Source organism: Bacteroidales bacterium, assembly GCA_013141385.1.
Taxonomy (GTDB): domain Bacteria; phylum Bacteroidota; class Bacteroidia; order Bacteroidales; family Tenuifilaceae; genus UBA8529.
In genome coordinates, this window is record JABFRB010000002.1 from 115343 (window position 1) to 173013 (window position 57671).

At 36.7% G+C, this 57671-nt stretch carries 46 protein-coding genes and 1 pseudogene (2 of these 47 running past the window's edge); 21 read left to right on the plus strand and 26 right to left on the minus strand.

Annotated elements, in window-relative coordinates; translation table 11 throughout:
* Positions 1 to 361: the final stretch of a hypothetical protein gene (locus HOO91_01680; protein NOU16256.1), read on the plus strand. It extends 2273 nt beyond the left edge of the window; only the last 361 of its 2634 coding nucleotides appear in the window; its start codon lies beyond the left edge, outside the window; its stop codon occupies positions 359 to 361.
* 191 nt (positions 362 to 552) lie between these two features.
* On the opposite strand, the gene HOO91_01685 is transcribed toward HOO91_01680, so the two are convergent.
* From HOO91_01685 to HOO91_01695, 3 genes are all read right to left on the minus strand, one after another.
* Positions 553 to 729, minus strand: a complete 177-nt coding sequence (locus HOO91_01685) for a hypothetical protein (protein NOU16257.1) — start codon at positions 727 to 729, stop codon at positions 553 to 555.
* A gap of 276 nt (positions 730 to 1005) precedes the next feature.
* Entirely contained in the window at positions 1006 to 1935 is a 930-nt protein-coding gene (locus HOO91_01690) for a M48 family metallopeptidase (protein ID NOU16258.1), read from the minus strand.
* A 6-nt stretch (positions 1936 to 1941) separates the two neighbouring features.
* Complete coding sequence (locus HOO91_01695) at positions 1942 to 2499, minus strand: LemA family protein (protein ID NOU16259.1); 558 nt, start codon at positions 2497 to 2499, stop codon at positions 1942 to 1944.
* Between the two features lie 622 nt (positions 2500 to 3121).
* Between HOO91_01695 and HOO91_01700 the strand changes: the two genes are divergently transcribed.
* Positions 3122 to 4849 (plus strand): PQQ-binding-like beta-propeller repeat protein, encoded by a 1728-nt coding sequence (locus tag HOO91_01700; GenBank protein NOU16260.1) that lies wholly within the window; start codon positions 3122 to 3124, stop codon positions 4847 to 4849.
* Between the two features lie 160 nt (positions 4850 to 5009).
* On the opposite strand, the gene HOO91_01705 is transcribed toward HOO91_01700, so the two are convergent.
* Positions 5010 to 9806: a T9SS type A sorting domain-containing protein gene (locus tag HOO91_01705; protein NOU16261.1), complete on the minus strand. Its 4797-nt coding sequence runs from the start codon at positions 9804 to 9806 to the stop codon at positions 5010 to 5012.
* A 450-nt stretch (positions 9807 to 10256) separates the two neighbouring features.
* Here HOO91_01705 and HOO91_01710 point away from each other — a divergent pair, with 450 nt between their 5' ends.
* Complete coding sequence (locus HOO91_01710; protein NOU16262.1) at positions 10257 to 10454, plus strand: hypothetical protein; 198 nt, start codon at positions 10257 to 10259, stop codon at positions 10452 to 10454.
* Between the two features lie 165 nt (positions 10455 to 10619).
* Here HOO91_01710 and HOO91_01715 read toward each other — a convergent pair whose 3' ends face one another.
* The gene (locus tag HOO91_01715) at positions 10620 to 10997 is read right to left on the minus strand and encodes a DoxX family protein (GenBank protein ID NOU16263.1); all 378 of its coding nucleotides are present in this window, start codon (positions 10995 to 10997) and stop codon (positions 10620 to 10622) included.
* 1231 nt (positions 10998 to 12228) lie between these two features.
* Here HOO91_01715 and HOO91_01720 point away from each other — a divergent pair.
* The gene (locus HOO91_01720; GenBank protein NOU16264.1) at positions 12229 to 12969 is read left to right on the plus strand and encodes a hypothetical protein; all 741 of its coding nucleotides are present in this window, start codon (positions 12229 to 12231) and stop codon (positions 12967 to 12969) included.
* A 388-nt stretch (positions 12970 to 13357) separates the two neighbouring features.
* On the opposite strand, the gene HOO91_01725 is transcribed toward HOO91_01720, so the two are convergent.
* Both HOO91_01725 and HOO91_01730 read right to left on the minus strand, forming a co-directional pair.
* Positions 13358 to 15820, minus strand: a complete 2463-nt coding sequence (locus tag HOO91_01725; protein NOU16265.1) for a S8 family peptidase — start codon at positions 15818 to 15820, stop codon at positions 13358 to 13360.
* A 3-nt stretch (positions 15821 to 15823) separates the two neighbouring features.
* Complete coding sequence (locus HOO91_01730) at positions 15824 to 16822, minus strand: ATP-binding protein (protein ID NOU16266.1); 999 nt, start codon at positions 16820 to 16822, stop codon at positions 15824 to 15826.
* A 639-nt stretch (positions 16823 to 17461) separates the two neighbouring features.
* Between HOO91_01730 and HOO91_01735 the strand changes: the two genes are divergently transcribed.
* From HOO91_01735 to HOO91_01790, 12 genes are all read left to right on the plus strand, one after another.
* Entirely contained in the window at positions 17462 to 18136 is a 675-nt protein-coding gene (locus HOO91_01735) for a hypothetical protein (protein ID NOU16267.1), read from the plus strand.
* An 18-nt stretch (positions 18137 to 18154) separates the two neighbouring features.
* The gene (locus tag HOO91_01740) at positions 18155 to 19276 is read left to right on the plus strand and encodes a hypothetical protein (protein NOU16268.1); all 1122 of its coding nucleotides are present in this window, start codon (positions 18155 to 18157) and stop codon (positions 19274 to 19276) included.
* A 41-nt stretch (positions 19277 to 19317) separates the two neighbouring features.
* A complete protein-coding gene (locus HOO91_01745; protein NOU16269.1) occupies positions 19318 to 20871 on the plus strand; it encodes an OmpA family protein in 1554 nt (517 codons plus the stop codon).
* Between the two features lie 82 nt (positions 20872 to 20953).
* A complete protein-coding gene (locus HOO91_01750) occupies positions 20954 to 21766 on the plus strand; it encodes a hypothetical protein (GenBank protein NOU16270.1) in 813 nt (270 codons plus the stop codon).
* Positions 21767 to 21862: 96 nt separating this feature from the next.
* Positions 21863 to 22786 carry an ABC transporter ATP-binding protein gene (locus tag HOO91_01755; GenBank protein ID NOU16271.1) on the plus strand — a complete coding sequence of 308 codons (924 nt, stop codon included), beginning with the start codon at positions 21863 to 21865 and terminating at the stop codon, positions 22784 to 22786.
* Between the two features lie 261 nt (positions 22787 to 23047).
* Positions 23048 to 23479 (plus strand): winged helix-turn-helix transcriptional regulator, encoded by a 432-nt coding sequence (locus tag HOO91_01760; protein ID NOU16272.1) that lies wholly within the window; start codon positions 23048 to 23050, stop codon positions 23477 to 23479.
* A gap of 58 nt (positions 23480 to 23537) precedes the next feature.
* Positions 23538 to 24434, plus strand: coding sequence for an SDR family NAD(P)-dependent oxidoreductase (locus tag HOO91_01765; GenBank protein ID NOU16273.1), 897 nt, complete (start codon positions 23538 to 23540; stop codon positions 24432 to 24434).
* A 46-nt stretch (positions 24435 to 24480) separates the two neighbouring features.
* Positions 24481 to 25047, plus strand: a complete 567-nt coding sequence (locus tag HOO91_01770) for a flavin reductase family protein (GenBank protein NOU16274.1) — start codon at positions 24481 to 24483, stop codon at positions 25045 to 25047.
* Positions 25048 to 25444: 397 nt separating this feature from the next.
* Positions 25445 to 26239 carry an ABC transporter permease gene (locus HOO91_01775; GenBank protein NOU16275.1) on the plus strand — a complete coding sequence of 265 codons (795 nt, stop codon included), beginning with the start codon at positions 25445 to 25447 and terminating at the stop codon, positions 26237 to 26239.
* A 3-nt stretch (positions 26240 to 26242) separates the two neighbouring features.
* The gene (locus HOO91_01780) at positions 26243 to 27019 is read left to right on the plus strand and encodes an ATP-binding cassette domain-containing protein (protein ID NOU16276.1); all 777 of its coding nucleotides are present in this window, start codon (positions 26243 to 26245) and stop codon (positions 27017 to 27019) included.
* A gap of 7 nt (positions 27020 to 27026) precedes the next feature.
* Positions 27027 to 28013: an MCE family protein gene (locus HOO91_01785; GenBank protein ID NOU16277.1), complete on the plus strand. Its 987-nt coding sequence runs from the start codon at positions 27027 to 27029 to the stop codon at positions 28011 to 28013.
* A 548-nt stretch (positions 28014 to 28561) separates the two neighbouring features.
* Positions 28562 to 29245, plus strand: coding sequence for a hypothetical protein (locus HOO91_01790; GenBank protein NOU16278.1), 684 nt, complete (start codon positions 28562 to 28564; stop codon positions 29243 to 29245).
* A 364-nt stretch (positions 29246 to 29609) separates the two neighbouring features.
* Here HOO91_01790 and HOO91_01795 read toward each other — a convergent pair whose 3' ends face one another.
* From HOO91_01795 to HOO91_01880, 18 genes and pseudogenes are all read right to left on the minus strand, one after another.
* Positions 29610 to 30896, minus strand: coding sequence for a hypothetical protein (locus tag HOO91_01795; GenBank protein NOU16279.1), 1287 nt, complete (start codon positions 30894 to 30896; stop codon positions 29610 to 29612).
* Positions 30897 to 30899: 3 nt separating this feature from the next.
* Positions 30900 to 33116, minus strand: coding sequence for a sensor histidine kinase (locus HOO91_01800; GenBank protein ID NOU16280.1), 2217 nt, complete (start codon positions 33114 to 33116; stop codon positions 30900 to 30902).
* A complete protein-coding gene (locus tag HOO91_01805; protein ID NOU16281.1) occupies positions 33110 to 34357 on the minus strand; it encodes a DNA cytosine methyltransferase in 1248 nt (415 codons plus the stop codon). Before HOO91_01805 ends, HOO91_01800 begins: the two co-directional genes overlap by 7 nt.
* A 240-nt stretch (positions 34358 to 34597) precedes the next feature.
* A pseudogene (gene dinD / locus HOO91_01810) lies at positions 34598 to 35444 on the minus strand (DNA damage-inducible protein D).
* A 276-nt stretch (positions 35445 to 35720) separates the two neighbouring features.
* A complete protein-coding gene (locus HOO91_01815; GenBank protein ID NOU16282.1) occupies positions 35721 to 36173 on the minus strand; it encodes a GatB/YqeY domain-containing protein in 453 nt (150 codons plus the stop codon).
* A 153-nt stretch (positions 36174 to 36326) separates the two neighbouring features.
* Complete coding sequence (ftsZ, locus tag HOO91_01820) at positions 36327 to 37802, minus strand: cell division protein FtsZ (protein NOU16283.1); 1476 nt, start codon at positions 37800 to 37802, stop codon at positions 36327 to 36329.
* A gap of 256 nt (positions 37803 to 38058) precedes the next feature.
* Complete coding sequence (ftsA, locus tag HOO91_01825) at positions 38059 to 39375, minus strand: cell division protein FtsA (GenBank protein ID NOU16284.1); 1317 nt, start codon at positions 39373 to 39375, stop codon at positions 38059 to 38061.
* Positions 39376 to 39379: 4 nt separating this feature from the next.
* The gene (locus HOO91_01830; protein NOU16285.1) at positions 39380 to 40183 is read right to left on the minus strand and encodes a hypothetical protein; all 804 of its coding nucleotides are present in this window, start codon (positions 40181 to 40183) and stop codon (positions 39380 to 39382) included.
* The gene (locus HOO91_01835; protein ID NOU16286.1) at positions 40180 to 41574 is read right to left on the minus strand and encodes a UDP-N-acetylmuramate--L-alanine ligase; all 1395 of its coding nucleotides are present in this window, start codon (positions 41572 to 41574) and stop codon (positions 40180 to 40182) included. The genes HOO91_01830 and HOO91_01835 overlap by 4 nt, the downstream gene beginning before the upstream one ends.
* Positions 41575 to 41696: 122 nt before the next feature.
* The gene (murG, locus tag HOO91_01840; protein NOU16287.1) at positions 41697 to 42812 is read right to left on the minus strand and encodes an undecaprenyldiphospho-muramoylpentapeptide beta-N-acetylglucosaminyltransferase; all 1116 of its coding nucleotides are present in this window, start codon (positions 42810 to 42812) and stop codon (positions 41697 to 41699) included.
* Positions 42781 to 43950 (minus strand): FtsW/RodA/SpoVE family cell cycle protein, encoded by a 1170-nt coding sequence (locus HOO91_01845; protein ID NOU16288.1) that lies wholly within the window; start codon positions 43948 to 43950, stop codon positions 42781 to 42783. Before HOO91_01845 ends, murG begins: the two co-directional genes overlap by 32 nt.
* Positions 43951 to 44034: 84 nt before the next feature.
* Entirely contained in the window at positions 44035 to 45369 is a 1335-nt protein-coding gene (gene murD / locus HOO91_01850; GenBank protein NOU16289.1) for a UDP-N-acetylmuramoyl-L-alanine--D-glutamate ligase, read from the minus strand.
* A 21-nt stretch (positions 45370 to 45390) separates the two neighbouring features.
* The gene (locus tag HOO91_01855; protein ID NOU16290.1) at positions 45391 to 46641 is read right to left on the minus strand and encodes a phospho-N-acetylmuramoyl-pentapeptide-transferase; all 1251 of its coding nucleotides are present in this window, start codon (positions 46639 to 46641) and stop codon (positions 45391 to 45393) included.
* A gap of 1 nt (position 46642) precedes the next feature.
* Complete coding sequence (locus HOO91_01860; GenBank protein NOU16291.1) at positions 46643 to 48100, minus strand: UDP-N-acetylmuramoyl-L-alanyl-D-glutamate--2,6-diaminopimelate ligase; 1458 nt, start codon at positions 48098 to 48100, stop codon at positions 46643 to 46645.
* A gap of 2 nt (positions 48101 to 48102) precedes the next feature.
* A complete protein-coding gene (locus HOO91_01865; protein ID NOU16292.1) occupies positions 48103 to 50223 on the minus strand; it encodes a transpeptidase family protein in 2121 nt (706 codons plus the stop codon).
* A gap of 142 nt (positions 50224 to 50365) precedes the next feature.
* Positions 50366 to 50740, minus strand: a complete 375-nt coding sequence (locus HOO91_01870) for a hypothetical protein (GenBank protein ID NOU16293.1) — start codon at positions 50738 to 50740, stop codon at positions 50366 to 50368.
* Entirely contained in the window at positions 50737 to 51633 is an 897-nt protein-coding gene (gene rsmH, locus HOO91_01875; GenBank protein ID NOU16294.1) for a 16S rRNA (cytosine(1402)-N(4))-methyltransferase RsmH, read from the minus strand. Before rsmH ends, HOO91_01870 begins: the two co-directional genes overlap by 4 nt.
* A complete protein-coding gene (locus HOO91_01880) occupies positions 51633 to 52097 on the minus strand; it encodes a division/cell wall cluster transcriptional repressor MraZ (protein ID NOU16295.1) in 465 nt (154 codons plus the stop codon). Before HOO91_01880 ends, rsmH begins: the two co-directional genes overlap by 1 nt.
* 328 nt (positions 52098 to 52425) lie before the next feature.
* Here HOO91_01880 and HOO91_01885 point away from each other — a divergent pair, with 328 nt between their 5' ends.
* From HOO91_01885 to HOO91_01905, 5 genes are all read left to right on the plus strand, one after another.
* Positions 52426 to 53772, plus strand: coding sequence for a Fic family protein (locus HOO91_01885; GenBank protein NOU16296.1), 1347 nt, complete (start codon positions 52426 to 52428; stop codon positions 53770 to 53772).
* Between the two features lie 148 nt (positions 53773 to 53920).
* Positions 53921 to 54292: an ATP-binding protein gene (locus HOO91_01890; GenBank protein ID NOU16297.1), complete on the plus strand. Its 372-nt coding sequence runs from the start codon at positions 53921 to 53923 to the stop codon at positions 54290 to 54292.
* A gap of 43 nt (positions 54293 to 54335) precedes the next feature.
* Complete coding sequence (locus tag HOO91_01895) at positions 54336 to 54671, plus strand: hypothetical protein (GenBank protein NOU16298.1); 336 nt, start codon at positions 54336 to 54338, stop codon at positions 54669 to 54671.
* A 153-nt stretch (positions 54672 to 54824) separates the two neighbouring features.
* Complete coding sequence (locus HOO91_01900; GenBank protein NOU16299.1) at positions 54825 to 55277, plus strand: GatB/YqeY domain-containing protein; 453 nt, start codon at positions 54825 to 54827, stop codon at positions 55275 to 55277.
* Between the two features lie 650 nt (positions 55278 to 55927).
* The gene (locus tag HOO91_01905; GenBank protein NOU16300.1) at positions 55928 to 57130 is read left to right on the plus strand and encodes a radical SAM protein; all 1203 of its coding nucleotides are present in this window, start codon (positions 55928 to 55930) and stop codon (positions 57128 to 57130) included.
* A 259-nt stretch (positions 57131 to 57389) separates the two neighbouring features.
* Here HOO91_01905 and HOO91_01910 read toward each other — a convergent pair whose 3' ends face one another.
* Positions 57390 to 57671 carry the 3' portion of a DUF2185 domain-containing protein gene (locus HOO91_01910; protein ID NOU16301.1) on the minus strand. 51 nt of this gene lie beyond the right edge of the window, so 282 of the gene's 333 nt are visible here — the last part of the coding sequence; the start codon falls outside the window, past its right edge — the gene reads right to left on this strand; it ends in the stop codon at positions 57390 to 57392.

Sequence of the window (57671 nt, forward strand, 5' to 3'; positions counted from 1 at the left end):
TAACTATAAGCGTATTACTCAACCCCATGCCACACTCTCTCATGACCGTTATAGCATTTTCGAGAACAATCAGCTTTCTCCTAATGATGTTGATGGAATCTTTGAAATTGACGAAGATCTAGATGGAACTAAAGACTATAGCATTTCACAACCCAATTTTAACGTCAGGGAGTTTCGTTCAAACCTAGTTGTTCGGTGGGAGTATAGGAGAGGTTCTACCATATTTTTTGTATGGTCGCAAGGCAGAAGTAATTCAGGTTCAAATGGAAATTTTTCTTATGGAAAAGATATGCAGGATCTGTTCGGAACTAAAGCGCACAACGTATTCTTAATCAAGTTTAACTACTGGTTTTCACGCTAAAGGAATATTGTCCAAACTAGGCAAGTAGTTGAACTAAATCAGTATGATTAAACATTTTTACACCCACTCTCAAATTGGGAGTGGGGTGTAATTGATATATCTGATAAGTTTGAAGATTATAACTAAATAAATCCTAGTTTGGATACCAATTTAAGGCGAGCACAAAACTCTATCTATCATTTAGTTTAAACTCAAAAGTGTTTAAAAGCCTCATAGACAAGAATTGCCGGCCAAACAATAGCTTTTAGAAATCCAAGAACTCCCATCCAAAAGCTTGTTGCATGAGATATGAAAAACACCGCTGCTCCAATTAGCCCTAATGCATATATTGCACCAGAAGGACCGTTATTTTGAATTTCTTTTTTCATGATAATTACTTTAAGCAATGATTTATATTAATTTCAATTATAAAATTCATCAAATCCTTCATTTTTGTATGGTTGCAAAACTGGAGTAGTTCAGTTTTTAGTGAGAATTCCTTCTATGGAGGAGATGCAGGATTTTTTTAGAATCAAAGTGTACAATGTTTTTTGAATCAGTTACTAGTTTGTTGTTTTACAGCATCTTGTTTTTCGTAGGTTTTACTCTTTTTCAATCAAATTGTCAGCAATCAGCAATTAATATCTAGCAATTAGAATAAAATATTAGAACCCCTTTAGCAATTCAATCCTCTTCTTGATGGGTGGATGGGTAGCAAAAATTGAAGCTATAGAGTTTGACACTTTACTTTTCTCTTTTTCTTGAGGGTTGTCAATAAAAAGTTGCGCAACATCTTTACGTTCAACTGCCTCAATACGAGAATCCTTGGCAATCTTCTCTAACGCTGAAGCCAGTGCCCATGGTTTTTTTGTCATCTCGGATGAACCGGCATCGGCCATGTATTCTCTACTCCTTGAGATTGCAAACCGGAAGATACTTGACAATAAATATCCCACTGCAACCAGCAGCAATGCAATTAAGATTGCTTTTCCATTCTTTTTTCCCCTTCCGCTAAACCTGATTGAACGCAAAAGCATCTCGGTAAGAAAAGCAAATATCCCAACAAAAATAATTGATACAATAAGTAATCTTACATCACGGTTTCTGATATGAGTAAGCTCGTGGGCAATCACCGCTTCAAGTTCTTCATCGTTAAGTTTATTGATAATACCTCTTGATAAGGAAACGGTGTAGGAGTTTGAATCTATTCCGCTGGCAAAAGCATTGAGGGAATCATCTTCAATTAGATTGATCTTGGGCATTTGCATTCCACATCCAATACATAGATTCTCAACAAGATTGTAAACTCTTTTATTCTCAGTTCGCGCCAGAGGTTTAGATCCTGTTGCTTTCTTTATCATTGATGAGTGAGAAAAATATGCAATTATAAACCATAGGATTACACCAATGGAGATCCAAGGAATAAACTGAATGAAACTCCCATTAACGATATCGATTTGTTGTTCTGGTTCCTCATTGATAAAAAATAAAAAGAGCCACACTAGTACAAAGATTAAAGAAGGAAATAAAATCAACAATATCAACGATTTGATATTGTTTTTCCAAATTTGTGTCTGAAGCCCAATATACTCCATTATGACTTAGAAGTTAAGTTTTGGCGCCTCTTCGGCTTTTTCACGCTGATTGGTTCCCAAATCGAACATTGGCTCACGTTTGAATCCAAACATATCTGCCAAAAAATTGGATGGAAAAGTTTCAACAGCATTGTTGAGCTCTTTGGTGGCTGAATTGAAGAATCTGCGAGCAGCTGCCAGCTTATTTTCAATATCTGATATCTCTCCCTGAAGATGAATGAAACTTTGGTTTGCCTTTAAGTCAGGATATGCTTCAACAGCAACCCTAAGTCCTTGTAAAGCACTAGATAGCTGAGATTCAGCAACGATTTTATCGTTAATAGTTGCGGCTTGCATCGCATTTGTGCGTGCTTTGGTAATATCGGTAAGTACCGAACTCTCATGCTTCATATACGCCTTAACAGCCTCAACCAGTTGCGGGATAAGATCTAGTCGTTGTTTTAGTTGCACATCAATATCAGCAAAGGCATTTTCACGGTTATTCCTTAATACCACTAACCTGTTATACAGGCTAATAGTAATTAAACCAAGAATAACTAGTATGACAATAATTATAATAGCCATAGTTTTTATTTTATTGAATTAGACTGCTAATTTATCATAAAATCATTACAATTTGGTTACAGTACAGTAAAAAATCAGCATTTTCCGAACGATTTATAATTCTTTTGTTAAAATGACATCGACCAAGTTTGGAAACAAAATTACATCACCACTGTTTATGTTAAGATGATTATTGTATAAAATTATAAAAAATGAGAAAAAGGAATCAATTTGGAGAAACTGTGGAAGGATATAGCATTCCTTTGTTAAATGAACGAGAAATCAGGGTTGGATTAGGAGTAATTCCATCTTTAGATTATAAAAAACAATTTCATTCGATATAGATTTTCGCCCACATCGGTATATACTAGCAAATTGTTTGGTGGTTTAGGTAAAAGACTTTATTTTCGCCTCTTAGGTGAAGTTTGAAAAGATATACCCGACTTAAACAGCCTATTGCGAACAGGGAAACTCAGAATTAAATGGATTAAAACACCATTTTTGAAATATCTTCTCTTTGCACTCTGCTTGAACAAACTTACTTTTAAGGTTATGAATATTATATAAAATTAAAAATCAGGTTTTTAACCTGAACTCACAGAATTAGATTTAAGTAGATTCTTACAAAATAATAAATGGAAAAATGTTTACAAATAAAAATATTATTGAACCAATCCAACAGAAGCCATTAAGATTATGGCTAGGTGTAGTCATCGTAATATTGCAGTGGTTGGTTAGATTTGGTATCCCCCTTTTTGTACCTGAAGCAAGTATAATTGGCCTATTTGTAGGAATTCTTTTAGGGTTGGCTGTAGTTATCTGGTGGGTATTCTTTAGCAGAGCACCCCTGTTCGAACGCTGGTTCGCAATCGCTTTAATGATAGTAGCACTGGTTGCAACAGCACAAATACTCCACAAGTCGATTGCAGAAGCGATGGGGGGAATTATGTTCGTCTTCTATTCAATCCCAATATTAAGCCTAGTTTTTGTTGCATGGGCTGTGGTTAGCCGTCGTTTTACTGTAAAACTCCAACGTGCAACAATGGTTGTAACTATCTTGCTTGCATCAGGATTTTGGGCATTTCTCCGTACCAATGGGATGAGTGGCGATATCCATCAGGATTTTGCATGGAGGTGGGTTAAGACAGCCGAAGAACGATTATTAGCCAAAAACAATGATAAACTAGTAACAATATCTTTGGATTCAGCAGCAATGCAAACGGAGGCCGAATGGCCCGGATTTCGTGGACTTAATCGGGATGGAATCATACATGGTGTACGAATTAAAACCGATTGGTCTAAAACTCCACCGGTTGAGATGTGGCGTCGATCTGTAGGACCAGGTTGTTCGTCCTTTGCAGTACATGGTTCTTTGCTTTATACGCAGGAACAGCGTGGTGAATACGAGATGGTTACCTGCTACAACCTGAATACTGGTGATCCGATTTGGAGGCATAGCGATTCAGCCCGTTTCTGGGATTCACATGCAGGTGCTGGTCCTCGTTCTACACCAACCCTCAGCAATGGTTGTGTTTACACATTAGGTGCAACAGGTATTCTGAATGTACTTGATGAACGTAATGGCTCTGTTGTGTGGTCTCATAATGTCGCAAAAGATACTGATGTAAAAATACCTGGGTGGGGATATGCCAGTTCTCCTTTGGTTGTTGACAGTACCGTTTTTGTAGCAATATCAGGACAACTCCTTACCTATAATATTGTGACTGGAAAACGGCAATGGTTTGGTTTGGATGGTGGTGAAAGTTACAGTTCTCCACACTTATTGACAATAGATAATGTTAAACAGGTTTTGTTTATGAACAATACAGGTATTTATAGCTACAATCCGTCCGATGGCAAAATACTTTGGGATCTTTCGATGTCAGGTGCTCCAATTGTTCAGCCCGCTTCAATCAATAAAAGCGATATCCTTATTAGCGATGGTAATATGAAAGGAATGAGACGTATTGCAATCAAAAATACATATGACAAATGGGTTATTGAAGAGCGCTGGGCATCTGATAAGTTAAAACCCAACTTTAACGATTATATTATTCATAAAGGTCATGTTTACGGTTTTGATGGTTCTAGTCTCGCTTGCATCGATATAGAGAAAGGCGAACGAAAATGGAAAGGAGGACGATATGGAGGTCAAATTCTACTTCTTGCCGATCAAGATTTGTTGCTGGTGCTATCGGAAAAAGGGGAGGTAGCATTGGTTAGAGCTACTCCAGATGAATTTAAAGAACTTGCTCAAATTACTGCAATTAAGGGAAAGACTTGGAATCACCCAGTATTAGTTGGTAATATTCTATTAGTTCGCAATACTCAGGAGTTGGTAGCATTCCGATTGCCTCTTGCAGATAGCTAATAGAAGTTACCTGCGTATCTGCTAGATAGCAAAGTCAATGAAGTATAATACAATGACAAACTTCCGCTTTACGGAAGTTTGTCATTGTAATAGAATCCAAGATTAGACTAACTGATAATAGCATCCTAAGAGTTATAACTCTTAGAAACCTTACAAATGCTTATTCCTTTATGAATTTCTTAAATATAAAAGTCTTTCCATTCTCAAGTTTTAAAATGTATAGACCCGAGGAGAAACTTTTTGTTTGAACAACTGTTTTTTCTAACAAACTGCCTTTAAAAACTATATTTCCGGTAGAGTTTAAAATCTCAAAACCAGTTCTGTTTACATTACCCTTAATTTCAATAACAAGTTCATTTGAAACAGGGTTTGGGTATACTTCAATTGATTTATTACTAATAGGATTGTCAATGCCACTGAGAACTACAACTATTGAGTTTGATGGGTCGGAACTACATCCATTAATTGTTACAATATCATAATACGTACCACTAGTAAGTACTGCATACATTTGTTCTGTGGCATTATTTAACAACCCGGTTAAATTATACCACTGGTTTCCCGTTGTGGCATTTGAACGTAAATAGTACCCACTTTTAGTTGTTTGATATAATTCAATTATTGGAGTTGCTGGCTTTTCTTTAACTGTTATTGCCAATGTTGATTCTACTCCATTACCACAACCATTATTTCCTTTTACTTTAATATCTCCTGATAATGCAGTTAACCCATAATTCACTGTAATTTCATTGGCTGTACTAGTGCCAATTACACCTGTAGGTAATGTCCATAAATACGAAGTAGCATTACCAATTTGTGTTACCGAGTAGGTTATTGAATTTTGCCCCTGACAAACAGTTGTTATTCCCGATATTATTCCAGCATCCGATGGTAGGGGATTAATAGTTAGTGAAACAGTATTTGAAGTTGCAGGACTATCAGAAGCACATATTTCACTTGAAGTCATAGTGCATGTAACCAAATCACCATTAACAAGTGTATTTGAAGTGTAAGTACTACCAGTTTGACTGACAATGTCCAAATTATTAAGTTTCCATTGGTATGTTGGCGTACTACCCCCATTTACAGGAGTTGCTGTAAAAGTTATTGAAGTTCCTATGCATGCAGGATTTGCTGAAGGAGCAATACTAATACTTGCAGCAAGAACTGGATTCACCGTCATTGTAACGGTATTGGATGTAGCAGGAGAACCAGAAGTACAAGTTTCACTAGAAGTCATAATACATTTAACCAGATCACTATTAGCAAGCGTGTTAGAGGAGTATGTACTACCTGTTTGACCGATAATGTCTGATCCGTTAAGTTTCCACTGATATGTTGGTGTGCTACCCCCATTTACAGGAGTGGCTGTAAATGTTACTGAGGTTCCTGCACAGATAGGATTCGCAGAAGTTGCAATACTAACATTGGCAGCAAAAGTAGGATTCACTGTCATTGTAATTGCATTGGATGTAGCAGGAGAGCCAGAAGCACAGGCATCGTTTGAGGTCATAATACATTTAACCTGATCAGCAGTTGCAAGCGAACAGGATGAATAGGTACTGCCTGTTTGACCAATAATGTCCGAACCATTTAGTTTCCACTGATATGACGGTGCATTCCCAACGTTGGTAGGAGTGGCTGTGAAGGTTACTGAAGTTCCTGTACAGGCTGGATTTGCAGAAACACCAATACTAACGCTAACAGCAAGATCAGAGCTAACTGTCATGGTAATTATATTGGATGTTGCGGGAGAACCAGTAACACAGGTTTCGCTTGAAGTCATAATACATTTTACCTGATCACCTGTTACAAGCGAACTTGACGAATAGGTATTACTTGTTTGACCAATAACATCAGATCCATTAAGTTGCCATTGGTAAGATGGCGTGAGCCCTCCGTTTGTTGGAGTGGCCGTGAATGTTACAGAAGTCCCCTGACACGCAGGATTTGAAGAAACTCCAATTAAAACGCTTGCAGTTCCTTTGGGTTTAACGTTTACAGTTACACTTGTACAAGCAGAGTTGCCGCAGGCGTGTTCCCAACGAGCATAGTAAGTAGTTGTTGATGAAGGCGAAGCAATATTTAAAGGACTTCCAGTACCAATTAATGTACCTCCGCAGCTGGATGTATACCACGATAAAGTTGTTCCAGAACCTCCTGTAACGCTGAGATCGATAGTTCCACCATCATCTTCGCAGAAATTATCTCTACTCGTTAAAGCACTTGCTGGGGCTGTTGGAGGAGTGTATAGGCTAATTTCAAATGAATTAGAATTTGTGCCAGTAATGGATGGACCAGTGCTTATAACTCTTATCAAATATCCAGTTCCACTTGGCGTATTTGCTGGAATTGTACAATTAATCGTTCCGCTATTCAGATTACTCGTTAATGTTCCAATATTAACAGGTGATGCAAAAGAGCCAGTAGAATTTGAAAGTTGAGCCGTATATGTATTTCCTGTAAATGGACCAGTTGAAGTAAAGCCAATAGTTGTAGCAGATCCTGTGGATGAAGTAACACAATACTTGCTATTTGGTGTTGTTCCAGTTGATAATGAGCAGGTAATTTGACTCGATGTTGTTGCTGGGGTCAGGTAAATCTCTGCTCCGGGCAAACAGCTGTATTCAAAAATCGATATGTAATAGGTTTGACCTGCAATAAGATTGCTAACTGTTGCGGATGAACCAGAATTATTATAGATCACAAACTCATCAGGACTTAACTCATCTCCTAAACCAAAAGTTGAGCTGGCGGCATAGGTGATTCCTGTGATTGGCACACCAGAAACTTGACTTCCTTGACGCATCACTACAAATCGATTCGAACCATTGCCATTTGTCCAATTAATGGTCATTGAGGTTTGATTCACAGATGCGAAAGTAATATTACTAGCCTTTACTGTGGGCGCAGAACAGGTTGCACAAGCCATAGTGTGAGCACCTAAGTTCGACACATCATCCTGGTTATATTGTGTCCATTCAGTTGCTAGGGTAGGGAAACCCGATGTTGGATTTGAAGTAACTCCGGAAGTTACATTGGCGTTTCTTACTAAAGTTTTATTTATAGTAGTAAAAGATCCACTAGTCCAAGCAGTTCCAGGATCTTCACCAATTCTACCAAAAATATCTACATAAGAACCAGTTGATATTTTATACAAAGCAATAGCATCATTTCCATTAAAATTGACAGCACCACTAACTGTAGCAGTACCTCCATATATTGCTGCTAAACTGTTTTTGTATACAATTGTAGATTGGTCATTTAGTGTACCAGTTAGCTGGAAACTTGCGATAGCAACGGATCCATTATTAAATGGTCGTAACTCATAATCAGCAAGATCTACTGATACCCCTGTATTATTTGATATTTCTAAATACTTATTGTTTGATGAACCTTCAACATATTCCGATATTATTAAATCGGTAGCACAACTACCGGTTCCACCTGCCAAAGTAATTCCGCTAATACTTGGGGGCGTTGCAGATGTTTTATAGTTGATATTTGCTAAGGAATTTGTGTAGGAATAAAACTTAAAATAGTAGGTTGTCGATGGGTTTAACCCAGAAAACTTAATCGTTTGTAATCCTTGTGCCACATTTTTAACCAACAGGCTATTCGCAACTACAATGCCATCAACAGGATCAGTAATAGCAGCAAAACTTACTGTACTTGCTTTAATTAAGTATCCATCAGGTGTTACTGAGGTTGATGCATCTGTCCAATTTAAAGTAATAGATGTGCTGGTTGATGTTCCTGTATTTATTGATGTTGGATAATTAGTTGGCTCATCCTTAACTACATTGTAGCTGTATGCTACTGAAGTTGTTGAGTTAGCATCATTATCAACAGCAACTATCCTGTAGGTTACTGTCGTCCCAGCTGGTTGGGCTGGAATTGATGAGGCGGTCACATAATTTGGTGCTCCACTTACATTCATTGTAATAGAATTCCCAAAACTAGTTCCATTGGTGCACCATTGTAAGGTTACAGATGTTACAGAAATATTATCGGTTACATTTGCAGATACTGAAACTGTACTAGCAGCATTTGGTGCAGCAGGAGTATTAATAATGCCTGTGATTGTTGGTGATGTTGAGCATCCCCATACCTGACATACATACTCTGGATGATCGACATAAGGATTCCTATTATGCTGAGGTGTGCTGTAATAGATACTATCGTTTCGATTAATTTCCTTCTGGCTTACAGGATCGCTATTATGCCATGATATTAACATATCGATATACCATTGCTTATAATTTCCACCAGTGGTATTAATAATATACTGAGAATCATAGTAACCGTAAGTAGTAACCCAATCACTTAGTTCGTTCATATACCGGGTTGCTAAATACAGATATGCTCTAGCAAAATCGCCTTTATACTCATTAATGGGTTCAAAAACAGTTCCTGTATATCCGGGGAAAGTGCATGGTCCCAATTTACTCCCATTGGTTGAAGTCCATGTGGGTGTTGAGGTTTGCCCTACTACATAATTGCTTTTTCTGCTATTAACGTATTGATCCGCAGGAAATAAATGGTGTAAGTCCGTATACTGTGGGTTGAAATCATCATCTTTTCCTCCCCACCATGAATTGGGCATGCAGTGCTCCCTTGAGTAACAATCGCCTTCACCCGATGCTGTTCCACACTGATTCGTATAAATTGTATAAGTGTATGCCGGTGTTCCACCAGGAATATCAGAATACATATCCCAAATTATGGTGTTATTTGGAGCTGGCCTTACATCGGTAACTGCATAGGCATTCCAAACATCAAATGATGCACTGGTGTATGGAAGCTTAACATGTCCCGTGGTTGTGATATCGCGAAGTGCGGCACGTAAAGTTTCTCCTGATTTCCCTCCTGCTAAATCATAGTAGCCTGCTGGGATTTGAGCAATGCTCGAAAAAAATAAAAAAATCCCCGCCAATAGTAATAATCCTTTTTTCATCTTTTTATTTTTTTCAAATGTAACGCAACTTTGAAGAAAATTGTCAAATTAGCATGCAATTGATCATACAACTGAATAAAACAAAAAAAACGAAGCCAAAACGGTAAAATGTTGTAACAAAGTTCTATTAAATTGAGATTGTTCTTCGTAAGTTGACTTTGAACGGGGAATAGTATGATTGATTTACAACCCCAACAAACGATGATTTTAATTTTGTAATACTGATTACAGAAAAAAATGATATATTTGTCTGATTTTAAACTTTTTCAGTAATTGCTTGTTATCATCTAACAACACTTTCCTTTTTTAATTACTGGTTTCTGGCAAAACCAGATCATCTCTTTTAAAATCACGTATCGATCTATACTGACCAAATAGGTAGATTATTGCTTTGGTTGCATTTATTTCAGTTAAATAATAACGGTTATACTAAACGAAAACAGCAATTCTATGTACGAAAAAAGACCTACCACTATTAATACTAAAACACCCGATCTTTCGAAGATGAAGGCAGTAGTTATCGATTTCAAAACAGTAATATATATTGAAGTAGGTGCCAGCGAAGAAGAGGCCAGAAAACGTTACTCAACACGAGGAGAATATTCCAAGGAGCTGATAAAGGGTAAAAAATCAGTTGGGGTAAAATAAAAAAACAAACAGATCATGTCCTGTGATGCCTAATGATCTCCCTGTTACATTGTAAATACTGATTGTACTACACCATAAAAGGCATACCGTAAAATAGCACATAGACCGCAAGTCCACGCTGGCAAGGCATAATATAGCAGTTGTTGGCGTGTTTTTATTTACCCTTTATTTAATCATCGGCAAGTACTTTTCCCTATTCTCAAAAATTACCCATAGGTTAATTGCCAAAAGTATAAGTGCCATTGGAAGTCCTGATGGTGCATTAAATATGTGCGTTAGAACTATCCCTACCATAACAGGGAAAATAACAACTGCCCCAAGGGCTCTAACTTTTGGAAAGATAAAAAGCAATCCACCAGCAAGCTCTGCAACACCAAGCAGCGGCAAAAGCCAACCTGCTTGCATAAATGCAGTCATCAAATTTACCATCCCTGCGGGCATATCCTTGGGCATGGGCATGTATTGAAAGAATATATTCAGCCCAGAGTTAATGAACATCAGCCCGAAAAGGATACTAATGACTAATAGAATTTTCTGTTTCATCAGTTTATATTTTTAAGAATTAATAGTGCCCCACTTTACAATTTGATACACCACTGTAAACGCCAACTCCCCTCCAATTTAACGTGATCTCGATTTAAGGAATAATATAACATGTTTATTTACAGAGATGTATTATTATTTATTGTGCTGATGGAAGATTGGAACGATGGAATAATGGAGAACAAGAGGTTAGATTCTTGCTTGTATCCTCCATTTTTCCAATTCTCCATTATTCCATTGATTCGAATAAAATAAACCAATTGATATACATATTAATGCATCGTTTCTTGAATCGAACTCACGCAATTTAGAAAACATTACCAATAAAATCGCAAACTGCGATTAATTGGGAAGGGTTTTCCGAGTTTAACTTTTTATTAGCAATAAAAACGGTTGAATTACACTTTTGTTCATTCTGTGAGTTAGTTACAGAATAGTATTGTACTGTTTGCGTGTTTCCAATGCTCGCAAACCAAGGCTACCTATAAAAATAAAACGACCGAGCTGTAAACTCGGTCGAATTGGGGACAAGCTTATTGTTTTGAAATGTTTTATCGGCTTTTTTCGCTACGTTTTGCTGCTTTTGCCGCACGCTTCTCTTTTAAGCTTTTCGTGGGTTCTTTTTTAGTCATTTTCTCTTTATTAACTTTTTCCTTTGACATAGCTGTAAGTTTTAAGGTTAATACTAACCCAAAAATAAAAAATATTTCTTTTTGTTCATTCCATTTTTTGATTGGGAAATGTTAAATTTTGTTAGCGGATTTTTTGGGGAGATGCAGTAAATCCTTCGAGGAATATACCTATTGCTCGAAAGTAAGTATTGCAAACAAAGAGATAAGTGAATACAAAAAGAAATTTTTTTGTCTCCACCTAGGGGTAGGTGAATAGAAAAAGAAATTTTTTTGTCTTCACCTAGGGGTAGGTGAATAGAAAAAGAAATTTTTTTGTCTTCACCTAGGGGTAGGTGAATAGAAAAAGAAAGTTTTTTGCTTTCACCTAGGGGTAGGTGAATACAAAAAGAAAATTTTTTGCCTCCACCTAGGGGTAGGTGAACATAATTTTTTTTTTTGCTTCCACTTAGGGATACGGAAATGTAAAATAACGTTAATTTTTAAACACAAAGGGTTATTGGGCACAGAAGTTGAAGATATAACACTAAAAGAGACATTTTTTCGTTTAAATAATGAAAAATAGCTCTTAGTGTATAAAAAATAACCTAAAATTTAAAAAAATGAATTTACTATTTAGCTTTTCACGTTTGGCTTTGCCCAACTTACTCAGTTACGGGAAGCAGACAATCTTTATCGTTGAATCGGAGAGCATTACTGGTTTGGATACCTGCCCTCCTTTTATCAAATTAAAAGAGGCTGATGCCTCTATTGAGTCGAGCTATAAGTTCGACCGCAAGAGTAAGTATACCGATGATGTGCAAGCTGCCGACGAGAAGCGCGACAAAATCCTAAAGCAGCTATTCCACATTGTTAAGGGGTTTACCAGCTCCACCATCGAGCCCGAAGTGAATGCTGCCGAGCTTATTAGCCGTGCTATAACCCTTTTCGGGAAAAATTTACCCAGCCAGCCGCTCAACACGGAGTCAACCAACCTCAATGGTCTCCTGCTGGAGCTATCCAAGAGAAATTATACACCTGCCATTGAGCTGCTGAACCTAAAGGCGGTACTAGGATTGCTAAAAACTGCCCAGCTGGAATTCGAAACGGTGTTTTACCATCGGGGGGTCGATAAGGCAAAGGCAAAGGACACCCCTGCCGCCAGCAAGCAACGGGTGGATTATGAGCAAGCTATACGTGATATGGTAAGCTATGCCGAGGCACAGGTTACCATTAATGCCGATGCGAACTGGAAGCACATTTGCAGCCTTATTGAAAACCAAAACGCTGCCTACGAAGCACTGCTCCGTACCCGCAAGGATGATTCAGATACCACAGATACTCCTACGGACACCACTAAGTAGAAGGGAAAGGGCTATTTGTAATTAGGACGGAGCTGCAGCTTCGTCCTTTTTTTGTTATAGGGTTGAAGGGTAAGGGATAAAAAAGGGAGATTTGAATATTAGGCATTGCTGAGGGGGTTACGCTTAATATGATATCGCAAATTGCGATACCAAGTTTTTAAGTTTACCTTATTATGCCCATCTCCTTATATTTTTGCAGGTGTGGGTTGTTGAAATATTATGATGGTGGGATAGTTTTGGAGGAATTGGGGTTTGCTAGGTGGGTAATGTGTTTGGTGTGGGTTAAGAGTAGTGTTTTAGAATGAAATTGCTTTCTATTTGCACCAAGAATTTGAGTCATACTAGATTGAAAAATATGGTTTTTTACAACTAAAAAATGTGTAATCAATTACACCTCTATCTCTATTGAATTTTCTACTCTAATAGACTCATATATAGGAATGTTAGAACCAAGAATTTCAATAGACACTGTAATTGCATAAGGAATTTCCGTCATATTTTTATCCCAACCTTTGTGACCTCTTACTGCAAGACTAATTTCACTTGGTAAATCATATGATTTTAAAATTGTCCAATCTTTTTGTAGACTACCATTATTACGACTTATATCTTGAACGCTACCATGATCGCTACGATTTTTGATTTTCCAATCGAAATTGTTAAGTCTGTCTCTTTGCTCTTTATCATAGTTAGTTTCACTATCATTAATTTCTTTTAGAGCATAGTCTTTAAAATCATTATAAGATTCACCAATTTTCGAGGTAGTCCAATCAAGCCAAGTAGAAAAATATGACTTTGTCTTTTGTCTTGTCCTTCTAATTTGAGCAGAAAAGGCCAATGTTACCTCCAATAGAATATCATATTCATCTCCTGGGCTTCTTAGTTCTTCAGGTATATTTAACGCATAAAGATGCCCCTCTTCAGCTTTAATTGTTCCCGCATTATAGAAAGTAATTCTATAATCAGTGTTTTTTGTTACTCTTTCAAGAGAAGGTATTCCGAAACCAAAATACTGAATACTCTTTTTATTCGGATTTTGAAAATAATTATTTGGGAGTCTAGCACCTTGAGCAATAAAAGCTCTGATTAAATTAATGTTTTCATCAGGATATAATTGCTTTAAAACGGCAGCAATATTTGTGACCTTGGGTGTAGAAAAGGATGTACCAACACTTTCCTTTCCAAAAGCACTACCACCATGAAAAGTTGAACGGAGTAATTCAATTGAGGTCTCTTCATTATTTTTAATAAGAAAAGCACCATTTTTCGAATAAACTAAACCCCCTCCATATTCAACAACATCTGGTTTTATTGTGTTCCAAATACCTGTTCCAATCCTTGAAAAAGCAGAAATATCATTTTCACCTCCTAATGAACTCCAATTTTCATCTTCAAATGAATTGTGATTAATTGAGCCAACTGACAAGGAAAAACAACTTTGTGATGGATTTGCTAGTTTGCAATTTCTTTCTTCAAGATATTCAGGGTAGTTTTTACCATTTGATATATACCCTTGGATTAAATCAAACTTGATATTGCCTGTTGCTATTATGAAAAGAATGTTTTTCTCATAAGATAATTTGTCAATAATTGCTGCCCAAGGTGACATGTGCTTTGACCTAAACGGAGAGTCTGAACTGACAGAAAGATTAAAAATTTTGCACTCTTCGTTTCCAACTATAATATCCTTCATCAAACTTGCCGGATATTTATTGGCTAATAAATTGTACTCATTAAGAATCCTTAGATTTCTTATAAAGCAAGGCAATTTATAAGGTGACTCAAGTGTTGATATACCTGATGGATAAAGAATTGCTCCAGCCACTTTTGTGCCATGCCCACCACCTTGAACATAATCTGCTGTTGATGAAGAATTATCCAGATAAGATTTTGAGTTCCCTTTTATTGCAGAAGAGATATATTTATGATCTTCCATTATTCCGCTATCAATTACCCCAACTTCCACGGCATTATGTTCAGGAGGTAAGATTTCAATGTCAGCCTCATGATAATTACCATTTACACCATCAATACCAGATACTGTTTCGATCTCAGATACTTCAAAAACGAATTGATAATTGACTACTAAATCTTTTAATCCTTTCCCACTTATTAGAACCTCACATGCAAAACTATCTTCCAGTTCAACAAAAGAACTTGTTTTTTCTCCGTAATGAGCAATAAAAGCCTCGAAGTGAGTTTGCCTCTCCATCGATAACTCTTCACGTTTCAAGAGTTTTTCTTCATACGCTTCTAATCGCTTTGGCCCTCCTCTTTTCGTTATATCAGGCTCTTTACCTATTGGTTTTGCAAAGGCTATTGAGACTTCAAGCGGATAATTTTTATTGTCATCTATTTTAGGCCATTGTGAAAGTAAATATTCTGATAAAACATGCTCAGGTTTCCACACCTCATTATTTCCCTCAATAATTTGCCAAAACTCAGCAATTTTCCCTGAACCATGTTCTTCAGTAACAAAGCCATTAATCTTTTCTTCGAGAGACCTTAAATTGTCAAATGAAGCCCCAATGATAAATCCGTTGTCCTCCTCTGAAATAATTTCTATTCCAAAGGATTCTAAATCAAATTCAGCAATTATTATGTCAGGATTTATTTGAAGAAAGACAGGGGTTGTAGATACATCTATTTCGGCTAATCCTTGGGTTCTTCTAGTTGCAATAGTTGCTTCCCATTCTGATTTTATCTTGGATGTGCTTCTTTTTAGTGTATCACTATGACTTTGTCGGTTTGTTTTGTTTTGAAGAGTTATCTCATTATCACCGCCTCCACCTTGGAGTCGCGGTTTGCCTGTAAGTTTTTGAATAAATTTTAAATGTGGAAATTGTTCCATTAATTATTTGTTAATAGCTTGGTTTTCTTCTAGGGAATTTTTTATATCATCAACAGAAATTTCTTTGTTAGAATTAATAACGGCTTTCTTAGCAGCATCATTTGCAATTTTTACAATTATTGCGTAAGACATACCTGTCATTTTTTTCGCATATTCTTTTAAATTCACTTTTCCGTTTAAAACCAATGCGGAAAATGAGGTTTTAAGTAGTTGAATAATTTCTTTTTCATTTGGTTTTGGTAATTCAATAAAGTCGTCAAACCGTCTATATAAAGCTTTGTCTAAACTACCTTCAAGATTTGTTGTGCAGATTAAAATACCATCTCCATCGTATTCTTCCAATAGACCAAGAAAAATATTTACAATTCTGTGTATTTCACCAACATCATTTGATGAATTATTACGTTGTTTTCCAATAATATCAAACTCATCGAATAAAAGCACACATGGATAACCTTCCATGTTTTTGAAAAGATTCTGAAGATTTGATGCAGATTCACCCAAGTATGATGAAATAATTGAATCAAATCGTACTTTGTAAAAAGGAAGACCTAAATCCCATGCAATACGTTCAGCCGCCATAGATTTTCCACATCCAGGTGCTCCATGCAATAAAATTTTCTTTCGAGGTTTAAGTCCATGATGAGCAAGCCTTTCTCGCGCAAGATATTCTTTCTCTATTCTTAGTATTTTATGGTCTACTTCACTAGACAATACCATATCGTGCCTTAAATAATCGTTTTCAATATGAGTTGCTAATGGCAGTTTATATCTTCTATCAACAGGGATGCTAAAAGATTTTTCTTTTAGTATTTTAAAAGAAGGTTTATTAGAACTATTATGGGCTAAATTATGATCAATAATGACTTTTAACTTATCTGCTAACTGAATGTGCCCTTTTCTTTTTTCTTCTTCAATTATACTATAGGCTATTTTCATCAAAGGTGTAGTTTCATCACCCTCGATGGATTTAAATAATCTTGTAAGTAATGCTTGATTCATAATAAAATAGCCTTTTTCTTAACGCAAAGATACAAAAATCAAGTTTGATAAAGCAATGTCATCTAATAACTGTTATTAATTGCTTTCTACTCTGCTCGAAGTCTTTTACTTCATTTTTTTGAATAAAGATCTCCAGCCTACCCAAATTCAATTTTCAAAACATCACTTAAACGGGAAAAATTTTCAAATAATAATTCCTTTTAATTTGTAATCGAAATTAGATAAAATACCTAAACAAACTACAATTAACCGAGGGAATTTTAAAAATATTTTATTGATCTTAAGCCATACGCCTAAAGCGTGAGTATATGTATAGGCTTTTCCTATTTTAAGGTTTAACCCAGCACAAATTCATTAAAAAACCGATACGTTCATCAACATAAACAATCTCCCTCAATTTTCTTACTGTTTAAATAAGACCGATTGGAGTTACTAGGAATACTACCAATTATAAATATGTCCGTTCTTAATCTGGTATTTAGGAATATAAATGTTTTTGAATAGAGGGAAACCCTTAAAAAACAAACTTATGGGGTTCAATAATATTAATTTATGCAATAAAAAAGCAACCTATCAAAAAACCGCTAATTTTGTATTGATTCTTTAAAATGGTTAACTTGTTAAAAAAAATCAAAAGGTATGTCAGAAAAGAATAAAGGATTTAGCTTCAAAAATCTGTTTATTAGGGATATAGAAGTTGACAAACAGGAAACAAAAACCCAAAATGATAGTCCCACAAATAAAACTCCACAACCATTTGTTGGAGTTCAGGATCAATCGCTAGTGGAGGATTTCGTTCAACGTCTTCAGAATCTAATCAATCAGAACAACCAATCTGGTTTTGATTTCCTTGAATTCACTGAATCCCTTTTTGAAGAAAACCAAAATCCAGAACCGGCAGTATATAAAACAGTCTTTAGAATTGCACAAAAGATTGACAAATCGCTTACACCCTCACGGTTACTCGAAAGTGCTATGTATTATAAAGATTTAGTGCAACGAACTGCCGAAGCTGAAATTAGCAAGGGAGTAACGAAAAAATCGGATTTACAAGTTGAAAAAGACACTGAGAAAAGTAATCTGGACAAAGGATTAAAGGATACAAGAACAAAGATACAACAGCTAACCAAGCAAATTCAGGATCTCCAAAAACAGGAGGAAAGTTTGAATGGTCAACTTTTGGTTATCGATCAAAAATATGAAGGTAAGTTTACTGATATCGACAAGAAAGTAAACGCCATTCGTACTGCAAAAGAGCAGGTGATTACTAGCATTGTTGATATTGAAGCTGGAATAAAATCGAATCTATCTTAAAAATAAATAATTAGTGCTATGCAAACTGAATCAAAAACAATTACCCAATTGCCAATAATGAAATATTTTGATGATGCCAAACTCATCGAAAGAGGGCAAGAAGCAATTGGAAAATGGCGAAAAGGCGAAAAACCTATTGGTGCTTTTATTGGGTTAATAATAATGGGGGTTATAGGTTATGGTGTAATCAGATGGGTAATACCTGCGGTTTTTATTGCATTAAGTCAGGTTTTAGCAGTAATTGTATCTGTGCTGGCAGTTATTTTAGTTATTATACTACTGCCTGCTATATTCAAACTTTTCCGAAGAATTGTTCGCGGATTTCACAAAGCTATAATCCGTTGGAATCCTTTCGATGAACTCGATGAACAAAAACAAAAGATGTGGGAGACTCACGATTTGTTTTTAAAGCACAAAGCGAAAATAAAACAGCTCCGCACGGATTTTGAGCAAATGTCAAATGAAACACGTGCTGTTGCCGAAAATTCTAAAACCGAAGTTCAAAGGCAAACCAAAAAGGCTGGTGAGATTAAGAGTAAGATGGAGAAACTGATTGCCGAAAAAGGTGAAGAGATTAAGGAAACCGATGAGTATGTTGAACTTCAACAACAGTTTATCAATGCAACTTCTGCTGGTACACGCACAAATACAACACTCGAAAAAAATATTGAGTGGACCACTAAGTATTCTGCTCGTTCCAACATCTTTGCAAACCTTGACCGTAAATTGGCCATAGGTGCAACTCTTCTCGAAAACAAGATTAAGGATTTTGAGGAAAGTATAAATATTATGAAAAAGGATTGGGAAATGGCTGCAGCATCACGCGGAGCTACAGCAATTCTTAAAGAAATCCTTGGCCCTGGTGGACAGAACTGGAAGTTGGAATACGCCCTTGAATTTGTTGCTGGACGAATTTCAGAAGATTTGGCAATGACCGCCCAAAATCTTGAAGATTTAGAAAGAAATACAACAGCATTCAATTTCGATAGCGATGAGGCTTACGATACACTGCTCGCTATTGGCAACAAATTGGATGCGGGACAGATAGAGATTCCGAATCCTTCAAAAATCTCAAATCCGAATCACAAGCTAACCCGTGAAGAAAAGAATGCTGCAGGGCCACTTGGTGATATTTTTTAATACTTAACCGATAAGCAAATAAACCTTAATAAATAAAGAATATGGAAACAGGATATCAAAACAAGCCAGGATTTTCAATTCCAGGATTTCCTCAAAAATGGACTTTTGGATTTCAACTGATAGTACTTTTACTGATCGTTGGTGTTATAGGAGCTGGAGTATATTTCGGCTATCCATATATGAATAAGGCATCTAAGGGAAATACAGCTGAACTACGTGCTGGATTTAACAACTTTGTTGGCTTTGCCCCTGGTATCGACATGAACGGTGGTGCTAAACCAAATAAAGAATCCAGAATGTACAAAGAGTTTGGCGTTCTTTTCGAGGCAATAAGAATGGACGATATGCAAAAGCTTAATGATGCTTTGAAAAACGGCGACCTTGATTTTATTTTTACTACCACTGATATTTCACCTATTGGAATGGATCGCAGTAGCGACCTTGCTAAAATGTCGGTAATGCAGTTTTTAAAGATTGATGATTCACGCGGGGCAGATGTTTTTATTGTTGATAAATCTATCAATACTGTTGCTGACCTTAAAGGTAAGAAAATTGCCTGTGCTCTAGGTTGGCCTAGCAATACCTTACTTCATGCTACACTTGAAGCTGGTGGTCTTACCGAAAAAGATGTGCAAATTTTACCAATGGGTGATCCATTTGCAGCCAAAACAGCCTTTACTACTGGTAATGCCGATGCTACTGTTGTTTGGTCGCCTGATGATGAAGAATGTCTAAAATCAAGAGATGCCAAGGTGTTGACAAGCACTGAATTACTTCCAAATATTATTATGGACGGATTTATTGCTAGAAAGGACGTTTTGGAAAAGAAGAAAGATCTTTTTGTTAAACTATCAAGAGCATGGCTTGTAGCTAATGCTGAGATGAGCGACCCTGCAAAAATGGCTAAAGCAGCTCAGACCTACAAAATAGCATTTGAAGTTCCCGATGATGTAAGTATCATCCTTGACGGAATGAAAAAAATCCATTATGCAAATTATGGTGATAATATTAACTTTTTTGGATTAAGCACTGATTTTACTGGTCTTACCGGGCAACAACTTTATACCAAAATGGCAAGAGTTTATAAATCTAGCTACGGAAATAACCTGACCAATATTGTTCCTTGGGCAGAAGCTTCGTTTCCTGGAGTTATTCAAGCCATTAACGACTTAAAGGGTGATGCTCATGTCGCAGAAGGGCAAATTCAGTTTGCTGCTCCAACATCTGCTGATGCAAAAACTCCTGCAGTTGCCATTAAGCCTATTATCATCAACTTTGCAACTGGAACATGGGGGCTTACCTCTGAAATGAAAGATAAAATTGAAAATCAGCTTGGTCAATTATCGGTTGAATTTGCTGGAATGAAGGTTCGAATTGAAGGAAACACCGATAATGTTGGTGATGCATCGATGAATAGGGAACTTTCCCAAAAACGTGCGAAATCGGTTGCCGATTATCTTGTAAAAACTTACAATTTCGATCCCAACAGATTTATTATTGTAGGCAATGGCCCTGATAAACCAGTATCAAGCAATAGTACCGAAGAAGGACGTGCTACAAATCGTCGTACAGAGTTCCAGTTACTTGGAAAATAGGATATTGAAATATCTTTTTTACCATGAAGGAGGATACTAATTATCCTCCTTTATAGTAAATAGTCGAGAAAAATCTGAAATTATGGATACAATAAAAAACCTTTTTACTTTCGCAGGTGTCGTTGATAAAAAAACATCAACAATAGTGAGTATTTTGGGATGGGTGCTGCTAATCTTTTTCTGGTGGTTGATCCCAACACTTGGATGGATTAAATCGACCATTCTTCCCTCTCCAATAGATGTGATCTTGTGCTATAAAACCCTTTTTATAGAACGAAATCTATTGTATAATACGGGTTATTCAATCTTTATAAACATGGGCGGGTATTTACAAGCAATGGCTTTTGCAATTCCCCTCGGATTTATGGTTGGACTAATCCCATTTTTCAGGCATCTAGTTAGCAAGCAAATTGAAGCTATTCGTTTCACGCCACTACCCGCTACAACAGGTATTTTTATGGCTCTTTTTGGCCTTGGTTTGGGTGTTAAGGTTGAATTTCTTGCATTCGGTATTTTTGTATACTTACTTCCTGCAATTGCACAACGAATAAAAGATATTGAAACCGACGATCATCTCAAAGCACTTAAGCAGACAATGTGGACTCTGAATGCTAGCCCATGGATGACTCTGAAACATTTCTATATCCCATCAGTCTTGAGTCGATTCTCAATGGATGTAATCAACCTAGTTGCAGTTAGCTGGACTTATATTGTAATTGCCGAAATGGTTAACGCACAGGGTGGACTTGGATCAATGATTTACATGGCAACTTCGCGTGGTTCACATGTCGATCAACTTTACGCAGTCCTACTACTCATCATTTTTATAGGATTTGTACAGGATAAACTACTCAAATTGCTCGATAAAAAACTATTTAAATTTAAATACGCCTGATAATAATGAAACATCCATGATAATAGCCTTAACACACACAAGAATGACTATTTTATGGATGTTCCATCTGTACCTTTAAAAACAAAAAACAGACAGATGAAAAGAAATATATTTCAAAAACAGGATGATAGTGAAAACACCGAACCAGTTGAAAGCAAAGTGGTAACGGAAAGCAACGTTGAAGGAAATAACGATACATCTACCAATAAAGCAGCTGTCAACCAATTAACCGATATAATAAGCCTTGTTAAAATCAATCAGGTTTATACTGAAAACAAGTCTTCCAATGTTGTCTTTAAGGATTTTAATCTTAGCATAAAAGATATAAAAGACCGAGGACAATTTATTACTCTTATGGGTAAATCGGGTTGTGGGAAATCTACATTACTTCGATACATTTCTGGGTTACAGGTACCAACTTCTGGCGAGGTTTATATCTATGGGAAAAAACGTACCGAAAAGGACAGAATTCCCATGGTTTTTCAGCAATATACATCGTTTGAATGGAAAACAGTATTGCAAAACGTTGCCCTTCCATTAATACTGAAAGGTGTTTCAAAGGAGGAGGCTAACGAAAAAGCCATGGAAATGATAAAAATTGTTGGATTGGCTGGACATGAAAGCAAATGGGCAAAGTACCCAATACTGTCGGGTGGTCAATTACAAAGAGTTGCCATTGCACGTAACCTTGTTGTTAACCCGCAAATACTGCTAATGGACGAACCCTTTGGCGCATTGGACACCATTACTCGAAGGCAAATACAGCTGTTTCTTCGCTCAATATTTGAAAATGCAAAATTGGATCCAACGGTTATATTTGTTACTCACTCCGAAAGCGAAGCTGTTTTTCTTTCCTCGGATGTTTACATTTTAGATTCAGGACCTGCATCCATTTTACATCATTATACAATTGATTTACCAAAGGTTCGCGACGAATCAGTAAGATATTCAAAAGAGTTTACTGAGTATGTAAATAAGTTAGGTTCACTTTTGGAAGAATTGAAAAAGGAGGGAAAATAATTTGACCATAAAATAGATAGAAAGGGTGAAAGAGGATTAATTCTTTTTTCACCCTTCCTTTTTTTGTTTCGTTTTAGCAATTTCAGTATATCCAAATTAATTTGCTTTACATGGAATAAACCTATTACATAAAAAGCAATAGAAGCAAATCCTGCGTAATTAAGGCAATCCCGTACATTGGACTCATTTAAAAGACTAAGATTTCATTAAAAATAAAAAATATTTGCACATACAAATAATGTTATATATATTTGCATCGTTATGTCGGATGAGAAGAATACATATTGTAAATGTTTGTATTATTCTGCAAATGCTTTGGCACGAATCATTACAAAAATAGCAGAGGAAGAGTTTGTTGTTGTTAACCTTGCCCCCAGCTATGCCTTTGTTGTAATGACTGTTAATAAAAGACCAGGACTTTTAGCTGGTGAGTTGGCCGAAATTATGATGCTTACACCTTCTACAGTAACCCGGTTGTTAGAAAAACTAGAGAATCAGCAACTAGTTAAAAGACATACTGAGGGTAGAATTACCATGATTTATCCTACACCAAAATCTGTTGAGATAAATCAAGAAATACAGGCCGCATGGTTTAAACTGTATACAAGGTATACCGATATTCTTGGAAAGGAGTTTGCTCAGCAATTGACTGAAGATATTTTTATATCGGCTGTAAAACTGGATACGAAGTAATATTTTTTTAACCAAATAGTTGTATATACAAATACAAATCAATTAAATCTACTGAAAAATGAAAAATTATGTAATTACAGGTGCAACCGGAAATATCGGGAAAAACCTTGCAAAGGAATTGCTCTCAAAAGGGCAAAAAGTAAAAGTAGTTGGCAGAAATGCTGAAAAACTTCAGGAATTAGTATCTCTAGGTGCTGAAGCGTTAGTTGGAAATGTAACCAACAGGAATTTTGTAATTAAAGCATTTGCTGGTGCTGATGCTGTTTTCTGTTTAGTTACACCCGATTTTCATTCTACCGATGTTCGAAAAGAGCAGAACGTGATTGTTGAAAATTATTTTGAGGCAGTAAAGGCCAATAAGATTCCAAATGTAGTTTTACTTAGCAGTGTAGGTGCTCATCTGCGTAAGGGTGCAGGAGTTGTTGATGGACTTGGCTATATGGAGGAAATTTTTTTACAGCTTAAGGATACTAACGTGCTAAATCTTCGCCCTACCTATTTCATGGAGAATACCCTTGGAATGATTGGAACTATCAAACAAATGGGGATAGCCGGAAATCCAGTAAATCCCGATGTTAAGTTTCCTATAGTAGCAACCAAAGATATTGCTGCTGTAGCAGCAAAACGATTACTCAATTTGGATTTCAAGAACAATTCTATTGAGTTTGTTCTTGGGGCAAAGGATTATTCTTATGGTGAGATTACAGCTATTGCAGGTAAAGCAATTGGGAAAGAAGATTTAAAATATGTACAGTTTCCATACGAAGATACTATAAAAAGTATGGTTGCTTCCGGTTTTTGTGGTGAGGATGCTGCAAAGCTAATGGTAGATCTTGCTAAAGCCATAAATGATGGTACTTTACTTAACGGTCATACACGTACTGCGGCAAATACAACACCTACCACGTATGATGAGTTCTCCAAAACCTTTGCTTGGGTGTATCAAAACAGCTAATATTGCATCAGAGGAGTATTAGTGCATGAATTTTTAAAATGTAGTTATGGAAAAAATTAAAATTGAAAACAATGTACTTATCCCAATGCCAATGAGCATTTTGGGTGTAAAAATCAATGGAAAAGAGAACTACATGGCAGTTGGTTGGATTTGTAGAGTTAATGCAAATCCACCCATGATTGCCATGGGAATTGGGAAGCGTCATTTTAGCATAAAAGGAATTGAGGAGAACAAGGAGTTCAGCGTAAATTTTCCCAGCGAAGAACAATTGGTCGAAACAGATTATGTTGGCATATATTCTGGTGCCAAAGATGATAAATCAAAAGTTTTTAAAGCAAGCTATGGGGAATTAAAGAATGCTCCGTTAATTGATGAGGCTCCATTAAGCATGGCTTGTAAGTTGGTTGATATCGTTGATCTACCAACTTACTCTATTGTAATTGGCGAAATAGTTGAGGCCTATTGTGATAAAACTGTTTATACGGGCAGAAATATTGATTTCAGCAAAATGAAAGCGTTTTTTCTGACGATGCCAGATAATAAGTACTGGTCGTTTGGAAATGAAATTGGCAAGGCTTGGTCCGATGGAAAGGATTATTTAGTTCAAAGCTAAGATCAATTTAAACGATAGGTATAAAATTGTTTAGGACGAGGTAAATACTCGTCCTTTCTGATATTAAAAGAGTCTCAATTTGAAAATATTTTACTTGAGGTTACTATATTTTAACAATAGCTACCTGCTACTTGATTTTGCGAAGGACATAAAAATAAACATTAGTAACTTTCTTGTAATCTAGTCGTCATTATTAGATAATATTTTCATTGCGGGTTGGCATAAATCAATTCAACCATGTCATTAGCAGTTATATTCAAAAAAAAATTATTAAACTATTCGTTAAAGAGATATATTAGCATACTTTTGCACCCGAAAACTTAGGTTGGCGGCATACTTTTTGTTTAAGCAAGAGTTTTTATCCGAAAAAGCAGATGAACCATTGTAGTTTAAAGGAATGTACGGCGACAGAATAAAAAAACATATTTTCACCAGAAGGGTTGACCAGTTTTTTAGAGATGTTTACGATATCAGTAAGTTCTTTAAAACGTTTTTTAAAGAAGCGTTCAAAAGACCTTTCCATTTTAACGAGCTGATAAATCAGTGCTACGAGGTTGGCTTTAGATCTCTACCTCTGATTACCCTAACAGGCTTTATTATTGGAATTGTTTTTACTATACAATCCCGACCACCGTTAGAAAACTTTGGAGCTTCATCATGGTTACCCTCATTAATGGGCATTGCAATCATAAAATCATTAGGACCATTAGTAACCTCGCTTATTTGTGCTGGGAAGGTTGGTTCTGGTATTGGCGCCGAATTAGGCTCCATGAAAGTAACGGAACAGATTGAGGCCATGGAGGTTTCATCCATTCATCCTTTTAAATTCTTGGTTGTTAACAGGATATTAGCTACCACCATCACTATTCCTATTCTTTCCTTTTATTGCTGTTTCATTGCCCTGATGGGTTCATTTATCAATGTTCATTTTGAAGAGAGTAGCAGTATAATAACCTTCTATCAGAATGCTTTTTCCACTATAACATTTATCGATATTATTGAATCTACAATAAAAGCAGTTACTTATGGATTCACAATTGGCTTTGTTGGATGCTATAATGGTTACAATGCTTCGCAGGGAACTCGTGGAGTAGGAAAGGCGGCAAACCTAGCAGTGGTGTATGCTATGTTCATTATTTTTATTGAGGAGATACTGATTGTCCAAATTTTCACTTGGATTATTAATTCTTAAAAAATGGATAAAATAAAGCAGCATTTCATCGATAAGGAAGAGCAAGTAATCTCAATCAGAGGGCTATATAAATCGTTCGGCGATTTACAAGTTCTTAATGGTATTGATTTTACACTCTACAAAGGCGAAAATGTTGCCATTCTTGGTAAATCAGGAACGGGGAAGTCGGTTTTAATAAAGATTATTGTTGGCTTACTTAGACCTGATAGGGGAGAGGTATTCGCATTGGGTAAATCAGTACACACATTAAACCACAAAGATTTAGATGACTTGCGTTTACGAATTGGCTTTTCATTTCAGAGCAGTGCTTTATATGATGGAATGAATGTATACCAGAATCTTGCATTCCCGTTAACCATGAATGCAAAGCATCTTACTAAGAAAGAGGTGGATACAGCAGTAGAAAAGGTGCTAGATGCGGTAAATCTAAGCGATAAGAAAAAGCAAATGCCCTCTGAACTTTCTGGCGGACAACGGAAAAGAATTGGTATTGCCCGTACGCTGATTTTAAAGCCAGAAATAATGCTTTATGACGAACCTACGGCAGGGCTGGATCCAATAACCAGCACCGAAATTATTCAGCTTATAAATGAGGTTCAACAGCGATATAACACCAGTTCCGTTATTATTACCCACGATCTTACATGTGCAAGAAACACATCGGACAGAACAGCCATGCTTCTTGATGGGAAATTTGCTAAAGTGGGTCAATTCGATGAGATATTTAACACCGAAGATCAGCATTTAAAGGAATTCTATAATTATAATTTTATTCAGTAGTAATCAAATGAACGAATCATCTTATAAAAGGTACGTAATTGTAGGCTTTTTTGTTTTTGTAGGAATATCTATTCTAGTTACTGCAATCCTTCTAATTGGAGATTTACATAAAACATTTGAGCAAAAAGTTGAAGTTGCTTCAATTTTTAATGATGTTGCTGGACTTCAAAAGGGGAACAATGTTTGGCTCTCTGGCGTTAAGGTTGGAACAATTAGCAATATAGCATTTACTGGCAAATCGAAAGTTAAGGTTAGTATTCTTGTTGATACGGATGTTCGGAAATATATTCCGAATAACTCAAAGGTAAAGATTAGCAGCGATGGGTTAATTGGAAATAAAATACTTGTTATTTTCGGCGGTACCGAGGATACTCAATGCGTAAAGAATGGCGATTCCTTAGCCGTGGAGGAGCAGCACTCCTCGGAGGAGATGATTAATACCCTAAGGAAAAGCAATGATAATATACTTGCTATTACCAGTGATTTTAGGGTGCTCAGCAAAAAACTAGTTGATGGCGAAGGAACAATAGGTAAACTATTGAACGATAACTCTGTATACACCAATATCAATGCTTCTGTTGCTTCTCTGCAAAAAGTAATGGGAGAAGCCCAAAAGGTAATGAGTTCCCTTAAAACATTTAGTTCAAATCTCAACAAGGAAGGTACATTAGCAAACGATTTAGCCACCGATACGCTAATGTTTGGCTCAATAAAAACCTCGGTGATGCAGCTACAACAAATAACTACAGCAGCCTCAGAGTTTGTTAAAAATCTTAACCAAAAGATTACCGATTCTAATACCTCATTGGGGGTTTTATTGAACGATAAAGAATCTGGAACTAATGTGAAGGAGACCATTAAAAACCTAGAGAGTAGTTCTAAAAAGCTAAACGAGGATCTTGAAGCACTTCAACATAACATGTTCCTTAAAAAATATTTTAAAAACAAGACTAAATCTGCTAAAAAGGATACGCTAAAAAATGGTAATTCTTAAAACAAACACTTTATTTTCCATTTGCTTAAGAAGAATATTATTTTAATGTAAGTTCGATATAATAAAAAGGATGTTTGTTCATTGATGTAAGGTTTAATATAACGGTGCGATGCACCTTTAATTTACAGGATTTATATATTTGGCTACAAATATTATGCGGCTCTGCCGCTTGAGGAGTTTTTAACCTTTTTGATTCACGCTTTGGGTGCGTAGCACCTTGATATTTGTAGACATTTCACGACCATAGGGTATAATAGGTACAGAGTACCGTAATCTTTTGAAAGACACTGACAATCAGGCAGGTGGTTGGTGTTGTAGCTATATTTCTTATGTCGAACTCACGTTACTTTAGGATAAGTGGAAAATTTCTGTGATTATTGAATTTAGTGAGTTATAAATCCGATATTCAGATTTTACTTAGCAAGGATTCAGGTAAACTTTTCAAAAACGATTCAACCATTTCATCAACTTTTGTGTTTATCTTTTTTTGCTTTGATTTTGTATGTATAATTGCAGAAATATTTTAAAAACAAATAATCAATAAAAATATGAAGCAGGTAATATTTATTCTCATGGCTACTCTAGCCATTTCGTGTAACCAAATATACCCCAAAATGGACAATGGCAGCAGCCATGAGTTAGCCGTTGAAGAGGTGATTCAAGCCTCAGGGTATACCTATTTAAAGTTTACCGATAATGATACTGAGCAGTGGCTAGCAACTACAACCATTGATGCTAAAGTAGGGGAGAAGTACTACTATGAGAAGAGTATGGTGATGGAAAATTTTCATAGCAAAGAGCTGAATAGGGATTTCAAAACGATCCTCTTTGTGGATAGAATAACGACTGAACCCATATCAGGAGAAGAGAAAACTAAACCTGTTGCACCCGGCTCAGCAAAAGCAAAAGCGGAAAAGATGGTTGTTGTAATTGAGAAATCCAAGGATGATATTACTGTTGCAAACCTTTATTCGAATAAAGAAACGTATGCCAATAAATTAGTATTAATAAAGGGTAAGGTAGTTAAGTATTCCCCTGAAATTATGAATAAAAATTGGATTCATATTCAGGATGGAACCGAATACGATGGAAACTACGATTTAACCGTTACCACTCTCTCTGAGTTTAAGGTTGGAGATATTGTTACACTCGAAGGCAAGATAGTTTTAGATAAGGATTTTGGGTACGGGTATATATACGATGTGCTTTTAGAAGATGCCGTTGCTAAGTAGAAATTAAGATGTAGGTTTATTTGAATCCCGAATACAAGATAAGGACGAGGTAAATTCTCGTCCTTTTTAATTTTGTAGATTATCTCATTAAAAAAGCGTAATCGGGAGGTTACGCTTAATAGGATATCGCAAATTGCGATTTTAGGATATTAATATTACTCTGTTGCGCTCATCCTCTTATATTCTTGCAGGCATTGGCTGCTGAATTGTTATGATGGGGGGATGGCTTTGGATGGGAATTTACTAAATGAGTAATGTATTTGGTGGGGTTGGGATTTGTATATAGGGAAGGGGTTACTAGAAGATTTCAAATCCAAAAGGTAAAGGGAGATGGATAGGATATTTGGCCTAGCAGGGGAGACCTTTAGAAAATCTGTGTTATTCCAAGTCTACTAGAGTAACTACTGTATTCAACTTGCATCTCAGAAAGCAGTTCTTTATTGAAAATTTTAATGTTATTAAATTCTGCTTTAAATGATTCTTCAGGTACTGAGAAAGTATATCTAAAATCAAATAAGAAGGTTACATCGTTTTCTTCTTCACTTAAATATAAATGATCATAAATTTTAATTGAATCTACATTTGATGAACCTTTTTTAAATTCTTTTTTTGCATTCTCTTTTCGAATAGGATTAACAATTTTAAGACCACTTAACAATTTAAGGTTTTTCCCAAATTTATTTTGTGCTATGTCGCATGGCCTAGAAAGTAAAAGAGCAATACTAGATATCTTTACATTATTTCCTGATTGGTGACTGATAAAATCCATTACAATTTTATCATCGTGAATTGAATATTTATTTCTCCAATCATTATCTTTAAATTCAGAAATGATTCCGGGGGAAATTAATTCATTAGTCAGATTTTTTTCAAGTTTAAAATGAAACCAACTATTTAGTTCTTTATCAATAACTGAGTCTTCGACCTTATCAAGGTTGTATAAATTTTCAATATTTAATTCTGTTATGTTATTTTCATTGATGTTTTTCCTTGTATTCGAAATTAAAATACTATCCAAAGCATCAAATAGAATTAAACGTTTACGAATGTTGTTTGAACTAGATTTTATTGAACCACCGCCATGACAAATGATAATTTTCTTGAGTTTATCATTAAAAATATTAGGATCTGAGGTTTTAGTTAAATGACCTAATATCTCATTTGTAGAATGTTTTACACTTTTTTTCCAAATTTGAATTTCTTCTAAAGCAGGAATTGTATCTAACTCTGTATTTATTTCTTCGAATAGTTTTGAATAATCATATTTCTCTTCTCCAATTTTAGAATAATCAGTTTTACTTTTGACTAAAAAAGTAAAAGGCATCCTATTTACTTGTTTAAGGTGTTCTAGGACAGAATTTGATTTTGATGTATCTTTAGTCCAAAGCACTAATATATAAAATGATTTTTCAGAAACTAAAGATTGAACCCAATTTGAGCATTGCTCAGCATCAAATCTTTCAGAATAATATAAATCTAAAAAGATAAGGTTTACATCGGAAAAACAGTTACTCGGCATTGTATCTCCATCAAAATAAGATGCATTAAATAATTTGCATCCTACACCTAATTCTCGATAATAGTCAAGTATTCCTTGTACTTCACTTTTCACATCATCAATTACAACAATATTTGGTTCTAAGAATTTCATTGGCTATTGTTTTTTATTAAATACTAGTTTTACTATAGCTCCATTATATTTCTCAGGAATATCAAAATCTAATATTTCTTCTTTGCTTGTAATAATGTCAAGTTTGCCATATTTCATCATTATTGTATCAATCAAGTACATGCCTATTCCGATCCCATCGGATTTTCTGGAAAAAAATGGACGAACCAATTCTGATATGTCATCTTTAAACCCCGGACCATTATCTGCAATGATTACAATTGTTGACATCTCATGTTTTACACACTTTAAAAAAATGGATTTTTCATTTTTATATATAGTATCTAGCCAGTAAATACTATTATCAATGATATTCATTAGCATAGTAATATAAAATCTTTTATCACAATTGATAGTGTTTACATTATCCTCTATGCAAATTTCATAAGATATTTTTCTGTTAAGTAGTTTTAATTTATAGTTGTTAAATGCTCTGTTGGAGGCTTCACGAATGTCCAAAGGTTTATCACCACCTTTTCGTAATACAGAAATAATTCCTTCTGTATATTGCTTCAATTCTTCAACTTGATTTGTAATAATATCATTTTTTATAGGCTCTGATTTCACGGTTTCCTCCATTCGAGGAATTAGTTTTTCAATCTCATGAAGTGCAACAGAGGCAGTCATGCCAACTCCCGCTGGAATTAATAATGTCTTTTGATCATCTTCATACTTTTCTTCAAGTCTTTCAGCTTCTTCAAGTAATTTCTTTTTCTTTTCTTCATTATTTAAATCAGAGTTTTCTAACAAAGATTTGAAATTACTAATTTTTGTATCAAATAAATTACTTGAAGACTTTTGATTGAATTTCAACCATCTTGTTCTATCAGAAAATCTTGTGGCAGCAAATTCATTTAAGACAGTCTTTAAGACCATATAAAAACTTAAGTATGCATCATTTTCAACGAATCCCTCTCTATTAGTTTTTTCAATTAAACAATTTGATGTTTCAGCATCAAGATATATATAACCAATTACATTATTACTTGAAAACCACATTTTACTTTGAATCCTTTCCAAATCTAAACCTAACCAGTCATTTGCAGAATTTCCATAGTCATAAATTCGTAAGTCGTTTTTAAATACCTTAATACCAGAGTGTTCTTTTAAAACCTTCTTAACAAGATCAGCATTAAGTGTATAGTCTCTCATTGAATGTGAGTCAAGGTCGAACGTATATAACTCAACAGCCAAACTACCGAATGGCAGTAGTTTTGAATCAAAATCTAATAGAATCTCCTCTATTTTATAATTTTCGTGTTCCTTTTTTTCTAAAACTTTACGAAGTCTGTTTTTAACCTTACCTCTGATATTTTCATTAAACCGTAGATCATTTTTGATGATCCTTTTACCGATATCTGGGTTGTTTTTCAAAACAAATTCATATTCAAAATCGACATCATAATTACTACTAATTAGGGCATTGATTTTAAATGGCGCCTCATCTAATATTTTATCAACAGTTGGAAAATCAACTAACCATTTATTATCAAAATTCAAATTAATTTTGAAACTATCTTTTGTTATCTTAGGAGATAACATCGAGAGGGTTTGCCCTTTTAAATCTCTTGCCATCCCCTTAGTCCAAATTTCTTTTAATCCACTTAAACGAATATAAGTTCCACTTTTTTCTTTGAACCTAAAATCTTTTTTATCCTTTTTGATTTTCCATTTTATTGGGACGTCTGATAAATGCTTTGACTGATTAAAATCTTTCCAGTCAATATAAAGTTGAATTTCATAATCTGCTAATATTTTACTTTCAATCTCCTTTGAATTTTCCTTAAAATATATTAATAGTGGTCGGGTTATAAGTAAGATTTGACTACTCAATTTATGAACAGCAAATCTACCAACACCTTTCTCTCCCATTGGTATTCTATCATAAAGAGCAGATTTGATAATTTGTCTAAGTCCTGTATTTTTATTTATAGGTTTTCTAAAATCGGAACCTGGTTCTAACCATACATCTTCAATTATTTGTGATGTCATCCCTATTCCATCATCTTCGATTATAATTACAGCATTTTCAATATTTTCAATTTCTTTAAAATAAACATCAACTTTTTTGGAGTCAGCATCATAGCTATTTTTAACTAATTCATAAATAGCCATTACTGGACTTTTTATTAGTTCATCTCCCAATAAAGTAAGTATATGCGCTTTGGGATTAAAGTGCTTTTCTTTTAATTCTTCTAACATAGTATTTTCATTATTTCTTGTGCAATCGCACTAGCCATTATTGGTGGAACAGCATTACCTATTTGTTTAAAAGCAGCCGTTCGATTTGCTGCTTCCTTTACACCTTCAAAGTAGTAATCATCTGGGAAGGATTGTAAACGTGCGGCTTCTCGGACAGTTATTGAGCGATTCTGTTTAATGTCGGGATGAATATAATAATGACCATCTTTTGCAATATGAGCAACAACTGTATGAGAATACGGAAGGTCATTTGCAACTACTTTAAACCTATCGAAAAAGGAATGACGATTTTTGTGTGTTTTTAATCTTTCTTGAAGGTCATTATAATCTAGGCGTTCTTTGTTTTTATTCCACTTATTAACAGCTATTCGATAAATTTCCTTATCCTGTTCTGTATGAGGTCTGGCAACATGCTGAGTTAAAATATCAATGCCATTACGGACAACGGAATTTTTAAGCCAAGAATTTGTTTTGCCTGAATAAGTAGTGAATTTATCTATGCCTTCACCTGCTTGTAGTTTTGGCAAATCAGAAAATAGTAGTTCAACTCTTGAATCACAACTATTTTTAATTGATTCTAGATTTGGGATATTAATGGATAAACTTTTCTCCCAACCAATAATAATAATTCGCTTTCTATTCTGTAGAACACCAAAATTGTTTGCTTCTAGTGTGAAAAGTTGCATGTAATAACCTTTTTTCAGAAATAGATCCTCCATTTTTCTTAGATACAATCCATCTTTAGCTGATTTTAATCCAAGTACATTCTCAAAAACAAACATTTTAGGATTATACTTTTCTAAGTATTTTGCATACTGTACATATAGGTAGTTGCGGGGGTCTTTTGCCATTCCATCGTCTGATCGTGCCCTTCCAACTAAAGAGTAAGCTTGGCATGGCGGACCACCAATGATTAGATCAATATTTTCCTTATTAATGTTCTTAATGGTTTTATGAATTTCAGAATTACTCTCAGTACCTATTGGAAAATTAATTATCGTTGCTAATAATTCTTTAGGTACAGATTTATATAAAGTTTCTCGATTGACTTCACCTCTTAAATAGGCTAAATATTTATCAAACTCATTATTTGACTTCAAGTAATGATAAGCAGTTCTTGTTTTCAGAGTAAAGCAGGCTGCCTCATCAATCTCAACATGAGCAATAGGTTTAAACCCTGCTCTGAAAAATCCTTCAGAAAGCCCTCCGGCACCAGCAAATAAGTCTATATAATTGAGCATAATTCTCTTCAAATAACTCAAAAATAAAAACCTTTAATATAAGCATTTTTCCATAAGATGTGAACAATAGGCAATATTTTTTAATAAGGTGGATAATGTTAGGCTCGGTTAAATGTGGAACTTATGTTATTGCAGAAGATTTATTATAAGGTGGTTGCAAAATTTTATTGGAATGGCAAAATCTAGTTCAGTTTGTGCTGCAAACCCAAGAATGGAGATATTTGTATAGGCCTTACCTATTTAACTTTTTGGTTTGCCCTTTTTTAGAGTAGGTTTATCGGGTTTGCTTTCCAATTTTTTAATACTATCGGCAACAGGAAGGTTTTCGGGCATGGTACCACCAATCTCCTTAATGGTTTGGCGCACTTTCTTTCCAACCTCTAAATGTGTTTGGTTGGCTTTTTGTTTCCCTTTTATTTTTTCTCTACGAAGTTTTTCTTCGGTTTGCGTTGCACGAAATAGATTAGCAGCCAGTTCGGTACTACCCATGTGGTCGAGTATTTGTTGGCTTTTTTTGGTGTATTTCTTTGGTATCCAGCCCGCCATATAAACCCATATAGCCATGGTTTTGGAAAATGGCATAATCAATGGGTTCTATTACACCTGCATCTTTAGCCGCAGAGGCTAACAGGGAGTTGTGCTTTGCCATTTCGTTGCGAAGAAAAAGGCGTTTCTCATCCTCAGTGCTTAAATTGTTATACTCGTCCATTTGCCGTATTTCCTGCAAACGGGTTTGAATGGCAAAGTAGGTTTGCCCTAAGGCTACCACTTCTTTTGTGGGATCGGCATTTTGAACAATCAGATAGCAGGCATAGCGAGAGAGTTTCACACCATCATCGAAGCCCCTTCTTGCACCTGAGCCAATTTTAACCATCTCGTGGTAATCCACGAAATGGTTTTCTACAAAATATCCGCTATTACTACATGCTTCTTTCGCTTTTTCTATAACTGGTTTAAAGTTGCGATATTCTGCATAGTCTAATGCCTTGGCTAAGTCACGAGCACTCCAATATTCATTGCTATTTTCATCAAGTTTTTTTATTTTCTCAAAAAGCGTGAGCTCCTTTTTAGATATATCTTTTGACATAGCTTTTATTTTTATCCGTATAACTTTATTAGGTTGTTAAGCCAAATCTTTCGCTATTGACTTTATTGTATTTAACACTCCGATTCAACTCACAAAATACTTGTCAATATTGAGAAGTCTGCCAAATAGTAACTCCTCCTAATTTGTAACCGAAGTTAGGTAAAAACAACTAAACAAACTACCCTTAATCGAGGGGAATTTTAAAAAATATTTTGTTCACTTTAGACTGCACGCCCAAGCGAGCGAATAGATTTTGTTAATGGATTTACAAAAATATTACCCTGCTAATAAAGTCTTTACCTTCTCAGAAATAGCTTTACCATCGGCTTTGCCTGCAAGAGCTTTTGAAGCAACACCCATTACTTTACCCATATCCGATGGAGCTTTAGCGCCTACCTGCTCAATTATCTTTTTAACCTCGGCGGTTAATTCAGCATCAGAAAGCATCTTTGGGAGATATTCCTCAATGACCTTAGCCTCAGCTAACTCTTTTTCAGCAAGTTCAGGGCGATTCTGCTGCTGGTAGATTTCGGCAGATTCCTTACGTTGTTTAACCTGCTTTTGTAACAGTTTCATTTCAGCATCAGCCGAAATGGTATCGGTATGACCTTTTTCGGTTTTAGCAAGTAGAATTGCACTTTTTACTGCCCGTAGGGCTTCAAGGCGAATTTTCTCTTTTGCCATCATGGCTGCCTTGATATCGTTGTTGATTTTTTCTTCTAATGACATAGTATTATATTTTGGTTATGTTTGATTTGTTGTATTTCATTAACTAAAAAGACAAAAATCAAATTTCAAATTTCAAAAAAACAGAACGCAGATAAAACGGGCTCACACAGATTAAAACTTAGCGTCTTTGCGCCTTAGCGTTCGATGATCTAACTAATCTACATTATCATGCAAATATGCGTTATCACTTCTTAAAAAGATATCACCTTCCTCTTCCGATAAGGTAAAACGTGAAACGTTACTGGCTTTTGAATGCTCAGAATCATCTAATTTAATATTTTTCCGCTTGTAGGCTGGAATTTTTTCTAGCTGATCGATATTTGCCTTAACGGTCAGAGGAGTTGCATTCTGTCTAGTTCCTGTTTTAACAGGAGGTTCTTTAGTTGCTGTCTGTTGTGTTTTTACCGATGTAACCAAAAATTCATCGTCGTCAAAAAGACCTTTTTCGGTAGATGGTTTTGATACATCAGCATACACATCAAACTCAATAGTTCTTTGTGATTGCTCCTGTTCTGTTAACCTTTCACGTTTATGAGAGATGCTTGGCCTATCCTTAACTTCAAACATAGATTCTTTTACCACCCTATTCTCGGATCTTTCACCATCAAGCATTACAACATCAACCTGCTTATTTCTAATGTAGAGTTCGGGGATACTGCTTGTACAGAAACCAGTTGCAATAACGGTTACATTTAGGTCATCGCCTAGGTTTGGATCAGTGCCATTACCCCAAATTAAATCAGCACCCTCACCTGCAACAGCCTGAATGTAATCGGTAATTTGACCAATTTCATCCATTGTAATCTCATCCTTGCCCGAAGTAACGTTTAACAGAATATTACGAGCACCAGAGATATCGTTGTTGTTCAAAAGCGGTGATTGAAGCGCAGCTTTTACGGCTTTAATTGCACGACTATCCCCAGATGCTCTTGCAGAGCCCATAATTGCTACACCGCTATTGGCCATTACCGTTTCAACATCGGCAAAGTCAACGTTGATATAGCCATGAACGGTAATAATCTCAGCAATACCTTTTGCCGCAATAGCTAAAACATCATCCGCCTTAGAGAATGCCTCAGATATCTTGAGATCACCGTACATCTCACGAATCTTCTCGTTGTTAATTACAAGAAGGGAGTCAACATGTTTCTCAATAGCCTCTATCCCCTCAACAGCTTGAGCAATACGGCGTTTCCCTTCGTTTCGGAATGGGATTGTTACTATGGCAACCGTAAGAATTCCCAACTCCTTCGCTGCTTTGGCAATAATTGGTGCAGCACCTGTTCCTGTTCCGCCGCCCATTCCTGCGGTGATAAACACCATCTTGGTATTTCTTGACAGGACATCTGTTACATCCTGAATGTTCTCAATTGCCGCCTGTCTACCTATTTCAGGTTTATTGCCTGCTCCACGACCCTCGGTAAGAGATGATCCTAACTGAATTTTAATTTCAACTGGACTATTCACCAATGCCTGATGATCGGTATTACACACCACAAAATCAACATCCTTAATCCCCAACTGAAACATGTGGTTTACGGCATTACCTCCACCTCCACCAACCCCAATAACCTTAATTATTGATGCTCGGTTCGATGGTAGCTCGAAATTAATTAGGTCTTCGGCCATGATATTTAATTTAAGTTATATATTCAAAAAGCAAATATTGTCTTTTTACTTCTTATCAAGTTTTCCTCCAACACTCTTTATTGCATTCCGCCGCAAGAATCATTTTCATATTAATATTCATTCTCACGTGCGGCGGACTCTTCTCTTCTTATTTCCCGGGGTTAAAACCCCGGGTTATTGATATTTGACCCTTCTAGGGTCATAGTATAAAATCAAAGTTATATTTTCTCTTTTCGTTCTTCACTTTTCATTTTTCTTACATCTCCATATCCTTCTCCTCAAACATGTTGGCTAGTGTCTTTTTGAGACCATCCATAATGCTTGATTTTTTGACGTTGGTGCGAATTACCTCTTTCTGCTCCGGGGTTACTTCAACCTCTTTCTTTACAATGATCTCCTCAACCTCCTTCTCTATATGCGAAACCTGATCATAACCCTTTAGGATTAGACCAATTGCAGTTGCATACATAGGTTGATTAATATCCTCACTACAATCAGCACTCAGATGCTCGTTAGGGAAACCAATACGTACATCGTAACCAGTTTTGAACTTAACCAATTGTGAAAGATGACGTAGCAATGCACCACCACCTGTTAGAACGATACCTGCACTAAGCTTCTCGGCATAGCCAGAATTATCGATCTCATAGTTTACTGCATCGATAATTTCTTCCATTCTTGATTGAATGATGTAGGCAAGGCTCTTAAAAGATATCTCCTTAGGATCACGACCACTAATGCCTGGAATTGTAACAATCTTATCTTCTGGTGCCATATCTCCCAAAGCAGAACCAAACTGTACTTTAAGAGACTCCGCCTGACGGAATAGGATTGAACATCCTTCCTTTATATCATTCGTAATCACGTTACCACCAAATGGTATAACGGCGGTATGACGTACAATTCCATCGTAGAACATGGCGACATCGGTAGTACCACCTCCAATATCAACAAGTACAACACCAGCCTCTTTCTCATCCTCAGTAAGTACCGCCTCTGAAGAGGCAAGTGGTTCAAGGATTAGGTCATTGACTTTTAATCCAACCCTGTTTACACACTTCTCGATATTTTTTGCTGATGCGGTTTGTCCAATCACAATGTGGAAGTTGGCTTCTAGCCTACGTCCCATCATCCCAATTGGTCGAACGCCGGGTTCGTTATCAACAATAAAATCCTGAGGTAGAACGTGGAGGATCTCTTCTCCAACTTCAATCGGAATCTTGTACATGTCGTTGATAAGTTTTTGAACGTCTTCGGCGGTTATCTCGCTCTCCGTGTTATCGCGGTTAATATACCCACGGTTTTTGATGCTCCGAATATGCTGCCCGGCTATGCCAACGAATACATCGCTTAAAATGATTCCTGACTGAGCCTGCGCCTCTTCAACTGTTCGTTGAATTGATGCCACTGTTTCCTCAATATTAAGCACTACTCCTCTTTTAATCCCTGTTGAAGGGGTTTTGCTTTGTGAAACAATCTGGAACTTGCCATTGGGATTCTTTTTACCGATTAGGGTTACAATCTTGGTTGTACCTAGATCGATTGCAGCAACGTATTCATTCATCTTTGCCATAATATTATCGTTTTGTACAAATTATCTGGTTTGAGTATTTTAAGTTTATCATTTTATATTTATTCCAACCTTCAGCGGGTAGGGCTTTTTCGTAAAATTTTTTAAGTTTATTGAGTTTACCCTCGTAATCATCAAAACTACCCAACAGGATTATCTGAGAGCCCACACGAGGAATTAACTTAATATCATCGTAACCACCCACGTAAACCTGTGCGATTTGAGCATTCCAAAAATCATTATCCGAAACATACTTTGCAAAATTGTAAATTTTACGAATTAACGGTTCCCTTTTATATACACTTGTATCCCATTGCATTATATCTTGATTTGCTTTCAATTGAAAAGGCTCATTTATTTTTCCATTTACAACAAGTACATGCGCAGCAAATCTATCGGAGAGAGGAAGTAATAACCCCTGATCATCAATGTAGTAACTCTGATTATCGTGGTTAAAAATTCTAACTAAGGGTCTACGCTGCTTAACCTTAACTGAAAGCACACCATTTGCTGTTTTATAAATTTGAACATCACGAACTGACATCATGGTTGAAATTCTATTCTCCAACTCAAATGTATTTATCGACTGCATGGTCTTACCAATTGGAGAACTTCCCTTCTTATCGATTATCCGCCTAAGATCTTTGCTTGTAACAAAGGAATTTTCGGAACTATCAACAACTCTAACCTGAATAGCCTTACACACCAACTCACGATTACGCTTGGTAACAAACCAAAGTCCTACCACTAGGTATACCACGAGCGATAACCACTTAAGCGTTGTCAGCGTATATCTTTGCCACTTCTTCACAGTTCCCTATCGGTTAAAATTTTAACAATCTCTGGTACTAACTTATCAATATCGCCAGCACCCATGCTTACTAATACATCAATATCATCTATTTTTATTTGGTTAAGTAATTCCTCTTTGCTGTAAATCCTCTTATCGGGACATTCCATCAAGTTCATTATTGAATTTGATGTAACACCCGGAATAGGCTCTTCCCTTGCAGGATAAATGTCAAGAAGATAAACCTTATCTAGTAAATCGAGGCTTTGAGCGAATTCCTTTGTAAAATCGCGAGTTCGGGTGAAAAGATGTGGTTGAAAAATACCTGTAACCTTTCTTTTCGGAAACATCTCCTTTACTGATGTAATTGCAGCCCTTAATTCCTCTGGGTGATGAGCATAATCATCAATATAAACCGCTTTGTTTCCACGATATTTAACATCAAATCGTCGAACGACTCCGCTGAAACTACTGAGTCCTGTTCGCAATTCATCTTCTGTAACTCCTTGTTGTAGGGCTGCTGCTGAGGCAGCAACTGCATTCTCAACGTTATATAGACCAGGAACTCCTAACTTTAAATCGTTGATTGTTCCATTAGGGGTAACCAAATTAAAATGGTAGTAACCATTCTTTATCTCGATACTGGTTAGGTAATAATCCGCTTTATCTCTTAAAGCATAGGTATAAACCTTAACACTAACGCTTAACAAAGGGATTAGTCCAATACCATGCTTGATGATAAGTGTGCCACCATGCTTTATCTGACTGGCAAATGCTTCGTATGCTAAAAGAACATCATTATGGGTTTCGTAGATATCCAGATGATCAGCATCAACTGATGTGATAATTGCCAATTCGGGGAAAAGGCTTAGGAAACTTCTATCGAATTCATCGGCCTCCACAACGAGGTTGTCAGAACCTTTTGGGTTGATTACAAGGTTGCTGCTAAAGTTCTTTGAAATACCGCCCAAAAATGCATCACACCCAACCTTTGATGTGGTTAAAAGATGTGCCAACAGGGTTGATGTGGTTGTTTTACCATGTGTGCCTGCAACAGCAAGGGTTTTCCTTGCACTTGCAATTACGCCTAGGGCTTCTGCCCTTTTTACAATCGTAAATCTCTTAATCTCAAAAAATTCAAGTTCACTGTGATCCTTGGGTACTGCAGGTGTATATACCACAAGCGTTCCCTCAACATTATTCCTAAAATCTCTTGGAATAAGAACAATATCATCCTCGTAATGAATATCAATACCTTCTGATTCAAGTTCGAGCGTTAATGGTGTTTGGATTCTATCATAGCCACATACCCTTTTCCCTTGCTTTGCAAAATACCTAGCAAGCGCACTCATCCCAATGCCTCCAATCCCAATGAAGTAAACCCTCTCGACCTTGTCAAACTTGATGTTCATCATTCTATATTTAAGAGTTTCACGCAAAGGGCGCAAAGAATTTCGCTAAGCACGCTAAGAGAACTTTTCTTTGCGTTTTCAACTTTGCGGTCTTTGCGTGAACTTTTCATTTTCCTTTATAATTACATTCCACTCGCTAACTCCAACACCTTTTCAGCAATTACCTTAGCTGCATGAGGCAGAGCCAACAACTTAATATTCGCTGAAAGCTCTAATTGCTTCTCTTTGTTTCCTAACAACTCAAATGCCATTGGAACCAATTCCTTTGGTGAATCTAGATCTGTAATCATCATGGCTGCATTTTTTCTCTCCAATGCCTGTGCATTCTTGGTTTGATGATCCTCTGCTACGTTTGGCGATGGTATCAGAATAACTGGTTTACCTACCAAGCATAACTCCGAAATAGTTCCTGCACCTGCTCTTGATACAATCAGATCGGCAATTGAAAAGGCAAGATCCATGCGGGTAATAAAATCGTATAGCCTTACATTCTTAGCATCAAACTCACTTAACTCCTGTTTAATGTCAGAGTTGTAGAGTTTACCTGTTTGCCATACAAGTATTGTATCCTGTTGCTCACCAATTTCCTTCATATAACCCATCAAACTTTTATTGAGGGTTTTTGCACCTAAACTACCACCAAGTACAAGTATCACTTTCTGCCCTTCAGGTATATTAAAGTACTTACGAGCCTCATCCTTCTTGCTATCTAGGTTGACCAAATCCTGACGAACAGGATTCCCTGTCATTATTATCTTATCGGCAGGGAAATATCTATCCATACCTTCGTAAGCAACACAAATGGCTTTGGCCTTTTTAGCCAAAAGTTTATTTGTTACCCCAGCATAGGAGTTTTGCTCCTGTATCAGGGTTGGAATACCTTTCTTCTGAGCTGTTTTAAGCACTGGACCACTAGCATAACCGCCAACTCCAACAACTGCATCGGGTTTAAAGTCCTTAATTATTTTACGAGCCTTCATCATGCTACGATAGAGCTTAATGAAGAATGTAAAGGTTTTAAGCGATAGCGATCTCTGAAAACCAGCAACAGGCAACCCAACTATCTTGTAACCCGCGTTGGGAACTTTCTCCATTTCCATTCTTCCCTCTGCACCAACAAATAAGATATCAACATCAGGTTGAAGTTCCCTAAGGGCATTCGCAATGGATATGGCTGGGAAAATATGTCCTCCCGTACCACCACCGCTAACTATTATCTTTAACCTCTTCTTCTCCATCGAATAATTCAGATTTGCCTTGAGTTCTGCTAATACTTAAAATAATTCCAAAAGCTGCGCTTGTAAAAAATAGGGACGTTCCCCCCATACTAACCAATGGCAATGTTTGTCCTGTTACAGGAATCAAATTTACTGCTACACACATATTCACCATTGCCTGAAGGACTAGCAGTAACGCCAGCCCAATTGCCAGAAAGGCCGGAAACGTTCGATTGGCCTTTTTGACTATCACCCCTGCTCTAAAAAGGATAATGAGGTACATTAGCAAGACTATTGTCCCTCCAATTAATCCGTACTCCTCAACAATAATTGCAAAGATAAAATCGGAGTATGGGTGAGGTAAAAAATTCCGTTGTGTGCTATTCCCTGGCCCTTTACCTATGATTCCACCGGTTGCAATTGCTATTTTTGATTGATCTGCTTGAAAGTTGCCATCACCACCATCTCCGCTCATAAAGTTTTCAATGCGGTGCTTCCATGTTTGAACACGGTTAATTGTTTTGAATTGTAAAGCGATAAAAATAAATCCTGCAAGCAGTACTACAGCAAGACCCGTAAATCCGAATAGGTGCTTTAAACTAATTCTACCAATTAGCATCAATAACCAACAGGTTAGGCCAAGTAGCAATGCTGTAGAGAAATTAGCTGGCAGAATTAATAGGCAGATAACAGCAACTGGCGCAACTATTGGGAAAAATGCCTTTTTCAAATCTTTTATCTCTTTCTGACGCTGCGATAGAATGTTTGCAACATACATTACAAGTGCCATCTTTGCGATGTCGGAGGTTTGAATTGTAACACCTAACCCAGGAATGGCCAACCATCGGGCTGCTGAGTTTAAACTTGCACCAAATACAAGTGTAAATAACAGAAGTGGAATTGAAAACAGAAGTAAAAACTTTGATACTGGCGCATAAACCTTAGAATTCACCATGTGAACAAGGAATACAACAGAAAGCCCAACTGCAATAAAAACAAACTGTTTTAGAAAGTAGTAGGCCGTATTGCCCCCTTGATATCTATAGGCCAACGAACCCGTTGAACTATAAATAGCCAAAAGTGAGATGATTGATAGAAAAATCACTATCAACCAAATTATCTTGTCGCCCTTAAAATACCTTCCGAATAACGTCTCCATTTTCTCTTGTTGCTGGTTTCCAGTTCCTAGTTACTGGTTCAAACTATATGATTTTTAAAATTTGATTTTTGTCTTTTTCCTTATTTAAAGCTCTCTAACTGCCTCCTTAAATTTCCTCCCCCTATCCTCATAGTTTTCGAATAGATCAAAACTTGCGCAAGCAGGAGATAGCAATACGGTGTCCCCAGGACTTGATAACTTGTATGAATGCTGTACAGCCTCAGTTGCCGAATGTGCATCTACAATAACTGGTACCATTCCCTCGAATGCTTTATGAATCTTTGAGTTATCGATACCAAGGCATACAATTGCTTTTACTTTGGCTTTAACAAGCTCGTAAAGAGATTTGTAATCATTCCCTTTATCAATACCACCAACAATCCAAACTACCTGTGTTTCCATACTCTCCAAAGCATACCAAGTTGAGTTGATATTGGTTGCCTTTGAGTCGTTGATGTACTGCACACCACGCACTTTGATTACCGATTCTAGGCGATGTTCAACCCCTTGAAAATCCATGAGGCTCTCGCGGATAATATCCTTGCGGATTTTAAGAACCTGACCTGCAATACCTGCTGCCATTGAGTTATAGATGTTATGTTTACCCTTTAATGATAAATCATTTATCGATATTACAAACTCGCTATTATCATAGTTTAGGTACATGTGTTCGTTTTCAACCCAAGCAGATTGGTTAATCTTAGTCTGCAAGGAAAAAGGTAGCTGCTGTGCTCTAAGAACTATACGTTTAAGCTGCTCAACAGTAACTTCATCATCGGAGCAGAAGATAAAGCAATCATCTTCGGCTAGGTTACGCGTAATCCTAAACTTTGACTCAACATAGTTCTGCATCTTATAATCGTACCGATCCAAATGATCGGGAGTAATATTCAGTAGAATGGCTATATCAGCCTTAAAATCATACATGTTATCGAGCTGAAAACTGCTAAGCTCAATCACATAGTAATCGAACTCATTCTCGGCAACCTGTAGGGCAAAACTTTCACCAATATTTCCTGCCAAACCTACGTTTAGCCCAGCCTTCTGCATCATGTGAAAAATAAGCGATGTAGTTGTTGTTTTGCCATTACTCCCTGTGATACAAACCTTTTTTGCTTTTGTGTACCTACCAGCAAATTCAATCTCAGAGATAATAGGAATTCCTGCCTCCCTAATCTTATAGATAATTGGGGCTTTATCTGGTATTCCGGGACTCTTAATTATCTCATCGGCATTGAGAATCAGATCTTCGGAGTGCTTACTCTCCTCCCAACTAATTTGATATTTGTTGAGCAACTCCTTGTACTGAGGCTTAATCGCTCCGAAATCGGATAGAAAAACTTCAAAGCCTTTTTTCTGAGCAAGCACTGCTGCGCCTGCTCCACTTTCGCCTCCTCCAAGAATAACTATTCTCTTCATCTCTTTTTGGTTTGTAATGTGTTAGCGAATTTTGAGAGTAACTACCGTGATCACCGCCAGTAAAATAGCCACAATCCAAAATCGTGTTACAATTTTAGGCTCAGGGTATCCCTTTTTCTGGTAATGATGATGCAATGGAGCCATCAGAAAGACACGCCGACCCTCACCATATTTCTTTTTAGTTCGTTTAAAATATGCTACTTGAATAACTACCGATAGATTCTCTGCAATAAAAATTCCGCAAAGAATAGGTATCAAAAGCTCTTTACGAATTAAAATTGCATATACTGCAATTATTCCTCCAATTGCAAGGCTACCCGTATCACCCATGAATACTTGGGCTGGATAGCTGTTATACCATAGAAATCCAACTGCTGCACCAATAAATGCGCTCATGAAAACCACAAGTTCCCCGGTGGCTGGGATATACATAATGTTTAAATACTCTGCATAAATTACATTACCCCCGAGATAAGCAAAAATTCCAAGGGTTGTAGCAATTATGGCAGATACCCCGGTAGCCAAGCCATCCATTCCATCAGTAAGATTTGCCCCATTGGAAATGGCTGTAACCATAAAGATTACTGCTACTATAAACACTATCCATGTAACTATTAATCCCAATTTACCATCAAAAGGAACAAGGGATTTATAATCAAACTCGTTATTCTTAAAGAAAGGGATTGTTGTTTTTGTTGTTTTCTCCTTTGGACCAAGGATTACCTGCTTTCTGGCAGTGTTCTCCTTATTGATCACTATTTCGGTTCCCATTGATGGGTTGTGATGTACAACTCTTTCACGAACAACAATGTTAGGACTCATGTACATTGCAAGTCCAACAAAAAGGCCTAATGATACTTGACCTAATATTTTTAATTTCCCCGATAATCCCTCTTTATTCTTTTTGAATACCTTGATATAATCATCGGTGAATCCAACAAATCCTAGCCAGATTGTGGTAACCATCATTATAATTACATAGATATTCATTAAATCTCCAAAAAGGAGAATAGGTATAACTGTTGATGCTAATATGATGATACCACCCATGGTTGGAGTACCCTTCTTCTGCATCTGACCCTCAAGTCCAAGATCGCGAATCTCCTCACCAATCTGTTTTCTCTGAAGATATCTTATTATCCTTTTACCAAGCAGTAGCGAAATTCCTAACGAAGTGATAAAAGCCATTGCAGATCTAAAAGAGATATACTGGAATACCCCTGCTCCAGGGAAACCAAACATATCAAGGTATTGAAATAGGAAATAAAACATCTTATAATGATTTAAATAGTTCTTGAATTATCTCTTTATCATCAAAGTGATGCTTAACGCCTTTGATTTCCTGATAGTTCTCGTGCCCTTTTCCCGCTACCAGAATTATATCACCCTGATTTGCTAGCATGTAGGCTGTTCGAATTGCCTCTTTACGATCAACAATAGTTAGCACCTTACCTACCATTGATGGTTCGATGCCCGCTTTCATATCGCTTAGAATATCCTCTGGTTCCTCAAACCTTGGATTATCCGATGTTAGAATTACCATACTGCTTCCCTCAACGGCTACCTTAGCCATTACAGGCCTTTTGGTCTTATCGCGATTACCTCCTGCTCCAACTACTGTAATCAATTTTTTATCGGGATTTCTAATCTCATTTATAGTATCAATTACATTCTGAAGAGCATCGGGGGTGTGAGCATAGTCAACAACAACGTTTATCTCCTTAGGCGATTTCATATGCTCAAAACGCCCAGATACCGCAGTCATACTACTTAACTCTGTTAATACCGCTTCTTTCTCTACACCAAGTAATCTTGCTGCGGCATATATTGCCAAAATATTGTATGCATTGAAGCCACCTACTAATCTTGTCCAAACCTCAACAGAATCAAGATTTAGAAGCATTCCATCAAAATGATTCTCAATAACCTTGCATTTGAAGTTGGCCATACTCCTCAAAGAGTAGGTATTTACTTTTGCAGTTGTATTCTGAACCATCACTCGACCATTTCTATCGTCGATATTGGTTAAAGCAAATGCGGATGAAGGAAGTAAATCGAAGAATCGTTTCTTAGCCTTGATATACTCATCGAAGGTTTTATGGAAATCAAGGTGATCGTGGGTGATATTCGAGAATAATCCCCCAGCAAAAGTTAATCCTGCAATTCGATTCTGCACAACTGAATGAGAGCTAACCTCCATGAAGCAATGGGTGCATCCTGCTTCAACCATTTGTGCCAACAATTTATTGAGCTGAATGGCATCGGGGGTTGTATGTGTAGCAGGAATAACATCATCACCTATGTAATTTACAACTGTTGATAGTAAGCCCGATTTGAATCCAAGTTTATTGAATAATCTATATAATAACGTTACAGTTGTAGTCTTTCCGTTAGTTCCAGTTATTCCAATGAGCTTAATTTTATCCGAAGGATTATCATAGAAAGAAGAGGCCATCTTTCCAAGTACCTCAGATGAATCCTTTACTCGAATGTATGTAATCCCATCGACCCTCTTTTCGGGCAACACCTCACAAACAATTACGCTTGCTCCCAACTCCAAGGCTTTATTGATATATTCATGCCCATCAACCTTAGTACCGGGTATAGCCACAAAGCATGAGTCCTTCTTAACCTGCCTTGAATCGAAGGTAATATCGCTTATCATTGCATCAGGTAATCCAATTACCTCAAGCGCATCATCTTTTAATATTATTCGTTCTATACTTTTCATCGTTAACTCGTGCTCATTTCAATTGAAATCCGTTGACCCCTTTCCGCCTTTGTTCCTGGAGATATTGATTGGCTCTTAACAGTTCCCATCCCATTTACCGATACTTTTAGCCCTGCATTCTCAAGCAGGAACAGAGCATCTTTAATGCACATCCCGGTTACATTTGGTACAAGATTTTTAATTACATTGTTATCCTTTATCTCAACATCCTCATCGGTTCTTATTACCGATACCCACTTGGATTTTTTCGATTTATCCTTTAATGGAATGTCTAATTCATCTAAAACATCCTCGATATGCTGCTTGTAGCCATTCTTAGATTGGGGCATATCCGTTAAATCGGCATCGGTATTCACCTCGGGGAACCACTCACTACTTGTGGCATACACCTTATCCGATATCTCCTTAAATATTGGGCCTGCAACAACATTTCCGTAGTAAACGCTCTTAGATGGAGAGTTTACAACTACAATACACGAATACTTTGGATCGTTGGCAGGGAAGTATCCAACAAATGATGCCTGATAGCTTGTCATTCCTTTATTCTTATACCCTTTTTTTCCTTTTGCAATCTGAGCAGTACCTGTTTTCCCAGCTATCATGTATCTTGGATTCCTAAGATTTTGGGCCGTTCCCTCTTTTACCACCCCTTCAAGTATCTCACGTACTTTTTTCAACGTTGAACCTGAACAAATTGAGGAGCATATCACCTCCCCACCAAAAGTTTCAACCAGTTGACCATGCTTTAGCAATGCCTTTACTAAATGGGGTTTAACCATTGTTCCATCGTTAGCAATAGCATTATAGAAGGTGAGCAATTGCAAAGGGGTTATTTTTACCTCGTACCCAATGCTCATCATAGGTAGCGAAAGACCCGACCAATATTTATCGTGCGGATATTTGATATATGGAGCAACCTCACCCTGAATTTCAAGATTTAGCGGTTGATTCAACTTCATTTTATATAGATGGTCGATAAAACTCTCCTCTTTCCCTGTATAGTACTTCATTACAAGTTTGGCAACCCCAATATTTGATGATAACTCAAATACCTGCTTAACATTGATTTTCCCATGCCCCTTCTCATCGGAATCAGTTAAAAGATGATCGTGAATTTGCATCTTACCTTTTCCGGTATTTACCATATCATCGAGTTTGATATAGCCATCCTCAAGTAAAGCAATTAACGATGCAATTTTAAAGGTAGATCCAGGTTCTGCGCTCTCCCCAATTGCGTAGTTATAAGCCTCAGAGTAAACACCATCCTCATCGCGCTTTAGGTTAGCAATGGCCTTTATCTCGCCAGTTTTAACCTCCATAAGAATTACTGTTCCCCAGCCAGCACCATGCTTTTCGAGCTGTTTATGAAGAGCACTCTCAGCCAAATCCTGTAGGTTAACATCCAATGTTGTAATAACATCAGTTCCATCCTCAGGATCAACCTGATTTGGGCTATTCACATCAACCCATGAATTTCCTGGAACTCTTTGCAGAAGGCTTATCCCTGTTCTGCCCTTAAGCTGCGGGTTGAATGCACCCTCAATACCCACAGCAACACCACCCTCGTTCACATTGCCTATAGTTCGTGCAGCTAAAGTTTGATGCGGAAGAATCCTTCGGTTGACCTGAATTGGTATAAATCCACCCTTATTTAAACCCAAACGGAATAGTGGAAATTTTTTGAATTTCTGTAACTCAACGTAGTCAATATCTCTATCTCCAATTGGGAAAAATCTTCGATTTCGTGCCGATTTACGTGCATTAACCAGTTCAGATCGATACGATTTTGATGACTTATCACCAAAAAACTTCGAAAGGCAAATTGATAGGGAGTCAATCTTCTCAAAGAATACATCGTTGGTTAAACCCGTGGCCTTTAAATCCATTCGGATTTCAAAGTAAGGAACCGATGTTGCCAAAACCCTTCCATCATTGGCACATATATCGCCCCTATTTGGTTCAATGGTGATATCTTTATAAGTAATGGTTTTAGCCATCTCGCGCCATTTACTACCCTCAACAAACTGGATATAAAGGATCTTTGCAACAATAGCAAAACCAAGGAGTACAAATATTAAGTACACCAACGCCACCCGAACCAATATTTCCTTCTTAATCGACATCTTTAAGGTTTAAACGCTAAGACACCAAGACGCTAAGTTTTATATTAGCTTTTATTTCTTCGCGTCTTTGTGCCTTTGCGTTCATATTGTTTTTTTTTCAAATTGTTTCATTGACTTATTGTCACATTGCCTCATTTTCAAATTACTTAATCTTCTTCGGGGGCACTACAGATTCCTTCAACTCTAATCCTTTTATCTCACATAGCTTAGCCACCTCCGATTGCTTACTAATAAACATCAACTGTGCAGCTGTTGTAATAGACTCCGCCCTTAGATTCCGAACCTCAATCTGTAAATTCTTCTCATTTCTCACCAGTTTCTCGTAACGATATCGGTTTGCGATATAAAAAATCGCTAAAAATGACAGAAACAGTATATATGGGAGTTGTTTCGAAACTGTTTCGCTCGTAAGAACACTTCCAGTAAGAAAATCCTTTAACCCTAGAGATGATTTTTTATCCTTGGGCTTTTCGGGTTTCTCCTCGATAAACTCTACCGTTTCGTTTTCCTCTGTCATACCTTTCGTCCAATTCTAAGTTTTGCGCTACGTGCCCTACTATTTATTTTATTCTCCTCATCAGAGGGAACAATTACCTTTCTATTAACCTGTTCGTATGGAGATGAAACATTTCCATAAAAATCTTTATCAAGATTTCCCTCAAAATTTCCTGAGCGGAAATAGTTCTTCACCAGCCTATCCTCAAGCGAATGGTAGGCAATAACCACCAACCGTCCATCCTTTTTAAGAGCCTTTGTAGCATTGGTGAGCATCTGCTTTAGCACCTCCATCTCCTGATTCACCTCAATGCGAATTGCCTGAAAAACCTGAGCAAGCATCTTGTTCTGCGCATTTGCTGGAAACATCGGTTTTAGCAATTCAGCAAGTTGTTCTACAGTTTCAATCTGTTTCTCTTCGCGCGATTTGCAAATAGCGTTAGCCAATCTTCTTGCCCCTTGCAACTCGCCATACTGGGTTAGAACGTTGGCTAAATCCTCGGAGCTATAGGTATTCACCACCTGTTTTGCCAATAAACGTTGGTTCTGGTTCATCCGCATATCAAGTGGACCTTCGAACCTAAACGAAAATCCACGCTCAGGGCTATCGAAGTGGTGCGATGAAACGCCCAAATCAGCCAGAATACCATCAACCTCCTTGACATTGTGATAGCGAAGAAAGTTGCGGAAGAATCTGAAATTGCTGCGGATTAGGGTGAAACGTTTATCGTCGATTGTATTTTTCAACGCTTCCTCGTCCTGATCGAAGGCGAAAAGTTTGCCTTTATTAAGATGTTTGAGTATTTCGCTGGAATGACCGCCCCCACCAAAAGTGAGGTCTACATAGATTCCATTTGGCTTAATATCAAGCCCCTCTATGCTTTCGTGAAGCAGAACTGGTATATGGTAGGCCATTACTCATCCCTTATAATCGATGAACCCATAATTTTCTCGGCAAGCTGCGCAAAATCATCCTCGCCAGTGCGAACGCCTTCATACTTATCCTTCGCCCAAATCTCAATTTTTCCATCCATCCCTGCGAGAATTAGCTCACGTTCGGCACCCACCAAATCGAGTAATCGTTTGGGGATTAGCAGGCGACCACTCGAATCGAGCGTAACCTCCGCCGTACCACGGTAAAACTCCCTCAAAAACTTATTATGCTCTTTGTTGTAGGGGTTTGTATTCTTACGAATAAGGGTGTTCTGGCGATCCCACTCTTCAATAGGGAAAAGCACTAAGCAGCTTTCGAAAATATCCTTTTTAACCACAAAACGATCCGGAGAAGCCGATGAAATCTGCTTCTTAAAAGCCGATGGGAAGAGCACTCGACCCTTCTCGTCAACCTTACAACCATAATCGCCTATAAATGATGTCATTATTGGATATAATTTCAAAAGGTAAAAATATACAAAAAATTCCCATTTTAATCCACATCCCCCCACTTTTTACCACTTTGTTGATAACTTTTTGAAGAACAGAAGTAAAACATGGTGCGGCAATGCTATGAAACACACTAAAATTAATGATTGTAGCAAAGTTGACGGGGTAATAATGTAGTCCTCCTTGGGGTTCTTGCAAAGGTTCAATATTGTAAACCTTACGACCTCCAAATATTTCCTAATTTTACAAATATTTGGATATTTTAAGAAATTACATTACATTTGCTAATATTTCCTAATTTTACAAATATTTGGATATTTTAGTATGAAATCAATAGAAAAAGCACCCGATTCATCAAGTAGCGATCTTTTGAATAAAGGAGCCAGGCTACTTACCAACAAAGACTTTCAATTAATTGCAAGTGATATTAATGAAAAATATCTCTACTGGAATAAAGTAAAATATTACAAAACGCCTGAAGGAATAAGTCCAAATGTTTTATGGGCAGTAATTAAATTTACTAGGACAATTAACGCCAAGGTAATCAATTTTGGAAAATATCGCTTTACATACAACCTTACAGACCCCATTCAAAAAGAGCTACATGAATTCGATTTACATATTGGAGGGGAGCTAGGCACAAAAAGCATAATTCCAGAAGAGGGTAAAAAAAGATATCTTATCAGCTCAATCATGGAAGAGGCTATTGCATCGAGTCAAATTGAGGGTGCAGTAACAACCCGAAAAGTTGCAAAGGAAATGCTCCGAAAAAGCATTAATCCAAAGAATAAATCAGAGCAGATGATAGTTAACAACTATTTAACCATCAAGCATATTGTTGATATCCAGAACGAATCCCTAACACTTGAAAAACTTTTTGAAATTCATCGATTAATTACAAACAAAACGCTGGATGATAGCGCTGATGAAGGGCGGTACAGAGAGGATAATGAGGTAAATGTTGTTGATGTAACCGATGGAGAAATAGTTCACACTCCCCCCGATTTCAAAGAAGTTCCTCAGCTAATGAACGAATTAATTCAATTCTTTAATGAGAATAACAGTAATCGATTTATTCACCCAATCATTAAGGGCTGCATCATCCATTTTATGGTTGGCTACATTCACCCTTTTGTCGATGGAAATGGCAGAACTGCAAGAGCACTTTTCTACTGGTATTTACTAAAAAGCGGGTACTGGTTAACTGAATACCTCTCAATATCGCGATTAATCATAAAGAGCAAAACTCAGTATGCACAAGCATTTCTCTATAGCGAGGTAGATGAAAACGATCTAACCTATTTCATAAACTACAAGATGAAAACCATGCAGCTGGCATACCAAAGTCTTAGGGAGTATATCCAACGAAAAATTAACGAAAAGAAACAGGTTATTAATTTCCAGAAAATTAAAGGGGTTAATGAACGCCAATCGCACATACTAAAATGGATATACGAGGAGCCCGATTTGCTTTTCAGCGTTAAGGAGATTGAAAACCGATTCAGCGTCTCCAACCAAACCGCACGAACGGATCTTATGGAACTTGAGAAAAGAGGATACCTTGAGGGAATTGATACCAATAAGAAAACAAAAGGTTTTTGCCGTTCCGAAATTTTTTTGGAACTACTGGAGAAAGAACTGCCTAAAGCAATGAAAAATTTCCACAATTAAGGGTGGTTTGTTTAGCCGTTTTTACCTAACTTCGATTACAAATTAGAATGATGAATATAAGTATTTCAAAATAAAATAGAAAAATTAGTGGCACTACCAATAAGCATAGATGAGTTATTACAGGGTAATACAGTTGAATGGGATCGTATTGAACTTAAAAAAGGATAGAATCCAGAAAGTATTTTACATTCTCTTTGCCTATGCAAATGATATTAACAGCTGGGATGGCGGTTATATTATTATTGGCGTAGAAGAAGAAAATGGGTGTGCAAAATTACCACCTTTGGGATTAGACGTTAGTCAATTAGATTCTATCCAGAAAAAACTTATTGAACTCTCTTATAATATTTCACCTACCTATATTCCCGTTTCACAACCTTATCTAAAAGATGGGAAGCATATTTTAGTGATTTGGGCTCCTGCCGGGGACAATAGACCCTACAAAACAGCTATTAGTATGAGTAAAAAACCCAAAGAAAAAGGCTGGTTTATTAAAAAAGGGTCTAAAACCATAAAGTAAAGGAAGGATCAGAAGATGAAAGAAAATTGGGTGATGGGTTAAAATGGCTGATAATGTGTATGCTGATGTGTCAAAACCATCTACCGAAAAAGGTCTTTTTGATGACGATGAATTTTTGGTTACATCGGTAAAGTCACAACAGACCGCAACGAAAGAACCTCCAGTTAAAACAGGAACAAGACAGAATGCAACTCCTCTGACCGTTAAGGCAAATATCGATCAGCTAGAAAAAATTCCAACCTACAAGCGGAAAAACATTAAATTAGACGAATCTGAGCATTCAAAAGCCAGCAATGTTTCACGTTTTACCTTATCGGAAGAAGAAGGTGATATTTTTTTAAGAAGTGATAACGCATATTTGCATGATAATGTAGATTAGTTAGATCATCGAACGCTAAGGCGCAAAGACGCTAAGTTTTAATCTGTGTGAGCCCGTTTTATCTGCGTTCTGTTTTTTTGAAATTTGAAATTTGATTTTTGTCTTTTTAGTTAATGAAATACAACAAATCAAACATAACCAAAATATAATACTATGTCATTAGAAGAAAAAATCAACAACGATATCAAGGCAGCCATGATGGCAAAAGAAAAAATTCGCCTTGAAGCCCTACGGGCAGTAAAAAGTGCAATTCTACTTGCTAAAACCGAAAAAGGTCATACCGATACTATTTCGGCTGATGCTGAAATGAAACTGTTACAAAAGCAGGTTAAACAACGCAAGGAATCTGCCGAAATCTATCAGCAGCAGAATCGCCCTGAACTTGCTGAAAAAGAGTTAGCAGAGGCTAAGGTCATTGAGGAGTACCTCCCAAAGATGCTTTCTGATGCTGAATTAACCGTTGAGGTTAAAAAGATAATTGAGCAGGTAGGCGCCAAAGCCCCATCGGATATGGGTAAAGTAATGGGTGTTGCTTCAAAAGCTCTTGCAGGCAAGGCCGATGGTAAGGCTATTTCTGAGAAGGTAAAGACTTTACTGGCGGGGTAAGATTTTTAGAGCCCCTCATTTTTATTCATTTACCGTATACTAGGGCGTCCCGAAGAATAATTTAGGAAGATATCTAATTTATGAAACGAGCATTTACCTGCTCGTTTTTGCATATTTAGTTTCTTTATATCAAATCTATCTATACTTTGAGTAGTATATTTAGTTATGTGATTGACTGTAATGCTTTTGCATTTTGAATTAATAATTTTAAAGGTAATTAGATATAAATTTAATGGCTATTTATGTATTTTTATTTGTGCTAATGTTGGGAATTATAATCGGGTTTTCGGATTAATGAAATAAGCATATAATAAGGAGTAAAACATCTGATAAAATAATTTTTGAAAAAGAATATGGTGTATGCCGAAAAACCATAATAGAGTAGGCTAATAATAAATTATATTACTATGAAAAATTTTGTTAGCATTGATGTTCTTAAGCAAGAAGAGATTAAGCTAGAAGAGCTGAAAGAAGTTAATGGTGGTGGTTTTATTTATCCTCCACTATCAGGCATTATAGCTATGGATTTGCCTGAGTAATTGTAAAAAGCATAAACCTACAGTAGTTTTAACCTGTAGGTTTATAATTAAATTGTTCTTTGTTTTGCCTCAACCAAGTTGAGGCAAAATACTTTGATAAAAATCAATTTTATGAATGAGTATCAACCTATTTCCGTAGTATGGGAGTTAACCAGCGAGTGCAACTTTAAGTGTGCACACTGCTACAATAAAGAGATTGTTAATAGTGCTGCAATTGACCTAGAAAAGGCAATGGAAGTATGCGAGCAATTGGCCCAATTGAAAGTTAAAGCTGTATTGCTCTCGGGGGGCGAAGTTCTACTTTCGGGAATATGGCCAAGCGTAGCCCTTAGATTATCGGAATTAGGAGTAAAGGCAGGTATTCTAAGCAACGGTTGGCTTTTTGATGAAGATACACTTACTCAAATCATCGCCTCTAATATTGATTGGGTTGGTTTCAGCATAGATGGACTTGAGGAAACGCATGATTCAATTAGACAAAAAGGTTCTTTTAAGCGAATCTTTAATTCCTTACGCGAACTGAAAGGAAAGGATATCTACACAGCAATTAATACTACAGTTAATAAAAGGAATATTGGTGAACTCCCTGCTCTTCACTCATTATTATGTGAGTTTGGAGTAAAAAATTGGCTGGTACAATTATCGGTAACCGAAGGAACTTTGGAGGAACAACGAAAGAATTTTATGCTCGATCCTGAGCAAATAGATTCAGTTATCGATTTTGCACATAGCATTTATAAAGATTCTCCAGTAAATGTTTACCTCGGTGATTGTGTTGGTCATTATAATGCCAAAGAAATTGAGGTTAGATCCTATCGATCATTGCCAAGGTATGGTCTAACAACCTTTATAAATGGATGCGCTGCAGGTAAATCTACTTTTGGAATCAAGGCTAATGGGGATATTACGGGTTGTATTGCCCTTACCAAAAACCGTTTTGTTGAAGGGAATTTATACGAACGAACGCTATGGGATATTTGGCACGATGAGAATAGTTTTGCATGGAATAGGAAGATGAGCAAAGATTCTCTTGTAGGTTTCTGCCATGAGTGTCAGTACTCATCCTATTGTCTTGGTGGTTGTCCCAGTTTAAAGTATAATAAGGACTTTAAACCTGTTGAGAACATATACTGTTCCTATAGTTGTGCCTACAAGAAAGAGCAGGAGAGGATTAGTAAGCTAAATGATTCCTCAGAATTAATTGCATTAGGCAGAGAAGCAAAGCAGCACGGAAACCCGCAAATAGCGAACGCATACTTTAAGCGAGCTTTAGAATTGGAGTACGATCCAACTATAGAAAAGGAGATTGTTTAAACAAACATTTTTTGTAAGAATACTAGAGATTATAACGAGCCACCTTTATCTCCAATATTTTTATTTCTTTCCCAACCTTAATGGGCACTTTTGCCTACACTTAATACATGCATAAATATCAAACCCTTTCTCAGGAGGTTTTACGACAACGTTCTTGATTTACTGTAATACCATTTAATGCTTTTGCAGGGCATACTTCTATGCATACGAGAACTTTAGGTATTTTAGGCACTTCAAACTCTAGGCACAGATCTGTTAATTAATCTTTTATCTCAACAAACTTATCCGTTCCCTCAATTCTTTCGAATTCAGCTCCCTTTTTCGATTTAAGATAGGGGATAATTGTAGGGTCACAGTTGGCAATATAGTTCAAGTCGAACATCATAAAGTGGTGCTCGTTTTCAACATACTCATCGGTTTCGGTTCCTGAGTAGAAACGCCAACCGCTATCCTCCTCATCCTCGGACTTTTCGCGATACATAAAGCCTACAGGCAATCCATCTACAGTCACCTTATCGGAGGCATAGCAATATCCCGATGG

What these genes read in the sequence shown, in the direction of transcription:
- HOO91_01685 (NOU16257.1), bottom strand. Translation starts at nt 729, where the DNA reads ATGAAAAAAGAAATTCAAAATAACGGTCCTTCTGGTGCAATATATGCA.
- HOO91_01690 (NOU16258.1), bottom strand. Translation starts at nt 1,935, where the DNA reads ATGGAGTATATTGGGCTTCAGACACAAATTTGGAAAAACAATATCAAA.
- HOO91_01695 (NOU16259.1), bottom strand. Translation starts at nt 2,499, where the DNA reads ATGGCTATTATAATTATTGTCATACTAGTTATTCTTGGTTTAATTACT.
- HOO91_01700 (NOU16260.1), top strand. Translation starts at nt 3,122, where the DNA reads ATGTTTACAAATAAAAATATTATTGAACCAATCCAACAGAAGCCATTA.
- HOO91_01705 (NOU16261.1), bottom strand. Translation starts at nt 9,806, where the DNA reads ATGAAAAAAGGATTATTACTATTGGCGGGGATTTTTTTATTTTTTTCG.
- HOO91_01710 (NOU16262.1), top strand. Translation starts at nt 10,257, where the DNA reads ATGTACGAAAAAAGACCTACCACTATTAATACTAAAACACCCGATCTT.
- HOO91_01715 (NOU16263.1), bottom strand. Translation starts at nt 10,997, where the DNA reads ATGAAACAGAAAATTCTATTAGTCATTAGTATCCTTTTCGGGCTGATG.
- HOO91_01720 (NOU16264.1), top strand. Translation starts at nt 12,229, where the DNA reads ATGAATTTACTATTTAGCTTTTCACGTTTGGCTTTGCCCAACTTACTC.
- HOO91_01725 (NOU16265.1), bottom strand. Translation starts at nt 15,820, where the DNA reads ATGGAACAATTTCCACATTTAAAATTTATTCAAAAACTTACAGGCAAA.
- HOO91_01730 (NOU16266.1), bottom strand. Translation starts at nt 16,822, where the DNA reads ATGAATCAAGCATTACTTACAAGATTATTTAAATCCATCGAGGGTGAT.
- HOO91_01735 (NOU16267.1), top strand. Translation starts at nt 17,462, where the DNA reads ATGTCAGAAAAGAATAAAGGATTTAGCTTCAAAAATCTGTTTATTAGG.
- HOO91_01740 (NOU16268.1), top strand. Translation starts at nt 18,155, where the DNA reads ATGCAAACTGAATCAAAAACAATTACCCAATTGCCAATAATGAAATAT.
- HOO91_01745 (NOU16269.1), top strand. Translation starts at nt 19,318, where the DNA reads ATGGAAACAGGATATCAAAACAAGCCAGGATTTTCAATTCCAGGATTT.
- HOO91_01750 (NOU16270.1), top strand. Translation starts at nt 20,954, where the DNA reads ATGGATACAATAAAAAACCTTTTTACTTTCGCAGGTGTCGTTGATAAA.
- HOO91_01755 (NOU16271.1), top strand. Translation starts at nt 21,863, where the DNA reads ATGAAAAGAAATATATTTCAAAAACAGGATGATAGTGAAAACACCGAA.
- HOO91_01760 (NOU16272.1), top strand. Translation starts at nt 23,048, where the DNA reads ATGTCGGATGAGAAGAATACATATTGTAAATGTTTGTATTATTCTGCA.
- HOO91_01765 (NOU16273.1), top strand. Translation starts at nt 23,538, where the DNA reads ATGAAAAATTATGTAATTACAGGTGCAACCGGAAATATCGGGAAAAAC.
- HOO91_01770 (NOU16274.1), top strand. Translation starts at nt 24,481, where the DNA reads ATGGAAAAAATTAAAATTGAAAACAATGTACTTATCCCAATGCCAATG.
- HOO91_01775 (NOU16275.1), top strand. Translation starts at nt 25,445, where the DNA reads ATGTACGGCGACAGAATAAAAAAACATATTTTCACCAGAAGGGTTGAC.
- HOO91_01780 (NOU16276.1), top strand. Translation starts at nt 26,243, where the DNA reads ATGGATAAAATAAAGCAGCATTTCATCGATAAGGAAGAGCAAGTAATC.
- HOO91_01785 (NOU16277.1), top strand. Translation starts at nt 27,027, where the DNA reads ATGAACGAATCATCTTATAAAAGGTACGTAATTGTAGGCTTTTTTGTT.
- HOO91_01790 (NOU16278.1), top strand. Translation starts at nt 28,562, where the DNA reads ATGAAGCAGGTAATATTTATTCTCATGGCTACTCTAGCCATTTCGTGT.
- HOO91_01795 (NOU16279.1), bottom strand. Translation starts at nt 30,896, where the DNA reads ATGAAATTCTTAGAACCAAATATTGTTGTAATTGATGATGTGAAAAGT.
- HOO91_01800 (NOU16280.1), bottom strand. Translation starts at nt 33,116, where the DNA reads ATGTTAGAAGAATTAAAAGAAAAGCACTTTAATCCCAAAGCGCATATA.
- HOO91_01805 (NOU16281.1), bottom strand. Translation starts at nt 34,357, where the DNA reads ATGCTCAATTATATAGACTTATTTGCTGGTGCCGGAGGGCTTTCTGAA.
- HOO91_01815 (NOU16282.1), bottom strand. Translation starts at nt 36,173, where the DNA reads ATGTCATTAGAAGAAAAAATCAACAACGATATCAAGGCAGCCATGATG.
- ftsZ (NOU16283.1), bottom strand. Translation starts at nt 37,802, where the DNA reads ATGGCCGAAGACCTAATTAATTTCGAGCTACCATCGAACCGAGCATCA.
- ftsA (NOU16284.1), bottom strand. Translation starts at nt 39,375, where the DNA reads ATGGCAAAGATGAATGAATACGTTGCTGCAATCGATCTAGGTACAACC.
- HOO91_01835 (NOU16286.1), bottom strand. Translation starts at nt 41,574, where the DNA reads ATGAACATCAAGTTTGACAAGGTCGAGAGGGTTTACTTCATTGGGATT.
- murG (NOU16287.1), bottom strand. Translation starts at nt 42,812, where the DNA reads ATGGAGAAGAAGAGGTTAAAGATAATAGTTAGCGGTGGTGGTACGGGA.
- HOO91_01845 (NOU16288.1), bottom strand. Translation starts at nt 43,950, where the DNA reads ATGGAGACGTTATTCGGAAGGTATTTTAAGGGCGACAAGATAATTTGG.
- murD (NOU16289.1), bottom strand. Translation starts at nt 45,369, where the DNA reads ATGAAGAGAATAGTTATTCTTGGAGGAGGCGAAAGTGGAGCAGGCGCA.
- HOO91_01855 (NOU16290.1), bottom strand. Translation starts at nt 46,641, where the DNA reads ATGTTTTATTTCCTATTTCAATACCTTGATATGTTTGGTTTCCCTGGA.
- HOO91_01860 (NOU16291.1), bottom strand. Translation starts at nt 48,100, where the DNA reads ATGAAAAGTATAGAACGAATAATATTAAAAGATGATGCGCTTGAGGTA.
- HOO91_01865 (NOU16292.1), bottom strand. Translation starts at nt 50,223, where the DNA reads ATGTCGATTAAGAAGGAAATATTGGTTCGGGTGGCGTTGGTGTACTTA.
- HOO91_01870 (NOU16293.1), bottom strand. Translation starts at nt 50,740, where the DNA reads ATGACAGAGGAAAACGAAACGGTAGAGTTTATCGAGGAGAAACCCGAA.
- rsmH (NOU16294.1), bottom strand. Translation starts at nt 51,633, where the DNA reads ATGGCCTACCATATACCAGTTCTGCTTCACGAAAGCATAGAGGGGCTT.
- HOO91_01880 (NOU16295.1), bottom strand. Translation starts at nt 52,097, where the DNA reads ATGACATCATTTATAGGCGATTATGGTTGTAAGGTTGACGAGAAGGGT.
- HOO91_01885 (NOU16296.1), top strand. Translation starts at nt 52,426, where the DNA reads ATGAAATCAATAGAAAAAGCACCCGATTCATCAAGTAGCGATCTTTTG.
- HOO91_01895 (NOU16298.1), top strand. Translation starts at nt 54,336, where the DNA reads ATGGCTGATAATGTGTATGCTGATGTGTCAAAACCATCTACCGAAAAA.
- HOO91_01900 (NOU16299.1), top strand. Translation starts at nt 54,825, where the DNA reads ATGTCATTAGAAGAAAAAATCAACAACGATATCAAGGCAGCCATGATG.
- HOO91_01905 (NOU16300.1), top strand. Translation starts at nt 55,928, where the DNA reads ATGAATGAGTATCAACCTATTTCCGTAGTATGGGAGTTAACCAGCGAG.